Origin of the sequence: Nocardia nova NBRC 15556, from assembly GCF_001613005.1 — a bacterium.
Taxonomy (GTDB): Bacteria; Actinomycetota; Actinomycetes; order Mycobacteriales; family Mycobacteriaceae; genus Nocardia; species Nocardia nova.
Genome location: NZ_BDBN01000002.1, coordinates 115,343 through 172,060, shown reverse-complemented (window position 1 = coordinate 172,060; position 56,718 = coordinate 115,343). Strand labels below are relative to the sequence as shown.

The 56,718-nt window shown below is 67.2% G+C and carries 56 protein-coding genes and 2 pseudogenes (2 of these 58 only partly in view); 36 read left to right on the top strand and 22 right to left on the bottom strand.

The window, feature by feature from the left end; all coding sequences use genetic code 11:
* On the top strand, positions 1-151 hold the final stretch of the coding sequence (locus tag NN2_RS01880) for an acyl-CoA thioesterase (protein ID WP_063009720.1). It extends 671 nt beyond the left edge of the window; 151 of the gene's 822 nt are visible here — the last part of the coding sequence; its start codon lies beyond the left edge, outside the window; the stop codon is at positions 149-151.
* Positions 152-227: 76 nt separating this feature from the next.
* Here NN2_RS01880 and NN2_RS01875 read toward each other — a convergent pair.
* Positions 228-1,136, bottom strand: a pseudogene (locus NN2_RS01875) (enoyl-CoA hydratase); the annotation flags it as partial.
* Positions 1,137-1,273: 137 nt separating this feature from the next.
* Between NN2_RS01875 and NN2_RS01870 the strand changes: the two are divergent.
* Positions 1,274-1,930 (top strand): cysteine hydrolase family protein, encoded by a 657-nt coding sequence (locus NN2_RS01870; RefSeq protein WP_082856636.1) that lies wholly within the window; start codon positions 1,274-1,276, stop codon positions 1,928-1,930.
* A gap of 11 nt (positions 1,931-1,941) precedes the next feature.
* Here the strand turns inward: NN2_RS01870 and NN2_RS01865 are convergent, their stop codons facing one another.
* A complete protein-coding gene (locus tag NN2_RS01865) occupies positions 1,942-2,574 on the bottom strand; it encodes a TetR/AcrR family transcriptional regulator (protein WP_063009716.1) in 633 nt (210 codons plus the stop codon).
* A 266-nt stretch (positions 2,575-2,840) separates the two neighbouring features.
* Between NN2_RS01865 and NN2_RS01860 the strand changes: the two genes are divergently transcribed.
* On the top strand, positions 2,841-3,605 hold the full coding sequence (locus NN2_RS01860; protein ID WP_063009714.1) for a FadR/GntR family transcriptional regulator: 765 nt from the start codon (positions 2,841-2,843) through the stop codon (positions 3,603-3,605).
* Between the two features lie 70 nt (positions 3,606-3,675).
* On the opposite strand, the gene NN2_RS01855 is transcribed toward NN2_RS01860, so the two are convergent.
* Positions 3,676-4,836, bottom strand: coding sequence for a thiolase C-terminal domain-containing protein (locus NN2_RS01855; RefSeq protein ID WP_063009712.1), 1,161 nt, complete (start codon positions 4,834-4,836; stop codon positions 3,676-3,678).
* Positions 4,833-6,026 carry an OB-fold domain-containing protein gene (locus tag NN2_RS01850; protein WP_063009710.1) on the bottom strand — a complete coding sequence of 398 codons (1,194 nt, stop codon included), beginning with the start codon at positions 6,024-6,026 and terminating at the stop codon, positions 4,833-4,835. Before NN2_RS01850 ends, NN2_RS01855 begins: the two co-directional genes overlap by 4 nt.
* 661 nt (positions 6,027-6,687) lie before the next feature.
* Between NN2_RS01850 and NN2_RS01845 the strand changes: the two genes are divergently transcribed.
* From NN2_RS01845 to NN2_RS01810, 8 genes are all read left to right on the top strand, one after another.
* The gene (locus tag NN2_RS01845) at positions 6,688-7,164 is read left to right on the top strand and encodes a Zn-ribbon domain-containing OB-fold protein (protein WP_369689947.1); all 477 of its coding nucleotides are present in this window, start codon (positions 6,688-6,690) and stop codon (positions 7,162-7,164) included.
* Positions 7,157-8,350 carry a thiolase family protein gene (locus NN2_RS01840; RefSeq protein WP_063009707.1) on the top strand — a complete coding sequence of 398 codons (1,194 nt, stop codon included), beginning with the start codon at positions 7,157-7,159 and terminating at the stop codon, positions 8,348-8,350. Before NN2_RS01845 ends, NN2_RS01840 begins: the two co-directional genes overlap by 8 nt.
* 16 nt (positions 8,351-8,366) lie before the next feature.
* Positions 8,367-9,848 carry an aldehyde dehydrogenase family protein gene (locus NN2_RS01835; protein WP_063009705.1) on the top strand — a complete coding sequence of 494 codons (1,482 nt, stop codon included), beginning with the start codon at positions 8,367-8,369 and terminating at the stop codon, positions 9,846-9,848.
* A 49-nt stretch (positions 9,849-9,897) separates the two neighbouring features.
* Complete coding sequence (locus NN2_RS01830) at positions 9,898-11,109, top strand: CaiB/BaiF CoA transferase family protein (protein WP_063009703.1); 1,212 nt, start codon at positions 9,898-9,900, stop codon at positions 11,107-11,109.
* A 55-nt stretch (positions 11,110-11,164) separates the two neighbouring features.
* Complete coding sequence (locus NN2_RS01825) at positions 11,165-12,004, top strand: mycofactocin-coupled SDR family oxidoreductase (RefSeq protein WP_063009903.1); 840 nt, start codon at positions 11,165-11,167, stop codon at positions 12,002-12,004.
* A 64-nt stretch (positions 12,005-12,068) separates the two neighbouring features.
* Positions 12,069-12,932, top strand: coding sequence for a 3-carboxyethylcatechol 2,3-dioxygenase (locus tag NN2_RS01820; protein WP_174554940.1), 864 nt, complete (start codon positions 12,069-12,071; stop codon positions 12,930-12,932).
* 30 nt (positions 12,933-12,962) lie between these two features.
* Complete coding sequence (locus NN2_RS01815) at positions 12,963-13,550, top strand: nuclear transport factor 2 family protein (RefSeq protein WP_063009701.1); 588 nt, start codon at positions 12,963-12,965, stop codon at positions 13,548-13,550.
* Between the two features lie 96 nt (positions 13,551-13,646).
* Entirely contained in the window at positions 13,647-14,150 is a 504-nt protein-coding gene (locus NN2_RS01810) for a nuclear transport factor 2 family protein (RefSeq protein ID WP_063009699.1), read from the top strand.
* 99 nt (positions 14,151-14,249) lie between these two features.
* On the opposite strand, the gene NN2_RS01805 is transcribed toward NN2_RS01810, so the two are convergent.
* Genes NN2_RS01805 through NN2_RS01790 form a run of 4 tightly spaced genes read right to left on the bottom strand, consistent with a single transcriptional unit; the run spans position 14,250 to position 18,029 of the window.
* Entirely contained in the window at positions 14,250-15,104 is an 855-nt protein-coding gene (locus NN2_RS01805; RefSeq protein WP_104365522.1) for a crotonase/enoyl-CoA hydratase family protein, read from the bottom strand.
* A complete protein-coding gene (locus tag NN2_RS01800; RefSeq protein ID WP_281207541.1) occupies positions 15,101-16,198 on the bottom strand; it encodes a CaiB/BaiF CoA transferase family protein in 1,098 nt (365 codons plus the stop codon). Before NN2_RS01800 ends, NN2_RS01805 begins: the two co-directional genes overlap by 4 nt.
* Positions 16,191-16,496: a hypothetical protein gene (locus NN2_RS01795; RefSeq protein WP_063009697.1), complete on the bottom strand. Its 306-nt coding sequence runs from the start codon at positions 16,494-16,496 to the stop codon at positions 16,191-16,193. Before NN2_RS01795 ends, NN2_RS01800 begins: the two co-directional genes overlap by 8 nt.
* Positions 16,497-16,520: 24 nt before the next feature.
* On the bottom strand, positions 16,521-18,029 hold the full coding sequence (locus NN2_RS01790; RefSeq protein WP_063009695.1) for a class I adenylate-forming enzyme family protein: 1,509 nt from the start codon (positions 18,027-18,029) through the stop codon (positions 16,521-16,523).
* Between the two features lie 340 nt (positions 18,030-18,369).
* On the opposite strand from NN2_RS01790, the gene NN2_RS01785 reads away from it, so the two are divergent.
* The gene (locus NN2_RS01785; RefSeq protein WP_063009895.1) at positions 18,370-19,554 is read left to right on the top strand and encodes a CaiB/BaiF CoA transferase family protein; all 1,185 of its coding nucleotides are present in this window, start codon (positions 18,370-18,372) and stop codon (positions 19,552-19,554) included.
* A gap of 19 nt (positions 19,555-19,573) precedes the next feature.
* On the opposite strand, the gene NN2_RS01780 is transcribed toward NN2_RS01785, so the two are convergent.
* The 4 genes from NN2_RS01780 to NN2_RS01765 are packed head-to-tail and all read right to left on the bottom strand — an operon-like array spanning position 19,574 to position 22,929.
* A complete protein-coding gene (locus NN2_RS01780) occupies positions 19,574-20,908 on the bottom strand; it encodes a TetR/AcrR family transcriptional regulator (RefSeq protein WP_063009693.1) in 1,335 nt (444 codons plus the stop codon).
* A 34-nt stretch (positions 20,909-20,942) separates the two neighbouring features.
* A complete protein-coding gene (locus NN2_RS01775; RefSeq protein WP_063009691.1) occupies positions 20,943-21,389 on the bottom strand; it encodes a MaoC/PaaZ C-terminal domain-containing protein in 447 nt (148 codons plus the stop codon).
* Positions 21,386-21,832, bottom strand: a complete 447-nt coding sequence (locus tag NN2_RS01770; protein ID WP_063009689.1) for an FAS1-like dehydratase domain-containing protein — start codon at positions 21,830-21,832, stop codon at positions 21,386-21,388. Before NN2_RS01770 ends, NN2_RS01775 begins: the two co-directional genes overlap by 4 nt.
* Positions 21,829-22,929, bottom strand: coding sequence for a phosphotransferase family protein (locus tag NN2_RS01765; RefSeq protein ID WP_063009687.1), 1,101 nt, complete (start codon positions 22,927-22,929; stop codon positions 21,829-21,831). The genes NN2_RS01770 and NN2_RS01765 overlap by 4 nt, the downstream gene beginning before the upstream one ends.
* Before the next feature lie 84 nt (positions 22,930-23,013).
* On the opposite strand from NN2_RS01765, the gene NN2_RS01760 reads away from it, so the two are divergent.
* From NN2_RS01760 to NN2_RS01750, 3 genes are all read left to right on the top strand, one after another.
* Positions 23,014-24,060 carry a TIGR03857 family LLM class F420-dependent oxidoreductase gene (locus tag NN2_RS01760; protein ID WP_063009893.1) on the top strand — a complete coding sequence of 349 codons (1,047 nt, stop codon included), beginning with the start codon at positions 23,014-23,016 and terminating at the stop codon, positions 24,058-24,060.
* Between the two features lie 102 nt (positions 24,061-24,162).
* Complete coding sequence (locus NN2_RS01755; protein WP_063009685.1) at positions 24,163-25,599, top strand: aldehyde dehydrogenase; 1,437 nt, start codon at positions 24,163-24,165, stop codon at positions 25,597-25,599.
* A gap of 53 nt (positions 25,600-25,652) precedes the next feature.
* Positions 25,653-26,789 carry an NDMA-dependent alcohol dehydrogenase gene (locus NN2_RS01750; RefSeq protein ID WP_063009891.1) on the top strand — a complete coding sequence of 379 codons (1,137 nt, stop codon included), beginning with the start codon at positions 25,653-25,655 and terminating at the stop codon, positions 26,787-26,789.
* Positions 26,790-26,829: 40 nt separating this feature from the next.
* On the opposite strand, the gene NN2_RS01745 is transcribed toward NN2_RS01750, so the two are convergent.
* Complete coding sequence (locus tag NN2_RS01745; RefSeq protein ID WP_063009683.1) at positions 26,830-27,735, bottom strand: IS5 family transposase; 906 nt, start codon at positions 27,733-27,735, stop codon at positions 26,830-26,832.
* Positions 27,736-27,942: 207 nt separating this feature from the next.
* A complete protein-coding gene (locus NN2_RS01740; protein WP_063009681.1) occupies positions 27,943-28,734 on the bottom strand; it encodes an SDR family NAD(P)-dependent oxidoreductase in 792 nt (263 codons plus the stop codon).
* Between the two features lie 249 nt (positions 28,735-28,983).
* On the opposite strand from NN2_RS01740, the gene NN2_RS01735 reads away from it, so the two are divergent.
* The 6 genes from NN2_RS01735 (at position 28,984) to NN2_RS01710 (ending at position 34,247) form a co-directional block, all read left to right on the top strand.
* A complete protein-coding gene (locus tag NN2_RS01735; protein WP_245658503.1) occupies positions 28,984-30,198 on the top strand; it encodes an amidohydrolase family protein in 1,215 nt (404 codons plus the stop codon).
* A gap of 13 nt (positions 30,199-30,211) precedes the next feature.
* Positions 30,212-30,436: a hypothetical protein gene (locus NN2_RS01730; RefSeq protein WP_063009677.1), complete on the top strand. Its 225-nt coding sequence runs from the start codon at positions 30,212-30,214 to the stop codon at positions 30,434-30,436.
* A gap of 350 nt (positions 30,437-30,786) precedes the next feature.
* On the top strand, positions 30,787-32,040 hold the full coding sequence (locus tag NN2_RS01725) for a cytochrome P450 (protein WP_063009889.1): 1,254 nt from the start codon (positions 30,787-30,789) through the stop codon (positions 32,038-32,040).
* Positions 32,037-32,834 (top strand): enoyl-CoA hydratase/isomerase family protein, encoded by a 798-nt coding sequence (locus NN2_RS01720; protein WP_063009675.1) that lies wholly within the window; start codon positions 32,037-32,039, stop codon positions 32,832-32,834. Before NN2_RS01725 ends, NN2_RS01720 begins: the two co-directional genes overlap by 4 nt.
* 39 nt (positions 32,835-32,873) lie before the next feature.
* A complete protein-coding gene (locus tag NN2_RS01715; protein WP_063009673.1) occupies positions 32,874-33,287 on the top strand; it encodes a Zn-ribbon domain-containing OB-fold protein in 414 nt (137 codons plus the stop codon).
* Positions 33,288-33,323: 36 nt separating this feature from the next.
* The gene (locus NN2_RS01710) at positions 33,324-34,247 is read left to right on the top strand and encodes an SDR family NAD(P)-dependent oxidoreductase (protein ID WP_063009671.1); all 924 of its coding nucleotides are present in this window, start codon (positions 33,324-33,326) and stop codon (positions 34,245-34,247) included.
* A gap of 88 nt (positions 34,248-34,335) precedes the next feature.
* Here the strand turns inward: NN2_RS01710 and NN2_RS01705 are convergent, their stop codons facing one another.
* Genes NN2_RS01705 through NN2_RS01670 form a run of 8 tightly spaced genes read right to left on the bottom strand, consistent with a single transcriptional unit; the run spans position 34,336 to position 42,016 of the window.
* Positions 34,336-34,542, bottom strand: coding sequence for a ferredoxin (locus NN2_RS01705; RefSeq protein WP_063009669.1), 207 nt, complete (start codon positions 34,540-34,542; stop codon positions 34,336-34,338).
* The gene (locus NN2_RS01700) at positions 34,539-36,083 is read right to left on the bottom strand and encodes a class I adenylate-forming enzyme family protein (RefSeq protein ID WP_245658499.1); all 1,545 of its coding nucleotides are present in this window, start codon (positions 36,081-36,083) and stop codon (positions 34,539-34,541) included. The genes NN2_RS01705 and NN2_RS01700 overlap by 4 nt, the downstream gene beginning before the upstream one ends.
* A complete protein-coding gene (locus NN2_RS01695) occupies positions 36,080-37,231 on the bottom strand; it encodes an acetyl-CoA acetyltransferase (RefSeq protein WP_063009667.1) in 1,152 nt (383 codons plus the stop codon). Before NN2_RS01695 ends, NN2_RS01700 begins: the two co-directional genes overlap by 4 nt.
* Positions 37,228-38,271, bottom strand: coding sequence for an acyl-CoA dehydrogenase family protein (locus NN2_RS01690; RefSeq protein WP_063009665.1), 1,044 nt, complete (start codon positions 38,269-38,271; stop codon positions 37,228-37,230). The genes NN2_RS01695 and NN2_RS01690 overlap by 4 nt, the downstream gene beginning before the upstream one ends.
* Positions 38,272-38,288: 17 nt before the next feature.
* Positions 38,289-39,461: an acyl-CoA dehydrogenase family protein gene (locus tag NN2_RS01685; protein WP_063009663.1), complete on the bottom strand. Its 1,173-nt coding sequence runs from the start codon at positions 39,459-39,461 to the stop codon at positions 38,289-38,291.
* A gap of 55 nt (positions 39,462-39,516) precedes the next feature.
* A complete protein-coding gene (locus NN2_RS01680) occupies positions 39,517-40,305 on the bottom strand; it encodes an aldolase/citrate lyase family protein (RefSeq protein WP_104365641.1) in 789 nt (262 codons plus the stop codon).
* A complete protein-coding gene (gene hpaH / locus NN2_RS01675; RefSeq protein WP_063009659.1) occupies positions 40,305-41,120 on the bottom strand; it encodes a 2-oxo-hept-4-ene-1,7-dioate hydratase in 816 nt (271 codons plus the stop codon). Before hpaH ends, NN2_RS01680 begins: the two co-directional genes overlap by 1 nt.
* A gap of 8 nt (positions 41,121-41,128) precedes the next feature.
* On the bottom strand, positions 41,129-42,016 hold the full coding sequence (locus NN2_RS01670; protein WP_063009657.1) for an alpha/beta fold hydrolase: 888 nt from the start codon (positions 42,014-42,016) through the stop codon (positions 41,129-41,131).
* 243 nt (positions 42,017-42,259) lie between these two features.
* On the opposite strand from NN2_RS01670, the gene NN2_RS01665 reads away from it, so the two are divergent.
* The 15 genes and pseudogenes from NN2_RS01665 to NN2_RS01600 form a co-directional block, all read left to right on the top strand.
* Positions 42,260-42,535: a hypothetical protein gene (locus NN2_RS01665; RefSeq protein WP_063009655.1), complete on the top strand. Its 276-nt coding sequence runs from the start codon at positions 42,260-42,262 to the stop codon at positions 42,533-42,535.
* Positions 42,536-42,567: 32 nt separating this feature from the next.
* Complete coding sequence (locus NN2_RS01660; protein ID WP_063009885.1) at positions 42,568-43,689, top strand: thiolase family protein; 1,122 nt, start codon at positions 42,568-42,570, stop codon at positions 43,687-43,689.
* Positions 43,686-44,168, top strand: a complete 483-nt coding sequence (locus tag NN2_RS01655) for a Zn-ribbon domain-containing OB-fold protein (RefSeq protein ID WP_063009654.1) — start codon at positions 43,686-43,688, stop codon at positions 44,166-44,168. The genes NN2_RS01660 and NN2_RS01655 overlap by 4 nt, the downstream gene beginning before the upstream one ends.
* Positions 44,165-45,454, top strand: coding sequence for an aromatic ring-hydroxylating oxygenase subunit alpha (locus NN2_RS01650; protein ID WP_082856635.1), 1,290 nt, complete (start codon positions 44,165-44,167; stop codon positions 45,452-45,454). Before NN2_RS01655 ends, NN2_RS01650 begins: the two co-directional genes overlap by 4 nt.
* Positions 45,455-45,457: 3 nt before the next feature.
* Positions 45,458-45,976 (top strand): aromatic-ring-hydroxylating dioxygenase subunit beta, encoded by a 519-nt coding sequence (locus tag NN2_RS01645; RefSeq protein ID WP_063009652.1) that lies wholly within the window; start codon positions 45,458-45,460, stop codon positions 45,974-45,976.
* 45 nt (positions 45,977-46,021) lie between these two features.
* Positions 46,022-47,569, top strand: coding sequence for a class I adenylate-forming enzyme family protein (locus NN2_RS01640; protein WP_063009650.1), 1,548 nt, complete (start codon positions 46,022-46,024; stop codon positions 47,567-47,569).
* Positions 47,570-47,572: 3 nt separating this feature from the next.
* Positions 47,573-49,021, top strand: a pseudogene (locus NN2_RS38345) (class I adenylate-forming enzyme family protein); the annotation flags it as partial.
* A 99-nt stretch (positions 49,022-49,120) separates the two neighbouring features.
* Positions 49,121-49,969 (top strand): enoyl-CoA hydratase/isomerase family protein, encoded by an 849-nt coding sequence (locus NN2_RS38340; protein ID WP_372453251.1) that lies wholly within the window; start codon positions 49,121-49,123, stop codon positions 49,967-49,969.
* 22 nt (positions 49,970-49,991) lie between these two features.
* Positions 49,992-51,482: an aldehyde dehydrogenase gene (locus NN2_RS01630; protein WP_063009645.1), complete on the top strand. Its 1,491-nt coding sequence runs from the start codon at positions 49,992-49,994 to the stop codon at positions 51,480-51,482.
* Positions 51,483-51,519: 37 nt separating this feature from the next.
* A complete protein-coding gene (locus NN2_RS01625; RefSeq protein WP_063009643.1) occupies positions 51,520-52,722 on the top strand; it encodes a thiolase family protein in 1,203 nt (400 codons plus the stop codon).
* Between the two features lie 120 nt (positions 52,723-52,842).
* A complete protein-coding gene (locus NN2_RS01620; RefSeq protein ID WP_245658497.1) occupies positions 52,843-53,760 on the top strand; it encodes an alpha/beta fold hydrolase in 918 nt (305 codons plus the stop codon).
* On the top strand, positions 53,757-54,341 hold the full coding sequence (locus tag NN2_RS01615; RefSeq protein WP_063009641.1) for a flavin reductase family protein: 585 nt from the start codon (positions 53,757-53,759) through the stop codon (positions 54,339-54,341). The genes NN2_RS01620 and NN2_RS01615 overlap by 4 nt, the downstream gene beginning before the upstream one ends.
* 7 nt (positions 54,342-54,348) lie before the next feature.
* Positions 54,349-55,539: an acyl-CoA dehydrogenase family protein gene (locus tag NN2_RS01610; protein WP_063009639.1), complete on the top strand. Its 1,191-nt coding sequence runs from the start codon at positions 54,349-54,351 to the stop codon at positions 55,537-55,539.
* Positions 55,540-55,549: 10 nt separating this feature from the next.
* Positions 55,550-56,473, top strand: coding sequence for an LLM class F420-dependent oxidoreductase (locus tag NN2_RS01605; RefSeq protein WP_174554938.1), 924 nt, complete (start codon positions 55,550-55,552; stop codon positions 56,471-56,473).
* A 9-nt stretch (positions 56,474-56,482) separates the two neighbouring features.
* On the top strand, positions 56,483-56,718 hold the 5' portion of the coding sequence (locus NN2_RS01600; RefSeq protein WP_063009637.1) for a PaaI family thioesterase. Its footprint extends 352 nt past the window's final position; 236 of the gene's 588 nt are visible here — the first part of the coding sequence; the start codon lies at positions 56,483-56,485; the stop codon falls past the right edge of the window.

Sequence of the window (56,718 nt, the reverse complement as noted above, 5' to 3'; positions counted from 1 at the left end):
GCTGGTGGACCTGCTCCCGCGGACGGTGGCCGGAGGGCGGGGGCTCTACACCGGAACGGTTCGCCGGGCCGACGGCGCCACGGTGGCCACCCTGGCTCAGGAGTCGCTGTTCCGGGAGCCGCCGCCCGGCAGTCCCCTGCCGAAGATCTGAATCGGCGCTGCGGCTGTGAAACCTGATGCGCCGCCGGAATATCCGGCGGCGCTCGGTCTACACGGGGCGGCGGTCGTCACGGTGTGTTCTTGTCCGCGGGCCGCAGCGCGGGTGCCGCCCGCCAGTCCTCCAGTCCGTAGTCGACCGTGCCGACGTAGGTTTCGCCGCGCGCGATCTCACTCCAATGGGCGTGGTTGAGCTGATGGATCGTGAAGCAGGCGTCCAGCGCGGTGCTGAAGCCCTGGGCGTCCTGTGCCTGGTTGACCGAATCCTTGATCAGCAGCGCGGCCATCGACGGGACCTTGCCGATGCGGGCCGCGAATTCGACCGTTCGCTCCGATACGCTTTCGGCGGGGAAGATCTTGCTCACCATGCCGAGCGCATACGCCTGTTCGGCGTCGATCGAATCGCCGGTCAGCAGTAGCTCTTTGGCTTTGCGTGGGCCGAACTCCCACGGGTGGGCGAAATATTCGACGCCGCACATGCCGAGCCGGGTGCCGACCACATCGGCGAAGACAGTGCCCTCGGCGGCCACGATGAGATCGCAGCACCACGCCAGCATGAGTCCGGCCGAAAGGACTTTGCCGTGCACCTGGGCGATGGTGATCTTGCGCAGCTGTCGCCAGCGCTTGGTGTTTCGAAATAGTAATGCCACTCTTGACGCAGCCGCGATTCGGCGCCGTCGAGAGTGCCTCCGTTGCATTGGAAACTCGGATGCTGGTCGGGTCCGGGCTCGCGTTCGGCGACGCTCTCGGCGGTGCCCAGATCGTGTCCGGCCGAGAATGCGGGACCGTCGCCGCACAGAACCACCACGCGGACTGTGTCGTCGGCTTCGGCGCGTTCGAAGGCCTCGCCCAATTCCACCAGCATCCCACGGTTCTGGGCGTTGCGCGCCTGCGGCCGGTTCAGGGTGATGCGTGCGATGCGGCCCTGTTCGAGAGTTTCGTAGCGGATGTAGCGGTAACTCATGCGGACGCCTTTCCCGGCAGCTGCCGACGGCGAGCTCCGGACTTTAATTGACGATAGTGACAAACTGGCCCGTTCCGGACGGGTATGGGCGGGATCCTACGAAAATCTCCTGTTGCTATACAAACAAGAACCCACTTTCGATAGGGTTTGACGATGACGTCAAGTAAGAGTAGCGGAAGTGGATCCGGCGCCCGCGCCACCCGGGCGGGGGCCGATCCCACCGGAGTCGCCGTCGTATGCGTCGAATGTCAGAACGGCGTGATCGGGCCCGAATCGGTTCTTCCTGCGCTGGCCGCCGATGTACGGGCCGTCGTGTCGAGTATCGCGCGGCTGCTGGCCGGCGCCCGGACCGCCGGTATCCCGGTGGTGCACGCGACGTTCGAAGGATTCCTCGGTGCCGGTGCGCCCGGGCAGGCGCCGTTGTGGCGTGCACTGGACCGGGCCGCCGGGTGGGGGCCGGGGGACCCGTCCACCCAAGTCGTCGCGGAGCTGTTGGATCCGGCCGACTTCGTGCTCGGCCGGCATCAGGGTCTCTCGCCCACACACGGTACGGAACTTCTTCCGGTGCTGCGCAGCATGGGAATTCACACTGTTGTGCTGGCGGGGGTCTCGCTGAATGTGGCCCTGCCGTTGACCGCGGCCGATGCGAGCGAGGAGGGATTCCGGGTGGTGGTCGCGCGCGACGCGGCGATGGGCACCCCGGCCGAGTACGCCGAGCAGGTGCTGCGCAATACGATGGCTATGCTGGCCGAAATCGTCACTGTCGACGACCTGACCACCGCCTGGGCCGCGTCGGCTCCGCGCGCGTAACCGGACCGGGCTCAGGCGGTCAGGATCGCCATCAGGAAATCGCTTGCGGTGCGGACGATGTCGTCGGGATCCACCGGCAGCTGTTGCTGGGTGTGGCTCAGATACCAGGATCGGTCCAGCATGGCCTGGACGCACAGTCCCAGCGCCTCCGGTGCGGCGGCCGGGTGGCGCTGGCGGTTGCGCAGATTCATCCCGAGCAGCCACACCACTCGCATCTGCATCCGGGTGCTGGCCATCTTGACATCTTCGTCGGAAGGGCCCGGTTGGGCCGACAGGATGAAGGCCCCGTGCTTGTCCATGAAGGCGAAATAGCCGCGCACCCAGGTCTCGACGTCCTCGCGAGTGCACGGCTGGGCAATGGCGTCCCAGCGTGCGACCACGTCGAGCAACTCGTGATAGGTCTCCTCGCCCAGGGTGTTGAAGATTTCGCGCTTATCGCGGAAGTAGGTGTAGAAACCGGCCCGCGAGATCCCGCAAGCATCGGTGATGTTGTTGATCCGGGTGCCCGAATAGCCGCGTTCCAGGAACAGCTGTTTGGACGCCTCCAGGATGGCGTTGCGCGTGCGCGCCGCGCGGGCGCCCAGCCGGGGGTCGTCGGTCCGGCTGTTGTCGTCGTCGAGTGCGGGCGCCGATGAATCGTTCATGATGGGGCCAGTCTAGGAGATTCCGGTGCGGGATCCGGCGCTGCGCGTCCGGGGCGGGCGGGAATGCGGACAGTTTCGTCAACTGCGGCGTCCGGGCGCTCCCGTCAGCGGCTCGGCCGGGCGAGGGGGATCTGCGCCGGTGCCGAGGTGCGTTAGCACCCGCCGATCGGTGGTTCGACCCCTGGGCCGAATGACGGTCGGTTGGCACCGGATACAGGTGGATAGGTGATAATAGTGGTATCAGCTGACCCATACCGGAGGAATTCATGTCTGCGATGCCACTGTCGACGTCGGTCGTCCGCGTGCCGAAGGCCGGTGAGATGGTGGCCGCCCAATTGCGCCGTCAGATCGTCACCGGTGAACTGCGCGAGGGCGACGCGCTGCCATCGGAGACCGACCTCATGGAGCGATTCGGCGTGTCGCGTCCCACCCTGCGCGAGGCATTCCGAATCCTGGAGTCCGAACAGGTGATTCAGGTGCGGCGCGGTGCGCGCGGTGGCGGCCGGGTGATGATGCCCGACGTATCCGCGGCCGCTCGCTACGCCGGCACCCTGTTGCAGTACCGCAAGGCCACCCTCGCCGACGTGCACGAGGCCCGGGCCAATCTCGAGGTGGCAGCGGTGGCCGCATTGGCGCGCAAGCGAACCGCGGCCGACCTGCGAGCCCTCGACGACATGCTTGCCAAAGGCGAAGCGCTGCTGAGTGACCCGCCGGCCTTCGGTAAGGGATACGACCTGGAATTCCACCGCACACTGATGCAGCTGGCAGGCAATCAGACGATGATCGTGCTGCTCGACATCGTCTCGACGATCATCGAAAGCCACGTCGAGAACTTCCTGCGTGAGCACCGCGGTGACACCGGCGCCGAAGCCAAGGCCGCGGCAGCGCACCGGGCACACGTCAAACTCGTGCAGTTGATCCGGGACAAGGACGCCGTCAAGGCCGAAACCTTCTGGCGTAAACATCTGGCCCAGGTCAAGAACTTCATGATCGAGGACCCGGAGGAGTCGGTCCTCGACGTGCTGCCTTAGGCCGCCGCCCGGCCGCGCGCCCGGTGGGGGACGCGGCCGGGGCGGGCAGCGCGATCCGGTCCCGCTCGGGTCAGGCCCGATCTCGTCCGAGGACGGTGACCGCGGAGACCGCGGTGGGGCCGCCGATATTGTGCGCCAAGCCGATCCGCGCGCCGTCGACCTGGTTGGCGGCGCTACCGCGCAGCTGTTCGAAGATTTCGAAGCATTGCGCCACGCCCGTGGCCCCCGGCGGGTGCCCCTTGGCCTTCAGTCCGCCGCTGGGATTGACCGGCAGTGATCCGCCGATCATCGTCGCGCCGGCCTCCATGAGTTTGTATGCCCCGAACCGGTCGGCGAATCCCAGGTCCTCGTAGCTGATCAGTTCCACACCGGTGAAGCAGTCGTGCACCTCGGCCACATCGATGTCGCCGGGCGTCAGGCCCGCCATGGCGTAGGCGGCCTTCGCCGCTCGCACGGTGGCGGGGAAGGTGGTCATATCGGCTTTGTGCTGATGCATCACCCGATCGACGCCCAGGCTCACGCCCCGGATCCACACCGGTCGATCGGTATAGCGGTCCACCACGTCCTCGGCGGCCAGCACCAGCGCCGCGGCGCCATCACTCTGCGGTGTGCAGTCGTAGAGGCCGAACGGCTCCACCACCATAGGCGCGTTGAGTACCTGCTCGATGGTGATCTCCTGCCGCAGTTGGGCTTTCGGGTTCGGCATCGCGTGGCGGTGATTCTTCACCGCCACCATCGCCATATGTTCGCGGGTGGCCGGGGATTCGTGCAGATAGCGGCTCACGTGCAGCGCGAAATTCGCCGGGGCGATCAGTCCGAGCGGATAGTCCCACGCCATATCGCGGGTCATCCCGGCCCATTCCCAGAAGGTGTCCTTGCTCGCGGACTCCCGGACCTTGTCGGCGCCCATCACCAGGGCGGTGTCGAAGGCGCCCGACGCGATCCCGAACAGCGCGTTGCGCACCGCGTCATTGCCTGTGGCGCAGGCGTTTTCGACTCGAGTTATCGGGATGTCGAGCAGGCCGCAGCTGTCGGCCAGGATCCCGGACGGGAAGCCGTCGGTGGTGGACAGCTCGCCGAACCAGGCCGCCTGGATCTCAGCGGGAGCGATGCCCTTGTCCACGTTCGCGATACACTCCGCGAAGGCGATCGGCAGCAGATCTTTGATGCCCAGCCCGAAATGTTCGCCGAACGGTGTCATTCCCGCCCCGACGATCGCGACCCTTCTCATGCGATCTCCTTCTGTGTGTGTTGCGCGGTGTCGGGGATGAAGGCGTACCCGTAGTCGGGAACGCCCGAACGCACCGCGACCCGGCGCAGGACCATGCGGCCACGGTCACCGATGCCGACCGAACCGGATGCGGCGGCAGTGGTTTTCGCCAGAGCGCGCACCGCGACTCCGTCCAGTTCGACGATGACCAGTGAATACGGGCTGGGCAGGCCGGGGACGGGCACGTGCACCGTGACTTGCGTGTAGACGGTTCCGGTGCGCGGCAACTCCACCAGCTCGGCCGGCTCGACGAGGCGGCCCTCGGTGTCGATCGACAGCCGCGGCGGGAAATCCAGCGCGCCGGTGGCGGGGTTGCGCGAGGCCTGCCAGCGCAGCTTGGCATCGAAGGCGCGCTCGTAGGCGGCCAGCGAGATGGGGATGTCGAGGCCCGGCGCCCGGACGACGCGCGGAACCGGGCGCGCCCGGAGTTCATTGCGCACCACCGATGCGGTACCGCCATCCACACCGAGACCGCTCACCGTCGCCTGTTCGACACCGAGAAGTACACCCGCGGTGCCGGTTTCGGCCATCCGAGCCAGGGCGAACACGGCCGCGGACGCGCCTGTCGTCGGCAGTTGCGGCGCAGTGGCACTCGACAGCGCGGTGGCCGTCTTGTGATCCACTCCAGCAACCGCGCTCACCTCACCTGGCCAGGCGGTCCGCACCGATCGCAGGATTCCGCGTTCGCGCAGCAGGCGCGGATCCCCGTAGTCACGGGTCGCGCCCGCGGCGTCACGGGTCCGGACCGGAAGGCTGCGGGCCAGCCGGGCCACCGGACGGACGGTGAGACCGGTCTCGCCGATGACCGCCGCGGCGGCGCCGGCCGGTTCCAGATCGACGGCAATGACCAGGGTGCGCGGGCGCGCGGTGGCGATCGCGTCCAGCGCCGCGGGGGCGCCGCCGATGCGCTCGGTGACCTCGATGTCGGGATCGAGTCCGAGTCCTGCCAGCAAGACTGCTCCGCTACCGCCCTCCAAGAGCGGAAAGTCCCTGGTGACCAGGGTGACCCGGGCGATCTGTCCGCCGCCTCGCCGGGCGGCGGACCCGGCTTCGACCGCCATCGTGACCGCATCCTCGTCGTCCCCGGCGGTGCGCCGCTGCGCAGTTCCCCATGGCGGCAGGTAAGTGCCTAGTGAACTGATCCAACTCATTGCCACAACCCCTGTTCGGTCGTCGGCGCTAGGGCGCTCGAAGTAGCATATTTAACTAACTATTTATACTACATTGGGGTGCGGCGGGTCGATGTGGATCGGCGCGGATGCCGAGCAGCGCGGCCATGAACCGAGGACGCGCCGCCCTACGGACACCGCCGCGCGAGGGCGGCTTCTCTGTCGGCTCGCGCCGGCCGGCGCCGCCGAGATCGAGAACGCTACCGGCCACAGCGCGATCCCTCGCGGCGTACGCGGGGGTTGGTGGGGCGAGCTGGACGGTCCGGTCGAGGTGGTGCACGTCACTCAGGGGCTTATACAGCTAAATAATTATGGTGTTATTGCGATTATCTCTATTTGGATCCGACGCCGAGCGCTGTACTCCTATCATGTCGCCAAGGCTGCACCGTCGACACGTGCCGTGGGTTGTTCCGGTGCGTCTGCTCGTGCAGGCCCCGCCGGGCCGACCGGCCTGTCTTTTGGCCGGCGGATTAGTGACGCAGTGTCAGACTACCTCTATGGCGCCGAAACGCATCGCACTTTACCGGCGCAAAGTGCCCGCATAACATTGACGCTACTGTCAGATTGGTTCTACAGTGAAGAGGATCAAGTGGTTGTGGCCGATCGTGACGACGTGCCGCATGGACACGGGATGTGACTGGATTTGTTGGAACAGACCGAGGGTGTGTCGCACGGTGGTGCGGTCGCGGTCGAATACGTGCGGCCGGAGGTGCGGCTGCTGCCGGCGCCGACGGCGGTATCGGAACCATTCTGGACCGGCGGCCGCGACGGGAGGTTGCTGATCTACCGGTGTCGCAGTTGCCAGCGGTGGTTTCATCCCGGATCGGCGGCGTGTTTCCGCTGCCGGAGCACCGATGTGGCCCCCGAACCGGTTTCCGGCCGCGGCCGGGTGGCCGCGTTCACCGTCAATCGCCAGCCTTGGATTCCGGGATTTCCGCCGCCCTATGTCGTGGCGATGATCGAACTGGCCGAAGAGCCCGATGTCCGAGTGGTGAGCAATGTGGTCGGGGTGGTGCCGGAGACGGTGTCGGTCGGCCTCGAGGTCGAGGTGTTCTTCGAGCAGTGGGACGACGTCTGGCTTCCGCTGTTCCGTCCCGCGGCAGGAGTGAGCGATGAGTGAGCCGAGCGGTCTGTTCGGACGCAAGGCCGTAGTGACCGGCGCCGGCAAGTCTCAGGTCGGGCGGCGTCTTGGCCGCAGCGGTCTGGAATTGACCGTCGAGGCCGCCCTGCGGGCCATCGCCGATGCGGGCCTCGAGCCCGACGATATCGACGGGGTGGCCAGCTATCCCGGTCCGGGCGTACCCGATCCCGGTTTCTCCGGGGCCACTGTGCACGAGTTGCGCAACGCACTCGGACTGCGCAGCCGGTGGTTCACCAGCAGTATGGAGACCGCGGGGCAGATCGGCCCGGCGATCGATGCCTGTATGGCGGTAGCCACCGGGCTGGCCGACCACGTGCTGGTGTATCGATCGGTATGGGAGTCGACCGCGCAGACCGCCGGGCGCGCATCGGTACTGTTCGGGAGCGGCCGGCTGCCCGATCACCTGGAATATTTCGGCCCCTTCGGCGCGGTGTCGGCGGCGAACTGGCTGGCTATGGCCGCCCAGCGCTATATGCACGACTTCGGTCTCACCCGCGAACAGCTCGGCGCCATCGCGGTGAACGCCCGGACCAACGCCGGACTCAATCCCGACGCCGTCTATCGCACCCCCATGTCGCTCGAGGACTACCTCGAGGCGCGGATGATCTCCGATCCGTTCTGCCTCTACGACTGCGATGTGCCCTGCGACGGGGCCAGCGCGGTGATCATCTCCCGGCGCGAGGCCGCCGCCGGTCTGCCGAAGCCGCCGCTGACAGTCGAATCCGTCGGCACCGGCATGTTCGAACGCGCGACCTGGGACCAGCGCGCCGACATCACGACGATGGCGGCGCACGATGCCGCGACGACGCTGTGGGAGCGCACGACCCTGCGCCCGGCCGATGTCGATATGGCCCAGCTCTACGACGGCTTCAGCTTCCTGACGGTGCAGTGGCTCGAGGCGCTGGGATTCTGCGAGCGCGGCCGCGTCGGTGAATTCGTCGAGGGCGGGCATCGCATCGCTCTCGACGGGGAGCTGCCGCTCAACACCAGTGGCGGCCAGCTGTCCGGTGGCCGCCTGCACGGCATGGGATTCCTGCACGAAGCCTGCGTCCAGCTGTGGGGTGAGGGTGGCGATCGGCAGGCGCCCAAGACTCCGGAGCTCGTGGCGGTGGCGGTCGGCGGCGGCCCTGTCGCCGGGGCCATGCTGCTCAGCAGGCGTGATTGAGAGGTCCTCGGAGATCATGACAGCCCCCACGACATCACACATCACCCGCGGAGAAGCGCGGATGCTGATCGCCGGCGTCCTGACCGATGCCGCCTCGGGCGCGCGCTATGACAACATCGATCCGGCGACCGAGCAGGTCATCGGCAATACCGCCGACGCCGGCGCGGCGGATGTCGATCGTGCGATCGCTGCGGCGCGGACGGCATTCGACGACGGTGTCTGGGCCACCGATCGCGAATTCCGCAAACACTGCCTGCGTCAGCTGCACGAGGCTCTGCAGGACGAGAAGGAAGCCTTCCGTACCGAGCTCGTCGCCGAAGCCGGATCGCCGGTGTCGATCACCTATATGGCCCAGCTCGATTGGCCGCTGGCCGACGCGATCGCCTATCCAGCTGAACTCATCGATGATTTCGAGTGGGAGCGAACGCTTCCCGACACCGAGCTGTTCGGCGCGGTCAGTCATCGTCGCGTGGTGCAGGAGCCGATCGGCGTCGTCGCGGCCATCGTGCCGTGGAACTTTCCGATCGAAGTGGCGCTCAACAAGATCGGACCGGCCCTGGCCACCGGCAATACCGTCGTTCTCAAGCCTGCCCCGGACACCCCGTGGGGCGCGGCCCGCATCGGCCGGCTCGTCGCGGAGCGGACCGACATCCCGGCGGGTGTGTTCAACGTGGTGACGACCTCCGACAACGGAGTCGCCGAGCAGCTACTGGTGGATCCGCGCGTGGATATGGTGTCGTTCACCGGCTCGACCGGCGTGGGCAAACGCATCGTCGAGTTGTCGGCGGCGACGTTGAAACGGACCTTCCTCGAGCTCGGCGGCAAGAACGCGATGGTGGTACTCGACGACGCGGATTTCGGTGCCGTCATTCCGCAGTCGATGATCGCCTGCATGCACGCCGGTCAGGGATGTGCGCTACCGTCCCGGTTGCTGGTGCCGCGCAGCCGCTACGCCGAAGCGGTCGAGATCGCGACCGCGACATTCGGTGGTATCGCGTACGGCGATCCCACCGATCCGGCCAATTTCTCCGGCCCGCTGGTCAACGCGCGCCAGCGCGACCGTGTGCTCGACTACATCCGCAAGGGCGAGTCGGAAGGCGCCAGGATCACCGTCGGGGGCGGTCGCCCCGAGCATCTTTCGCAGGGCTACTACGTGCAGCCCACGGTGTTCGCCGACGTCGACAACACGATGACCATCGCGCGGGAGGAAATCTTCGGCCCGGTCCTCTCGGTGATCCCGTTCGAGGACGACCGCGATGCGATCCGCATCGCCAACGACAGCCCGTATGGGCTGTCCGGCTCGGTGTGGGGTGGCGACCCCGAACGTGCCGACGCGATCGCTCGTGGCATCCGCACCGGCACGCTGATGGTCAACGGCGGAATGTTCTACGGCGCTGATTCACCGTACGGCGGCTACAAGCAGAGCGGTCTGGGCCGCCAGAACGGTCGCGAAGGTTTCGAACAGTACCTCCAGACAAAGGTTGTCGGATTCCGCTGATCCCTCGCGGGGTTGTTCCGGAACGAGCAGGAAGAAAGGACTCCGATCAATGGAGCCGATTCTCGAAGGTGTGAAAGTCGTCGAACTCGCGGCGTGGACATTTGTGCCGTCCGCGGGCGCCGTGCTGGCCGACTGGGGCGCCGACGTCATCAAGATCGAACACCCGGAGACCGGGGACCCGCAGCGCGGACTGGTCAATTCCGGGGTGGTGGCCGGGGCGACCGGGGTCAACCATTTCATCGAGCAGCCCAACCGGGGGAAGCGCAGCGTCGGACTCGACGTCGCCAACCCGCAAGGACTGGAAATCCTGTACAAACTCGTCGAACAGGCCGATGTCTTCGCGACGAATCTGTTGCCCGGGTCTCAGCAGCGCCTCGGCGTCGACCTCGACGCGATCCGGGCGCGCAATCCGAAGATCATCTACGCGCGCGGGCACGGTTACGGGCCGAAGGGACCGCAGGCCGATCGCGGCGGATTCGACCTCGCGGCCTACTGGGCGCGCGGTGGCATCGGTGACGCGCTGGCCGCGGGTGACGGCAGCTATCCGCCGATCCAGCGGCCGGCCTTCGGCGATGTCTTCGGAGGTTTCGCCATCGCGGGCGGTGTCGCGGCCGCCCTGTACCGGCGCGAGCGCACCGGGCAGGCCTCGGTTGTGGACGTATCACTACTGGGAACCGCACTGTGGCAGCTGGGTCCGGATGTGGTGGGGTCCAAGGTGATCGGCTCGAACATCCCGAAATACGACCTCGATGAAATGCCGAACCCGGTGACCAGTATCTATCGCACCCAGGACAATCGGTTCCTGGCACTGGTGCTGCTGCAGTCGGACCGATTCTGGCCCGATCTGTGTGCGCGCATCGGCCGGTCCGATCTCGTCTCCGACGACCGATTCGCCGACGCTCGCGTTCGTTTCGCCAACCGCCGCGAATGCACCGCAGAACTGCGCCGGACCTTCGAAGCTCAGCCGCTCGAGTATTGGCGCAAGCAGTTGGAGGATTTCGACGGGGTGTGGGATGCCTTCGAATCCGCCCTCGAACTGCACGATGATCCGCAGGTGACGGCCAACGGCTATCTGCCGAAGGTGACCGACGCCAACGGAAACACCTTCGCGCTGGCGGCCAATCCCGTCCAGTTCGACGAGACACCCGCGGCATTGCGCCCGGCGCCCGGCCACGGGGAGCACACCGACGACGTGCTGCAGGAACTGGGGCTGGACTGGGACCGCATCATCGCCCTGAAGGAGTCCGGGGCCGTCATCTGATCTGGCCGCCTTCAGGCGCCGAATCACTACCGCGACAAGAGAAATGGGCAAGGCAGTGGGCAAGCTGGAAGACAGGGTCGTCTTCGTCACCGGAGCCGCGCGCGGTCAGGGCCGGTCGCATGCGATTCGGTGCGCGGAGGAGGGCGCCGACATCGTCGGCATCGATATCTGCGCCGACATCGACCTCGTACCATACAAACTCGGCACCTCCGAAGACCTCGACGAGACCGTGCGACTGGTCGAGCAGACGGGGCGGTCCATGCTCGCCCGCAAGGCCGACATCCGCGATCTCACGTCGTTGCAGTCCGCATTCGACGCAGGCGTCGAACGGTTCGGTCATATCGACACCGTCTTGGCCAATGCCGGTGTGCTGCTGAGCAATACCGGCGAGAGAGATGCCGCCGAGGTGTTTCGCGCCGGTATCGATCTGCTGCTGATCGGGCCCTGGAATACGGTTCGTGTCGCCTTGCCCCATCTGATCGAGCGGGGCGAGCAGGGGCACCGGGACGGCAATATCGTGGTGACGAGTTCGATGGCGGCCATGTTGGGACTCGGCAACGGAACGGGCGGTGACGACGCCTACGGTATGGCGAAACTCGCGCTGACCGGAATGGTGCGCCAGTATGCGAATTACCTTGCCCAGTACCACATTCGGGTGAACGGTGTCGCGCCGACCAATTGCGCGACACCGATGGTGACGCAGAACCCGGAACTGTTCAACGTGCTCGGCGCCTATCCGAACCTGGCCAATGCCATGCAGACCCTGTTACCGGACCTGCCGATGATCGAGCCGCGCGATGTCAGTGAGGCCATTGTTTTTCTCATCACGGAGTCGGGGCGCTCGTTCACCGGAAGCACCCTCAACGTCGATGCGGGAATGGCGACTCGACGCTAGAACCACGCCGCACGTGGGCGGTCACCGCCGTACGCACGTGCGACGAACAGAGTAAGGAGTGCATATGTCGGGGCCGGATCGGCTGATCGTCTGCGCGAGCCACAGTCCGGGAATGATGCGCGATGTGGAACATGTCTACGGCAAAGAGTTCCGGGATGGTCTGGCGCGGGTACGCGCCCTTGTCGAGGAATTCGCACCGGATGTGGTGGTGCTCTTCGGCGGTGACCATCGTCGCGCCTTCCGCAAGGTGGTGCCGTCGTTCGCGGTCGCGCTCAGTGCCTCGATCATGGCCGAGGCGGGTCAGCCCGCAGGAGCATTGCGGGTGCCGCCCGAGCCGGCGCGGGGGCTCGCGGACCATCTGCTCGACGCCGGATTCGATATCACGGTATGCCGCGATATCGAATTGGATCACGCGTTCGCACAGCCGCTGCGCGATCTCACCGAGGGCCTGGCCGCCTATCCGGTGATTCCGGTGCCGATCAACTGCGCCACGGCACCGCTGCCGACGCCGAGGCGCGTACTCGAATTCGGCGCCGCCGTCGGGAATTTCCTCGACGGTCTCGACGAGCGGGTGCTGGTGATCGGCACCGGCGGGCTCTCGCACTCCCCGCCGAGCCTGGAGGTCGATACCCACGATATGAGCGATGAGGAACGGGCGCGCATCATCGCCGCGGGCTACGCCGCCGCCGAGAAGAAGATCCGGCCCGAGTGGGACCGCGCCTTCCTCGACGCGCTGACCACCTGGGACGCCACCCGGCTGGCCGAGCTCGCCGCTGTCGCCACCGAACAGGCCGGCGTCGGGGCCAATGAGGTCCGGACCTGGATGGCCGCGGGCGCGGCCGGTGCCGGGAAGCCGTTCGAATGCGTCTGCTACGAACCGGTGGAGAAATGGATCACCGGGATGGGGCTCGCTATCTCGCGCGGATGAATGGCATCCGCTGGAACAAGGAGGGTCACGATGGCTGAATTCGACCGGAGCGAGGTCGAGGCCGCATTCCGCAACTATGTGATGACCGGATTGGTCTACGAGGACTGGCAGGCGTGGGCGAATCTGTTCACCGACGACGCCGTCTACACCGATCACTACTACGGCCGGTTCACCGGCCCCGGTGAAATCGTGCGGTTCCTGGAGGGGACGATGGGCGCCGCCCCGCAGGTGTACAGCCCGCTGAAGTGGTATCTGATCGACGGCGGCCGGGTGGTGTACGAGATCGCCAATCGCGCCGACAATCCGGAACCGGGTGCGGCGCCGATCGACTTCCCGTCGCTGCAGATCATCGAATACGCCGGCGGCGGCCGGTGGCGTTCGGAGGAAGATATCTGGGCTACTGGCGAGATGGCCGATTTCTCCGCGCGATATCAGCGCGCACTCGACGCGTATCCGCAAACCCCGCAGCAGCGTTTGAGCCGCCGCGACTGGGGACCATGGGTGTCGTGGGCGCGTCCCGAACCCGGTCACGTCGCCGAACCGTCGTGGGTGACCCGCGAGGGTTTCGTTCCCTTCTCCGGTATCGCCGATATCGATTTCGGCGTGCGGAGCCATTGAATTGCAGCGCCATCTGGATGGCGGCCGCGTCGGACCGCAGTGCCGGCGAATTGGGGCCGTCGAGATGTGGCCGAGACCTGGTGGAGGAATTGACCGATGACACAACTGGGCAGTGAGATCGACACCGCTTTCCGGCATTTCTACTCGACCGGCCCGATACACGGGGATTGGGCGAGCTGGGCCGACTCGTTCACCGCGGATGCGAAATACCACGATCCGCACCGGGGCGCCGCCGTGGGCCCCGAGGCGATCCGGGAATTGGTCGAGTCGAGTCTGGCCGGCTCGATTCCGGTCTATTCACCGCTGGTCTGGTACGCCGCCGACGGGGACCGCGTCGCCTTCCGCAGCGTGCATCGCGCGGACCGCCCCGATGGGGGCAGTATCGCCGCGGAATTCACCTCGACGACGATCCTCACCTACGCCGGGGACGGCCACTGGTCGGGCATGGACTGCTGGTGGCTGCTGCCGGAGCGAAAGAAGTTCGTCCGCGAATACCTGCGGGCCCGTGAGGAGCCCGGGCCGGTGCGGGAACCGGCCGCACCGCGCGATTGGGGCCCGTGGGTCGACTGGGCCCGGCCCGTCCCCGCCACCCGTCGCTGAGATTTCGCGGCAGACGGAAAACGCTGGGTGCCTGGACGAAATGTCCGGGCACCCAGCGTTTTTCGTGTCGTCGAGGTCTGGGGCGACAGTCAGCGGGGGTCAGCGTCCCTTCCACACCGGCTTGCGCTTCTCGGCGAAGGCACGCGGGCCCTCCTGCGCGTCCTCGGAGTAGGCGACTGCGGTCAACTCCGCAGTGGTGGCGGCCCAGCCGCGATCCTCGCCGGGGCGCTCGCCGGCGCTGCTCTGCCCGAGGGCGATGCGCTTGGTGGCCTGAACCGCCAGCGGTGCGTTGTCCGCGATCCGGTGGGCCAGATCCAGCGCCTGCTCGAGCACCTGCCCCGCAGGGACCACGCGGTTGACCAGATGCAGTTCCAGGGCCCGCTCGGCACTGATCGCATCGCCGGTGAGCAGCAGCTCCAACGCCACTACCTGCGGCAGCCGGGTGGGTAGCCGGAACGCGCCACCGGCACCGGCGATCAGCCCGCGGGTCACCTCGGGCAGGCCGAAGCTCGCGGTGTCGGCGGCGATCGCCAGATCGCTGGCGAGCACCAATTCGGTCCCGCCACCGAGGGCGGGACCGTTGACCGCGGCGATGGTCGGCTTGCTGATCGGATGCGAGACGTAACCGGCCAGTCCCCAGTGCTCGCGCCCCTCCGGAATCACCGCCTCCCCGCGCGAGATGGCCTTCAGATCGGCGCCGGCGCAGAACGCCTTGTCGCCGGCGCCGGTGAGCACGACCGCGCGGATCTCCGGATCGCGGTCGGCCGCTTCCAGCGCGTCGCCGATCCGGACGCACATCTCGGCGTTGAGGGCATTGCGGGCCTGCGGGCGATTGAGCGTGATGAGCAGGACATGGCCGTGGCGTTCGACGAGAACGGTCGGCGCCGCGACCTCGGTCTGGCTATTGGTCACCTGGGTCCCTATCTTTTCCGGTCCGCCGTGCGGCGGATTCATTTCCATACTGATGCGATGTCCACCGGCCACCGCGGCGGTGGTGCGGGGACGGCCGGGGGAGTGCGGGAGAACACCGGCGCGGGTGCCGGTTGCACCGCGCCGTCGATGTCGACGAATACGCCGCGGGCGCGCATATGCTCGTCGTCCTGGGCTTCGGTCATCGTCAGCACGGGTGTCACACACGCGTCGGTGCCGTCGAACATGTTCGCCCAATCGTCGCGGGAGCGGGTCGCGAACTTCTCGGCGAAGACCTTGCGCATCTTCACCCAGCCTTCCGGATCTCGTTGCGGGCCCAGGGTTTCCGGCTCCAGATCGAGGATTCGCAGCAGTTCGGCATAGAACTTCGGCTCCAGCGCCGCCACCGCGACATAGCGTCCGTCGCTGCATTCGTAGGTGTCGTAGAACGGCGCGGAACCGTCGAAGATATTGGTGCCGCGCTCATCGGACCAGCGTCCGGAGGCGCGCATCGACCACAGCAGATGACCCAGCGCCGGGGCCCCGTTGACCATCGCGGCGTCGACGACCTGGCCCCGGCCGGAACGCTGCCGCTCGACCAGTGCCGCCAGCACGCCGACGACCAGCGACATCGAGCCGCCACCGAAATCGCCGAACAGGTTCAGCGGCGGAACCGGCCGCTGATCCGCACGACCCACGGCGTGCAGTAGTCCGGTGATCGAGATGTAGTTGAGATCATGGCCGGCCTGCTGGGCGCGTGGACCGGTTTGTCCCCAGCCGGTGACGCGGCCGTAGATCAACCGCGGGTTGCGCTCGAGCGCAACCGGCGGCCCGATGCCGAGGCGCTCGGTGACCCCGGGCCGGAAACCCTCGAGCAGCACGTCGGCTCGTTCGATGAGGGACAGGATCTGCTCACGGTCGGCCGGGTGCTTGAGGTCGGCTTCGACCAGGGTGCGCCCGCGCTGCTGAGCGGGCCGGTGGCCGGTCGCGCCGGGAAATCGGCGGTCGATCAGCACCACGTCGGCACCCAGATCGGCCAGTGTCATCGCGGCGTGCGGTGCGGGACCGATGGCGGCGAGCTCGACCACTCGCACACCGGCCAAGGGGCCCGCACCGCCTGCCTGTACCAGGTCAGTCACTGGCGGGCAGGGGTTTCGCGGTCTTGACCGACAGCGCGGTGTCGCCCAGGGACAGCGAGCCCTCGCCCGGCTTGGTCACCAGCACCTCGATGGTGCCCTCGGCATCCACGTAGCGCTTGCCGATGAGGGTGCCGCCGGAGAACTCCGCGGCCGGGCTCGCCCCCGATTCCCGAGGCCGGTCCAGATCGACCATCGGCGCCCCGCCGCAACGCAATTCCGCGGCGTTGTCACCGGCGCGCACCACGATCACCTCCGTGTTGCAGACCTGACTCCGTAACCGGGTTCCGGGCTTTACCATTGCTACTCCTTTCCGGGGTGCGGATCAGCGGACCGAATCGGCGGCCGCGTCCGCGAGATAATCGGCGGCGATGTCCTTGCGCAGGATCTTTCCGGTCGGGGTGGCCGGCAGCTCGCTGCGGAAGACGAGGTGGTCGGGCGTGCGTGAAGAACGCAGCCGCGAGCGCACGAATTCGAACAGCTGCTCGGGGTCGGGCAGCTCATCGCCTTCGGGGACCACGGCGGCGAGAATCGCCTGGCCCCAGTGCTCATCGGGAATTCCGACCACCGCGACCGAGCGCACGGCCGGGTGGTCGATGAGGACGTCCTCGATTTCGGCCGGGGCGATGTTCTCGCCGCCGCGAATGATCGTGTCGTCGTTGCGGCCGACGATGTACAAGAAGCCTTCGCCGTCCTGATAGGCCAGGTCGCGGGTGGGGAACCAGCCTTCCGCGTCGAGCACCGAGCCCGAGCCCATGTACTCGCCCGAGACCTGTGGCCCGCGAACCCAGAGTTCACCCTGTTCGCCGGGAGCCACCGGACTGCCGTCGGCGTCGCGAATGAGAATCTCGATATCGGGCACCGGACGCCCGATCGAGCCGAGCCGGGCGCGCACGGCGGGATCGTCGCTGTCCATCGCGGCCCGGTGGTCTTCGGGGCCCAGCAGTGCGATGGTCGAGCTGGTTTCGGTGAGACCGTAGGCGTTGACGAATCCGGTACCGGGGAATGCTCGTAGCGCCGCCTCCAGCGTGGGGCGCGGCATGCGCGCGCCGCCGTAGGACAGCGATCGCAGCGCCGGGGCGTCGGCGACCGCCCCGTCCACCGCGGACACGATCCGGTCGAGCATGGTGGGCACCACCATGGCCGAGGTGACGGCCTCCTCGCGGACCAGGCGCAACCACTCCCGCGCGTCGAAATCGGGTAGGTACACGATGCGGCGGCCCGCGTAGAAGTTCGTCAGGATCGTTCCGATCCCCGCGATGTGGTACGGCGGCACACTCACCAACGTGGCGTCCGCCGGATCCGCCGAACCGAATTCGACGGTGCCCATGACGTAGCTGAGCAGATTGCTGTGACGCAGCAGGACCGCCTTGGGCTCCGAGGTGGTTCCGCTGGTGAACAGGATGACCGCCGGACTCTCGGGATCGACGTCGGCGATCGGCAGCGCACCGGTCGCCGCGCGCGCGAAGAATGCGTCCGTGGTCTCGACGGTGGCACCGGCGTGGGCGACCGACTCGGCGTAGCGCGGAGCGGCGACGACGAGTGCGTTGCCGACCCGCTCGATGAGCCGGACCAGCCGGCCGGCCTCGAGCCGGTAGTTCACCGGGACGAACGGGATTCCGGCGTGGGCGGCGCCCCACAGCAGTGCGGGCAGTTCGACACCCGAGCCGCCCAGATAGACGATGTGCTCGGCGCCGGATCGGCGCAATGCGGAGCCGACGCCCTGGACCAGATCGCTGAATTGCTGGTAGGTCAGCGACCGGTCACCCGCGGTGAGGGCGACGCGGTCCGGATTGGCGGCAACCGCCATGTCGAGGAGGAGGGAGATCGTCATCGTGTGTTCCGATCGGCATAGTTCGGTGCGGCCTCTTCCGCGCGGGCCGACCGGGCGAGCCGGTGCCGGGACCGGCGCGTTCCGGCACGACCAGATGATGTGTTAGGGGGTCTGTGTCACACCACAGTAAGCGATGATCTGACAGCTTGTCTATATTGGTCGACTACTGCTGCTCTCAGTCGAAATCCCCTGATACTGCGCACAGTAGGCTGTCGTCCGGTCATTCTTGCCAGCCCTATAAAACATCTATAGTGTCGATCTGACAATGTATGTCATTTCGAGTGCCATCGCGGAGGCTTCGGCCACCAAGCGCTCGCACCGTATGAGCAGGGAGAATTCGATGGGCGAATTGCCGCTGGAAGGCGTGGTCGTCGTCAGCCTGGAACAAGCGGTCGCGGCCCCGTACGCCACGCGGCAGCTGGCCGACCTCGGGGCCAGGGTGATCAAGATCGAACGACCGGGTGCAGGGGATTTCGCCAGGGGATACGACACCACGGTGCTCGGCCAGTCCAGCTACTTCGCCTGGCTCAACCGGTCCAAGGAATCGTTGACGCTCGATCTGAAATCCGAGAACGGCCGGGAGGTGCTGCACCGGTTGCTCGCTGGTGCCGACGTCTTCGTGCAGAATCTCGGGCCGGGTGCGGTGGCCCGGATGGGCCTGGGCGTGGATCGGCTGGCGCAGCGGTATCCCACTGTCATTCCGTGCGGAATCTCCGGATATGGCGGTGACGGACCCTGGCAGTCGCGCAAGGCCTACGACCTGCTGGTCCAGGCGGAGGCGGGCCTGCTGTCGGTGACCGGTTCGGACGCCGACATCGCGAAGGCCGGTATCTCGGTGGCGGATATCGCCGCCGGAAGTTTCGCGTTCTCCGGCATCCTGACCGCCCTGTACACCCGGGCCACGACCGGACGGGTGCGGGCGGTGTCGGTATCGCTGTTCGAAGCATTGGTCGAATGGATGGGCTCGCCGCTCTACTACGCCCGCTACGGTGGCACGGCCCCGGTGCGGACCGGGGCCCGGCACGCGACCATCGCGCCCTACGGCCCGTTCACCGCCGGTGACGGCGGGACGGTCCTGCTGGCGGTGCAGAACGATCGGGAATGGCAGCGACTGTGCGCCGAGGTGCTCGAGCGGCCGGAGCTGATCACCGATCCGCGATTCGCGACAAATCCCGGCCGGGTGGCCCATCGCGACGAACTCGAGTCGATCATCGCCGCCGTGACGAACAGCCTCACCACCCAGGCGCTGATAGCGCGCCTGGAATCGGCGGCCATCGCGACCGCCCGGATCAACGATATGACTCAGGTATGGGAGCATCCGGTTCTGGCCGCGCGCGATCGCTGGCGCCAGGTGGATACTCCCGGCGGTGATATCCGAGCGCTGCTGCCGCCCGCGGCGCTCGACGGCGTGGAACCCCGGATGGATCCCGTCCCGGCCGTCGGCGCCCATACCGAGGCGGTCCTGCGCGAACTGGGTTTCTCCGCGGCCGAGATTCAGCGGTTCCGCTCCGCCGGCACCATTTGAGCGCCGGGCTGCGTCGAGGTCAGTTTCGGGCGCGCGAGAAGAATCCGCGCTCTATCACCGCGGACATCAGATCCACGATCTGCTCGGGGTCGAGAGGAGTCTCGATCTCTTGTGACGCGCGGGCCAGCCGCTCCATGATGGCGCGGAAGATCAGCACCGAGGCGATGGGATCGAACGGAATGTCGGGCCGATCGACGGTGCTGAGAAAATCCAGGATCGCGGAATCGGTCATAGCTTCGCCATAGGCGGCCAGATCGGCGACCAGCGACCGTTCGGTCCCGCGTTCGGTCCAGACATCGATGACCCCGCCGAACTCCGCCTCGAACTCCACGAATCTCGACAGCCAGCCGCGGAACGCGGCAGGGTCGGCAGCGGGCGGGCGCAGATGACGCAGTTCGTCGCCCAGGGTGATCGCCGTGGCACCCGCCTCGGCGCTGACCGTGAGCAACAGGTCCTGCTTTTCGTTGAAGTATTTGTAGAAAGTGCCGCGGGCGTAGCCGGCCGCGGCGACGATATCGTCTACATTGGCGCGGTGGTACCCACGAGCTGCGAACTGCGCCGCACCCGCGGCTACGAGCCGCTCGACGGTACGCCGGGCGCGCGTGCTGAGATCACGCGTGCGTTCCTCGATCGTTATTCCCCGCGCCGACGGTATCGGCGGGATAGTGATGACCTGCGCCGAGTCGACGCGCAGCGGCAAGGTATCGAAGACGTTCGCGGGTGTATCCGGGAAGAACACCAGCTGCAGGAAGACCGACAGGGCATCGACCACCGATTCGATGCTGCGGCCGTGGGCGCGGTCGGTGTGCAGGTAGAGATTCACCCGGTGTACGACCGCCATCATCGCCATCGCGGCGAATTCCGGGTCGAGCCCGTCGAGTTCCGCGTCGGCCAAGCGATTCGCCAGCTGATGCTGGTATTTGCCGACGAAACGGTCGATCTCCGGCTGCACCACGCTTTCGGTGGCGGCCACATTGGCCCACTGCACGAACATCGTCGAATAGCGTTCGAAGACCCAGCTCCACTCGCCGAGCCACCAGTTCAGATTGTCGAAACCCGTGGGGGTGGGCCCGAGCGGGCCGATGCGGCGGGTCACACGCAACAGTGCGCTGCCACACTCGTCCATCAGCTCCAGGAAGATCTCGTCCTTGCCCGGGAAATACTGGTACAGAGTGGCTCGCGAGACCCCGGCCGCCTTGGCGATCGCATCCACGGAGGTGTTGAAAAAGCCGAGTTCACCGAACAGCACAAGCGAGACGTCGACGATCTTTCGCCGCGTGGTGGTACCCCGGGTGCCGATCTCGGGGCTCGACGGGCCGTAGCTCGCCCGGCGAAGGATTCGGTTCTCTGACATCAACGGCTACTTTAGTCGATCTCGCGCGTGCGCTTCATGTGCTGGCCACCACTGTGTCGTGGCCGTGGTCGAGCAGGAACTCCGCGGTTCCGGTGAGGGCGGTGCCGCCCGTCTGACGTTGACATGCAAGTTCGACGGTTACTCTGCGGCCGCCGTCGACCGGCTCGATCGCGGTCACCGTGCCGGTGCAGGTGAGGACGTCGCCGGGCCAGACCTGCTCGCGGAAGCGCACGCCGAATCGCCGCAGGTTGTGCGCACCCAGCCAATCGGTGGCGAACGTCGCCAGCAGCGCCGCCTGATGCATGCCCTGGGAGAAGACCGAGGGGTAGCCGGCCGCGATCGCCATGGTGTCGTCGTAGTGCATGGGATTCAGGTCGCCGGAGGCACCGGAATAGCGTACGAACATCTGCCGGGTCAGCGGGCCGAATGTGCGCGGTGGGGCCGTGGTGCCGATCTCGAATGCGGCGGCCGGGGTGGTCATGCGGATTTCTCCTTCTTCTCCCTGGGTGCGGTTTCGATGAATGTGGCGCGTGCCTCGGCCACCAATTCCCCGTCGCCGTTGCGGAATTCGGTGGCCACCACGGCGAATCGCATGACGCCGCCGCGTTTTCCCGGTTTCTCGAATCGATCGACCACCTTTTCGCGCGCGGTCAGGTGATCTCCGGCCCGTGGCAGCGGCCCGTGGAAGATGTACTCCTGCTCTCCGTGCAGCAGGCGGGTGCGGTCGAATCCGACGTCGACGCGCGCGCCGGGGGGCGCCCACTGACCGGCGGTGATCAGGAAGGTGGGGGGGACGATCGCGTCCGGGCCCGCGTAGGCGGAGTTCTCCGATTGCATCGCGCGAGCGAATTCGCGGATCTTTCCGCGCTCCACGATCACTTCCCACGGCGCGCCTATGGTGCCGACCGGGGCAGGTTCGTTCATCGGGTGATACTCCTTCGTTCGATGCGTTCGCCGAGGTAACGCCGCACCAGATCGAGCGCGGCGGCGGGATAGGAACGGGCGATCTTCGGGTCGAGACCGTCTCGGACCAGCAGGGCCGAGAGCCGGTTGGTGATCAGCGTCAGCACGACGGCGGCCAGCAGCGTGTAGTAGCCCATATCGCCGGTTAGGCGGCCACCGAGTTGTTCGTAGCGGAGCACGATATCCGGATCGTCGGGCACGCCTTCGGGGCGTCGCAGGCCGATACTTTCGCACAGAAACCGCTCGAACATCAGCCACCAGCCCAGATCGATATCGGGCGGTCCGGTGGTGGCGCCCTCCCAGTCGAACAGGGCGGCGACCGACAGATCCGCCGCGAAGGCCATATTCCCCACCCGAGCATCACCCCAGACGATGCCCTCGGCGTCGGTGTCGGGAACGTTGGTGGTCAACTCGGCGACCGCCGCGGCCAGCATCTCGGGGTCGACCACCAGCTCGTCGCGGGCGCTGAGGTACCAGCGGTGCACCTGATCGACGTAGCGAGCCAGGGCAGTGCCGGGCCCGGGTGTGGCCAGCGTGTCGATCGTGGCACGGTCGGTAATTCCGTGGAGTGCGACCAGAGCGCGTAACCCGTTGTCGTACAGCTGTTTTCGTTTGTCCGGGGTGAGGTCGGCGGTCCATCCCGCCTTGTGCCAGCTCGGCACGTCCGACGGGACGCGCCCGTCGACGCGGTCCATGACGTAGAAAGGTGTGCCGAGTACGCGGGGATCGGGCTCCTGGGCGGCGACGACAGGCATCGGCGCATACCGGGTCAGCGCACGCATCACCTCGGCCTGCCGGATGGCATCGGGGGCCATGAACAGCTGATGATCGGGTGCCTGCATGCGCAGTACCAGCGCACGGCGTACGCGCCGGCCGCCCGCTTCGGTCCATGCGGCGGTGAAGAAGACGGTCTTGCCGGAGTATCCGGCGCCCGGGGCGGAGAACTCCGACAGTTCCAAGCCGGTGTGACCCGGCGGTGCCAGACGGGTACGCGCCCACGCCGTCAACGCGCCGCGGGACCGGTCGTCGAGGTGTCCTCGCTCGGCGGTGTAACTCACTGGAACTCGCTCTCTGTCGCACGGCCCGGCCGCCGACTTCGACCGCGTCGGCCCAAAACTGACCATTACTGTCAGAATATGGGTATGAGTGAACAAAAATCCAGTGCTGCCGAGCGGGCAGGCAGGCTTGGCGCCTATGTCGTTCCCGGCCGCGTCACCGATCCCCGGCCCGCGCTGACCCAGGCGGCCGAGGCCGAACGCCTCGGGCTGGGCACGGTCTGGCTCAGCGAACGCTGGGGCGCCAAGGACTTCGGGGTGCTGTTCGGTGCGATCAGCCAGGTCACCAGCGATATCGACATCGCCGCCGGCGTGACGCATCTGAATTCGCGGCATCCGGCGTTGCTGGCGTCGATGGCGATGACCGCGCAGGCGCTGTCGAACGGTCGCCTGGTGCTGGGTGTCGGGCGCTCGGTGGCCGCGATGTGGCAGTCGGTGGGACTGCCGGTGCCGACCAATCGCTCACTCACCGACTCCGCCGACATCTTCCGGCGGTTGTGTCGCGGCGAAAAGGTCCGCTACCAGGGGCCCGCCGGCAATTTCCCGGCGCTGCGCCTGACCGATGTGCCCGACCAGCCGGTGCCCCCGCTGTTGCTCGCCGCCATCGGTCCGCGCGGGCTCGAGCTGGCCGGCCGCCATTTCGACGGAGTCATCCTGCATCCGTTCCTGACCCCCGAGGCGGTGGCGCGGTCCGCGCAACTGGTGCGCGCCGCCGCGGCGGCCGCGGGCCGCCCGGCCGATGCCGTGCGAATCTGCGCCACCGTCGTCACCGCCTCGGGACTGGCCCCGGCCGAGGAAGCTGCCATAGTCGCCGGCCGGGCGGTGAGCTACTACCAGATTCCGGGATTCGGTGAGCAGCTCGCTCAGGTCAATGCTTGGGACCCGGACCAGCTCGCGGTGCTGCGCGCACATCCGCAATTGGCCGGCATACGCGGGTCCGCCGACTCGGTCCGGACCGCCGCGCAGCTGGCGGAGGCCGCCGCGGCGCTGCCGTCCCGCTGGCTGAACGAGGCATCGGCGGTCGGCACCGCGGCGCAGTGTCACGCCGTGTTCGACCGCTACCTCGACGCGGGCGCCGACGAACTGATCCTGCACGGCAGTACACCGGATCGTCTGGCATCGGTCGTCGGCTGAACCGGCCCTTGCGGATAAAGTGACATTACTGCCAGAATTCAGTCATCGCGGCCGGATGGATCCCGGCCGGCTCTGGCGCAGTATCGGATGGAAGAGGTAGCAGTGCGCGACTTTGCAGGGTGTTATATCGCCGGGCAGTGGCGGGCCTCCGACGGGCCGCGGATCGAGGTGCTCTCGCCCGCGTCCGGTGCACTGCTGGGCACCGTGACCGAGGCGACCGGCGCCGATGTCGGGGCGGCGGTTGCCGCAGCCCGCGCCGCGCTCGATGAGCCGGAGTGGGCGGCCGGCACCCCTGCCGACCGGGCCGAATTGCTGCGCGGCCTGGCCGCCGCACTGAAACGGCGTTCGGGCGAATTCGCCGACCTGCTCTGCGCCGAGGTCGGGTCGCCGCGCAGCTTCTCCTCGTTCGGCCAGGTCGGATTCGCCGTCGGGGTGTATCGCTCCCACGCCCGGATGGTGGCGGATTTCGGCTTCGAAGAGATCCGTCCCGCCGGAGCTGGGGGCGAGGTTCTCGTACGCCGCGTGCCCGTGGGCGTCACCGCGGCGATCGTGCCGTGGAACGTCCCCTTGTTCATCGCCGCGATGAAACTGGCGCCGGCGCTCGCGGCCGGATGCACCGTGGTGCTCAAGCCGGCCCCCGACGCACCGCTGGGTGTGTCGCTGTTCAGTGAGGTCGTCGAGGAGGCGGGGATACCGCCGGGCGTGATCAATATCGTGTCCGGCGGCGTGGCGACCGGTGAGGCGCTGGTGGCGCATCCGGGCGTGGACAAGGTGAGTTTCACCGGCTCCACCGCCGCGGGAAAGCGGATCGGCGCGGTCTGCGCCGCCGCGGTGCGGCGCTGCGCACTCGAGCTCGGCGGCAAATCACCGGCCATAGTGCTGGACGACGCCGTATTCGACGCCGAGACGATCGGCAGTCTCGTCACCGGCGTGATGGGCAACAACGGCCAGGTGTGCATGGCTCAGACCCGGATCCTGGTCCCAGCCACGCGCTACGCGGAGTTCGTCGACATCTTCGGTAAGGCCGTGGCTGCGCTGCGGGTCGGTGATCCGGCCGATCTCTCGACCGATGTCGGCCCGCTGATCAACCGCGCCGCGCTGGAACGGGTCGAATCGATGGTGTCCGCCGCGGTCGGCCAGGGCGCGCGAGTAGTCACCGGCGGCGCGCGCCCCGACGGATTCGACACCGGCTGGTACTACCAGCCGACCGTGCTGGCGGATGTGGACAACGACATGGCCATCGCCCGTGACGAGATCTTCGGACCCGTGGCGGTGGTCATTCCGTACGCCGACGACAGCGACGCCGTGCGCATCGCCAACGATTCCGACTACGGCCTCGCCGCCGCGGTGTGGTCCGGCGATCGATCGCGCGCGGCCGGGGTCGCGGCCCGGCTGCGAGTCGGATCGGTCTCGGTGAACTCCGCGGCGCCGCTCGATTTCGGCAGCCCGTTCGGCGGTTTCAAGCAATCGGGAATCGGCCGCGAGGGCGGTCCGGAAGGGATCGCTGGGTTCTTGGAAACCCAGTCGATCATTCGCTGATCAAAAATGTTGTCGCCGTTGTCGTTTCGGTCACGGCGGAAGAAGGGAACATGATGGAGACCACTGCCGCCGTGCTCTGGGAGCGCAACACGCCCTGGTCGGTCGAGACGATCGAACTCGATCCGCCGAAGGCCGAGGAGGTGCTGGTCGAGTTGCACGCCTCGGGAATGTGCCACTCCGACGAGCACATCGTCACCGGCGACATGCCGTTTCACCTGCCGTGTATCGGTGGCCACGAGGGCGCGGGCGTGGTGAAGCAGGTCGGTTCGAGTGTGTCCTGGCTGCGAGAGGGTGACCATGTGGTCTTCGGATTCATCCCCTCGTGCGGGCGGTGCCCGTCCTGCGCGACCGGCCATCAGAGCCTGTGCGATCTGGGCGCGAAGATCTACAGCGGTCGCCAGATCTTCGACGACACCGCGCGCCACCATGCCCGCGGCCGGGATCTCGCGCTGGCATGCGGGGTCGGCTCGTTCGCGCATCACACCGTCGTGCACGAGGCCAGCTGCATCAAGATCGAGCCGCATCATCCGCTGGACCGGGCCTGCCTGTTGGGCTGCGGTTTCGTCACCGGGTGGGGATCGGCGGTCTATGCCGCCGATATCCGGCCCGGCCACAATGTGGTGGTCGCCGGTGTCGGCGGCATCGGCGCCGCGGCGGTGCAGGGTGCGCGACTGTCAGGGGCGCGCACCATTGTCGCCATCGATCCGTCGGAATACAAGCGCGAGGCGGCACTGCGGATGGGCGCCACTCATGTGGCGGCGTCCTGGGAGGAGGCGCCCGAGGTTGTGCGGGAAGCGACCTGGCACCGCGGCGCCGACCGGTTCATCTGCACGATGGGGGTGGGTGAGGGTCGCCTGATCGCGCAGGCGCTGGCGATGGTCGCCAAGCGCGGCGAATTGATCGTGACCAATATTCATCCCATGGCCGAGAACGAGGTTTCGGTCAACATGATGGATCTGACGCTGACCGAGAAGCGAATCATCGGCAGTCTCTACGGTTCGGCCAATCCGCGCGCGGACATCCCGAAGATCCTCGAACTCTGGAGCAACGGCCAGGTCGACCTGGACGCCGTGGTGAGCCGCGCCTATCCGCTGGAGAAGATCAACGACGGTTACGAGGACATGCGCGCAGGCCGCAACCTGCGCGGCGTACTGCGCTATCCGGCCGCCGACGCCGTGGCGCCGGGCTAGGTTCTGTCTCGAAGTGGTGGGGTGGGTTGGTGGCCCGTCCTCATGAGTGTCTGAGCCATTGGTTGATGACGGCGATGTGGATGGTGGCCTGGTAGCGGACGGCGAGCTTGTCGTACCGGGTCGCGACTGCCCGATGTTGTTTGAGCTGGTTGATGCCCCGCTCGACCGCGTTGCGGTCGCGGTAGAGCACCGGGTCGAACGCTGGTGGCCGTCCACCGGCACGGCCTTTGCGCCGTCGGTGCGCGGCCTGGTCGGCTGGGACGGGGATGGTCGCTGCAATTCCGTGACGGCGCAACCACTCCCGGTTGCCGCGACCGGAATACGCTTTGTCGGCCAGCACCCGTTGCGGGCGGATCCGGGCTCGCCCGCGGCCGAGTTTCGGTACCTCGATGCCATCGAGGACCGCGGTGAATTGCGGACTGTCACCGGCTTGCCCTGCGGTGACCAGTACCGACAGCACCCGGCAGTTCTTGTCGCACGCCAGATGCAGCTTGCTGGTCCACCCGCCACGCGAACGCCCCAACCCATGATCGGCTGGCTCAGATCGGCCCGGCTCTGCCGGCGGTTCGGCCTGCTCGGCGCTGTTGCGACGGGCACCGGCAGCATGGGGATGAGCCCGGGTAACCGTGGAATCCACGCTGATCTGCCAGTCGATCATCCCGGCCGCGTCGGCCAGGACCTGCAACGAGGTAACGATCGTCGCCCACGCCCCGGCCCGCTGCCAGCGGCGGAACAACCCATAGACCGCTTGCCAGGACCCGTATTCTGCTGGCACATCCCGCCACGGCGACCCGACCCGCGTCCGCCACCGTATTCCGTCGATGAGCTGCCGTTTCGTCCACTTCGACGGTCGGCCCGCCTTCTTACCGCAGGGCAGCAGCGGCTCCAACCTCACCCACTGGGCATCGGTCAGGTCCGCTCGCCCCGCCACCGCTACGCTGGTCACGAGGTCTCCGGTTTGGTCTCCGGTTTTGCTTGGTCGCTAAACCGATCTACCGGAGGCCTCACCTATATGCCAACGGGGGCAACCTCTTTCACTGCCCCTGCCGATGGGGGCACCGCGCGGTGATACCACCCACCCCACCACTTCGAGACAGAACCTAGGCGACGCGGTGGGGGAGCGCTCGCACGCGTCCCCCACCGTTCGCCCCGGTCAGAAGTTCGTGCCGCCGTCGATGTTGATCAGCGCGCCGGTGAGGAATCCGGCCCGCGGCGAGAGCAGGAAGGCGATGAGCTCGCCCACCTCGTGCGGCCGGCCCGGCCGGCCCAGTGCTGCGGTGAAACCCCACTCCTCGACCATGACGCGTTCGAGTGCCTCCTCGCGGGGGTAGCCGCGCTCTGCGGCGAGGTAGTCGCGTATTGCGCTCAGCGCGTCGGTTTCGACCGCACCCGGGCATATGCAGTTCGCCCGAATACCCTGTTTCCCATACTCTTTCGCGATCCCCTTGGTGAATACCGCTACGGCGCTCTTGAGTCCGGCGAAAGGCAGGCGCGCGATCTCGGGTGACCTGATCGAATAGGCGGCCGTGGTGACGATGGTGCCCTTGGTCGCGATCAGATGCGGCAGTGCCGCCTCGATCGTGCGAGTGGTGCCCAGTACGACATCACGGAAGGCCGCGGTCCATTGCTCGTCGGTTGCCGAGATCGGATCGTGGCCGGTGGTGCCGGTGGTGATCGCGACACCGTCGAGCCGGCCCAGAAATTCCACCGCGTGTTCGACCGCTTGCGCGGCCTGGCCCGGCTGCGCGGCGTCGAACGGCAGACTGGTCACCCCGGCGGCCCCGGCCTCGGCCAGTTCGGCGGCCGCTTTCCCGCCGCGTTCGCGATCGCGCCCGACGATCGCGATCCTCGCGCCGTCCTCGGCGAGTGATCGCGCGGCGGCCAGCCCGATGCCCGCCGTTCCCCCGAGCACCAGATAGCCCTTGTCGCGCACTGACAGATCCATGTGTCAATGTCCTTCCCGAAATGTCGCGGATAGTGACGATGATGTCAGAATAGTCATTCCGATGTCCTGTTAGTGGCCGATGTGTCATGGCGGGAAGCCTGAAGTATGCGGCTGAACGCCGTAATCGAACTGGAAGTTGACTGCTGTGACTGCAGTCACTAGATTACACAGTGTCAGATAGCGGACACGAACGGTGGCCTGCATATGCGGTCCAGGTCGGTCAGCCAGTTATTTTTCCGAGGAGGCGTTGTGCCGCTTCAAGATTCCATGCAGATGATTTCCGTCGATGACCATCTGATCGAGCCGCCATCGGTGTGGGTCGATCGGTTGCCGAAGAAGTTCGTCGAGGATGGTCCCCGAATCGTCGAGATGGATATGTCGCAGAACACCGGCGACGAGGAACTGTCCAAGGTGCTGCTCGATGCGGCGCGGGGCGGAGGGCGGGGGGCCGAGCGGCTCGCCGAGGTCTGGGTCTACGAGGGTCGGGTGTATCCGAACATCGGCCTGAACGCCGTGGCGGGGAAGAAGCCGCAGGAATATGGCATGGACCCCACCCGCTACTCCGATATGCTGCCCGGCTGCTACGACCCGGTGGCCCGAATCGCCGATATGGACGTCGACGGCGTCCAGGCGGCGCTGTGCTTCCCGTCGTTCCCTCGCTTCTCCGGCACCGTGTTCCTCGAGGGCAAGGACAAGGAACTGGCGCTGTTGTCGGTGCGAGCGTGGAACGACTTCCATCTCGACGAGTGGGCGGCGGCCGCACCGGATCGATTCATTCCGCTGATCATCCTGCCGCTGTGGGATCCGGCCGCCGCGGCCGCCGAGATCTACCGCTGCGCCGCCAAGGGCGCAAAGGCCATAACCTTCCCGGAATGCACTGTCCCGCTGGGGCTTCCGTCGTTCTACACCGACCACTGGGATCCGGTCTTCGCCGCCGCGCAGGAGACCGGCCTTCCGCTGTGCATGCACTTCGGCTCGTCGGGCCGCCCGCCGATCACCTCCCCGGAGGCCCCGATGGCGGTGATGATCTCGCTGTTCGGCACCAACTCGATGTATGCGACCGCGGATCTGCTGTTCTCCCCGGTGTTCTACAAGTTCCCCAACCTGAAGGTCGCCCTCTCCGAAGGTGGCGTCGGCTGGGTGCCGTATCTGCTCGAGCGCATCGACCAGGTCTGGGAGAAGCATCGCTGGTACCAGAACGTGAACAAGGAGGTGCGCCCCTCGGATCTGTTCCGCGAGCACATCTGGGGCTGCTTCATCGACGACAGCGAGGGCATCGTGCGCCGCGAGGCGATCGGCGTGGACAACATCCTGTGGGAGTGCGACTACCCGCACTCGGATTCGAACTGGCCGAACAGCCGCGAGTTCACCGGCAAGCTGCTGCAGAACGTTCCCGACGACGAGGCGCACAAGATCGTCGAGTTGAACGCCCGCAAACTGTTCAACTTCCCCCGCGCCAACTGAAGGGCGAAACATCGTGGCCGAGAAGGACATTGATGCCGCCGATTGGGTCGAGCAGGACTTGCTCACCAAGCAGGAGGCGGGCGAACGCCTGGCCGAGGAGATCGTCCGGGTGCGGGCACGTCTGGGCGAACTCCGGGCCGGAGCCGGGGATGCCGCGGCGATGACGATGGTCGCCCGGCGGCTGGCGGCGATGGAGGCGATCCGGGATTCGCTCCAGACCGCATCAAGTGGGCATTGAAGCTGAATTATTCAGCTATACAATCGACTGTGTGACGGATCGCGGCGGTTCTCGGCGCATGTATGGACCCCTGGAGGAGACGGGGGCTGTGGCCCGTCGGTGGCCCGCCGCGATCTGGTCGAGACTGCTCGGGCGGCCCTCGCTCTCTTCCCGAAGAAGACCCACTTAGTGACACTGATGTCCAGCTAATGGCATGCTCGCATGCCATTAGCTCGCAGAATGTCCAGGTAAACGCGGTTGCAAAATAGTGACACTAGTGCCAGAATCGGATGGCAATGGGGATTTCGGCCGCGTACCGGTACCGTCCGGGGGCCGCCGAAGATGTGACGACGACGAGCGAGGAACAGCCGATGATCGGAGCCGATGAGGCCGCGGACGTGCTGATCGATTTCGACTGGTGGCAACAGACCGGCCAGGCCGAACGAGACGCCCGGTTCGACGCGCTGCGCAGGGAGAATCCGCGGGCGTTCGTCCCGCTCGGCGGCGAGCCGGCCCGGAGTAAGGGTTTCTGGGCGTTGACCCGCCATGCCGACATACTCGAGGTGAGCCGCCGTCCCGAGGATTTCGCCTCGGGGGAGGGCACCCAGATTTTCGACCAGCCGCGCGCGTTGCGTGACTATCGCGGGTCGATCATCGATATGGACAATCCCGAACATTCCCGGGTCCGCAAGATCGTATCCCGCGGGTTCACCAACAAGAGCCTGGAATCGATTCGCGGGCTGGTCGAATCGACCACTCACGAAATCCTCGACGCGATGCCGGTCACGGGCGAATGCGATTTCGTCGACAATTTCGCGGCGCTGCTCCCGCTGCGGATCATCAGCACCATGCTCGGCATTCCGCAGGAGCACGAGGCCGATATCCTCGCGGCGACGAACACGATTCTGGGCGCCTCGGACGCGGAATACATCCCCGACCAGTCCGGCGCGGGTATCGCGGGTGCGGTCACCAAGGCCAGCGAACGGCTCATCGGGCTGCTGCAGAATCTGTCCGAGGAGCGGATAGCCGATCCGCGCGACGACGTCATCAGTATGCTGGTCGCCGCGAAGGAGGGCGACAACCTGACTCCACAGGAGATGGCGAAGTTCTTCATCCTGCTGGTCGGCGCCGGTAATGAGACCACGCGCAACGCTCTGACGCACGGGGTGTACGCCCTGAGTCGCCACCCGGATCAGCGCGATGCCTGGCTCGCCGACTACCGTGCATCGGCGCCCACCGCGATCGAGGAAATCCTGCGCTGGGCGAGTCCGGTGATCCACATGCGCCGCACGGTGACCCATGACGGCGTCAAACTCGGTGATCAGGTGTTCTCTCGAGGCGAGAAGGTTGTGCTCTGGTACACCTCGGCCAATCGCGATGAGGCCGTTTTCGAGGATCCCTACGTTTTCGATATCTCTCGCAATCCGAACCCGCACTTGGCATTCGGTGCGCCGGGGCCGCACTTCTGCCTGGGCGCGCATCTTGCGCGGCTCGAGCTGAATATCGCGTTCGAGGCACTGTATTCGCGTTTTCCCGACCTCGAGGCCGTCGGCGAGCCGACACTGCTGCGGTCGAATTTCGTGAACGGCATCAAACATCTGACTGTGAGGTACACGCACCGATGACCGATGCCCTCCTGCAGAAGATCGACGGCGGGATTCTCACGATCACGCTCAATCGGCCCGAGGCGGCCAATGCCATCCGGCCCGACGATCGCGACGCCTTGATCGAACTGTTCGCCGCGGCGGACGCCGACCCCGACATCCGGGTGGTCGTCCTGCGGGCTAACGGCAAACATTTCTGCTCCGGCGCGGACGTGGTGAAGTTGGCGGACGGTCACGTGAAGAACGTCAAACGGGTCACCGATCCGATGCGGCGCATCATGACCGGTGCGCAGCGCCTGATCGCCGCGGTATTGGATTGCGGAAAGCCGGTGGTCAGCGTGGTGCACGGCGCCGCCGCCGGCATCGGCGCCCACCTGGCCTACGCCTCGGACCTGGTGATCGCGACCGAGGCGGCCTACTTCAGCGAGTCGTTCGTCAAACGCGGGCTCGTGGTCGACGGCGGCGGTGCCTATCTGTTACCTCGGCTGATCGGCATGCAGCGCGCGAAGGAATTGGTGTTCTTCGGTGACAAGCTCCGGGCCTCGGAAGCCCTCGGTCTCGGTGTGGTGAACCGGGTTGTGGCCGAGGAGGATCTGGAATTGGTACTCACCGAACTGACCGGCCGGCTCGCGACCGCCCCGACCAGCTCGATCGCATTGACGAAACGATTGTTCAACGGCTCTCTCGACGGTGATCGTGCGGCCGCATTTCTCGCCGAGGCGATGGCGCAGGAGATCCAGTCGTATTCGGCCGATGCCAAAGAGGGCGTGCGCTCGTTCGTCGAACGCAGGCCCGCCGAATATCGCGGTTGGTGATATGCGCCGAACATCCGTGCAGTCAGATCAGGAGGATCGATAGTGGCCGGCCGTGCCGATATTCCCGTCGTCGAAGGAAACAGCGCGCAGTATTGGGATGGCGCGCGCGACCGGAAACTGCTGATCGCGAAATGCCAGGACTGTGGACGCGTCCATCATTACCCGCGGGTGTCCTGTCCGTTCTGCTGGAGCGAATCGGTCACCGCGGTCGAAGCCAAGGGCACCGGGTCGGTCTATTCGTTCTCCACGGTGTACGTCAACGACCTCGAGCCGTTCGCGGCGCGGTTGCCGTATATCGCCGCCCTCGTCGAGTTGGACGAGGGTCCGCGGGTGGTGACCAATATCGAGGGGATCGCGCCCGCCGATGTGCGTATCGGCATGCCGGTGCGGGCCGTATTCCGCGAAATCGTCGACCCGGCCTACGCGGTCGTGTTCACGCCGATCGAGGCATGACGACCATTATCGAACAATGAGGAGAGGATCGCCCAGATGAGCGGATTGCTCGACGGAAAGGTCGCGTTGGTGACCGGAGCCGGACACGGCATTGGGCGCGGGCACGCCCTGGAATTGGCCAAACACGGCGCCACGGTGATTATCAACGATCTGGGAACGTCGGTTTCCGGTGAGGGAACAGGCAAGGTGGCCGACGAGGTCGTACGCCTGATCGAGGACCGGGGTGGCAAGGCGATCTCCGATTTCAGCGATGTCGGCGATGAAGAACAGATCGATCTGCTCGTCGAGCGCGCGTATTCCCAGCTCGGCCGGCTCGATATCGTGGTCAACAATGCCGGTATCGTTCGCGACCGCGCGATCTGGAATATGAGTGCCGACGACTTCGACTCGGTGATGCGAGTTCATGTGCGCGGCACCTGGCTCACCAGCCGGGCAGCGGCGCGCAAGTGGCGGGAGGAATCGAAGTCGACCGGCGCGAAGGTGTACGGCCGCATCATCAATACGACCTCGGGCGCGGGGTTGCACGGACACTTCGGCCAGACCAACTACAGTGCCGCCAAGGCGGCCATCGTGGGCCTCACCCAGACGCTGAGTCTCGAGCTCGCCTCGATCGGCGCCACGGTCAACGCGATCAGCCCCGGCGGCCGCACTCGCATGTCGGCGACGATGTCCGGGGCCGCGGCGCCGATCGAGCCGGGGGAACTCGGCGAGGACGAATTCGATCCCAAGGACCCGTCGCTGGGCTCGCCGGTGGTCGCGTGGCTGGCGAGTCCCGAGGCCGCCCACGTCAGCGGGCAGGTCGTGCGGGCGCTGGGTGACACCATCCAGCTGATGCGCGGCTGGACCTCGGCGGCGTCGGTGTCCAGTGGCGGAAAGCGCTGGGACACAAATAAACTCGGCGTCGTCCTGGGGACCGACATCTTCGGCACCCGGGCTCCCGGCCTGCGCCTGGGCGGCTAGCGGAAATACGCCGATAACGACCGAAGGCCGGGACGCGGCTGGTGTAGACACCAGCTACCGCGTCCCGGCCTTCGGCCGTTGTGGCGGATCAGTCCTCGCGCCACCGGATGGCGCTCATCGGGCAGGCCGTGCGCCCGGAGTCGGCTTCGTCGACGAGTTCGGGCGCGACCTCGAAGTCGGCACGCAGGGCGAAGCCGTCGTCGTCGAGTTCGTAGAGCCGCGGCGCGACGGCGGCGCACTGACCGTGTCCTTCGCACTGGTCGAGAGCAATGTGAATGCGCTGGTGGATGCTCATGGTGCCTTCCTTCTCGGCGGGGGCGGATTGTCGGCGGCCAGCTGCCGCAGGCGATGGCGGTCGAGTTTGGACATCGCGGTGCGCGGCAGGTCGCCGACCACGATCAGATGGTCGGGCGCCTTGTAGTCGGCCAGCCTGGCCTTGGCCCAATCCCGAAGTTCGGCAAGGGAAATCGGTGCGTCCGGATCCTCCGGGACGATGAATGCCACCCCGATCTCGCCGATCACCTCGGCCGCGAGGCCCACCACGGCCGCGGCGCGGACGCGGGGATGTTCGGCCAGGACCTGTTCGACCTCGACCGGGTGAACGTTGAACCCACCGCGGATGTACATATCCCCGGATCGACCGGCCAGGACCAGATTCCCGACGGCGTCGAAGCGTCCCAGATCGCCGCTGATCAGGTAGCCCTGCTCGTCGAACGCGGCCGCGGTGAGTTCGGGGTCGTTCCAGTACCCGCGCATCGAACAACCACTCTTGATGCGTACCCGGCCGATCTGTCCGGCCGGTAGCGCCGCTCCGCCGGCATCGGTGATCGCGACCTCGACGCCGGTCTGCGGCCGCCCGACGGTGCGGTACAACACTTCTGGAGGGTCACCGGGCTCGGTCCCGCAGATCGTCGGCGATTCGGTCATCGCATACCGTACTACCAGCGGCGCTCCGATGCGTTCAGTCGTCTGCCGGACCAGCGCCGGTGAAGCCGGTGCGGTCGCGACCACACCGATGCGCAGGTGCGGCAGTGACTGTGGCGTGAGCGCGGGCAGTTCCAGCAATTTCGCCCACTGTGTCGGCACCGCGCCCGCGACGGTGATCCGTTCCGTGCGAAGGACGTCGAACATCGCCGCGGCCGACCAGGGCACCGGCGCGATCACCAGGGTGATGCCCCAGACCAGTTGGTCCCACAGTTTGGACATATATCCGACGTGCGCGAAGGGCGTGGAGGTCAGGCGCCGGTCATAGGGTGCGCTCATCGCGCCGGCCGCCTGTGCCGAGGCGGCCAGATTGTTCGCGTCGAACCAGGCACCTTTCGGCAATCCTGTTGTGCCACTGCTGAAGACGATCGACACCGGGGCATCGCGGCCGATCGTCCGCGATGGTGTGGCGGCGTGCCGCAGCAGTTCGCGGGTCAGCTCCGAGGCGGCGAGTTCGGGGATGTCGCGACCCGTCGCGGGCATGGTGGCGGCGCGTACGACCAGGACCGGATCCGCCTGCCGCAGTGCGGCATCGATCTCACGAGGCCCCAGGCGCGGATTCAATCCGGTGGTGACGGCGCCGAGCATCGCCGTGGCGGCGTAGCACACCGCGTAGTCGATCCCGGAGGGCAGCATCAGCGCGACCACATCGCCGCGCCCGACGCCGTGTGAGGACAGCTGGCGGGCCACGGCGCGGGCGCGCGCGACCCAGTCCGCGAAGCTGATGCGGGTGCCGTCGGCCTCGACGTAGGCGTCGCGGAATCCGTGCACGAGCGCCGCCGCCTCCAGCAATTCGACGGTATCGGCGAAGTCGCCGGCGTCCAGCGGCGCGAGGATCTCGGCGGCGGTCACGGTTTGTTCGCCCCCAGCAACACCGTCCCGCTGGAACAGAACCAGCCACCGGTGCCGCTCACGCAGGCGATCTCGGCGCCGGGTACCTGGCGGGGCCCGGCCGCACCGCGCAGCTGGCGGGTCGCCTCGACCAGCAGGAACAGCCCGCGTTGGCCCGGATGACACGCGGACAGGCCGCCGCCGTCGGTGTTGGTGGGCAGGGCGCCGCCCAGGCGCAGCGCGCCGCTCTCGGCGAAAGCGCCGCCCTCGCCCTTACCGCAGAATCCGAGATCTTCGAGGGTGAGCAGCAGCATGTAGGTGAACGCGTCGTACAGCTCGGCGACGTCGACATCGGCCGGTGTCAGGCCCGCGCGCCGGAACGCGAGCGGACCGGTGACCGCGGCCGGGCCGATGGTCATATCCTCCCACTGGCTGGTCAGCATGTGAGAGGTCGCCTCGGCCGAGCCGAGTACCCAGACCGGATCCGATTTCAGGTCCGGTACGCGGTCCTCGGCGACCAGGATGGCGGCCGCGCCGCCGTCGGAGCGGATGCAGCAGTGCAGTTTGGTGAACGGATCCGCGATCATCGGCCCGGACAGCACGTCCTCGACGGAGATCGGGTCGCGGTAGTACGCCTCCGGATTGTCGGCGGCGTTGAATCGCGCCGACACCGCCACCTCGGCGAGCTGCTCGATGGTGGTGCCGTACTGGAACATGTGCCGCCGCGCCGCCATGGCATATTTGGACACCAGCGTGTGCCCGTAGGGTGCGTCCCATTGCAGCGGTCCCCGCGCGCCCCAGTTGATATTGGCGGTGCGCAACCCCTTTCGCAGATCCGCACGGGCGGTGGAACCATAGGTCAGCAGCACCACGTCGGCGTGACCGGCGGCGATGGCGTCGGCCGCATGCGAGACCATCACCTCCCAGGAGGCGCCGCCGACCGAGGTCGAATCGATCCAGCGCGGCCGCAAGCCGAGATATTCGCCCACGTCGGTGGGCGGCAGCATTCCCTGGCCGGTGGAGCCGAGGCCGTCGATGTCCTGCGGTGTCAGTCCGGTTTCGGCGAGTGCGCGCGCGCTGGCTTGAGCCATCAGTTCGTAGGCGTTCTTGTCCTCCACCCGGCCTACATCCGACAGGGCGACACCGGCGATGGCGACCTTGCGGTTCATGCGGCGACACCGTCCTGGGCGAGGTCCTGGGCGAGCAGTTCCGCCAGTACCTCCGACGGTTCGGCGAACAGGTGCCGGTAGACGTGCGCGCGTTCGAGGTACAGGTGCGCGTTGTGCTCGTAGGTGTAACCCATGCCGCCGTGGACGTGAATTCCATTGGCGCCGTTGTCGATTGCCGCGTTCGCGGCGACCGTGCGGGCCGCCAGCGCCTGCGTCGGGGCATCGTGCCGGTGCGAGGCCAGGCACACCGCCGCGAAACAGACCTGGGTGAAGGCGGCCTCGGTGCGCACGGCCATATCGGAGCACATGTGCTTGATCGCCTGGTTGACGCCGATCGGCCGGCCGAACTGAATCCGGGTCTTGGCATGTTCGGTGGCCAGCGCCGCCGCGCCGTCGGCCAGGCCCGCGAGGAAGGCCGACGACAGCACCACCGCGCGCAGCCAGGTCGAATCGGCCCGTTCGGGCAGCCAGTGTGTCACCTCACCCGCGGTGACGGTGGCGGTGGCGAGCCGGGTCCCGGGGTCGACGCAGTCCAGGACGGTCGTCTCGCCGAACTGCTCGGCCGCGACCAGCGCCGACCCGTGCCGGGTGACCAGCAGCAGATGGCTGCACCCTGCGGTATCGATGAGGTCGAAGGTGCCCTTGAATCCGCCCGACGTGACCGATCCGTCGCCCCGCAACTGGGCCGTGCCCACCCGAGCCTGCCCGCTCGCGATGCGCCGGCACAGCTGTTCGTCGCCGGAGAACGCGGCGATCCGGGCGCCGAGAGTGGAGGCCAGGAACGGGCCGGTGGCCAGGTGCCGGCCCAGCTCGACGAACAGCAGTGCCTCATCGTCGAAGGACTGGCCCGCCCCACCGTATTCCTCGGCCAGGCCCAGGCTCAGGAATCCGAGTTCGGCCCCTTCGGTCCATACCGAGGTATCGACCGCGGAGTCGGCGTCCGCGCGGCGGCGAATTTCCTCGATGGGCATCCGTGTCTGCAGGAAATCCGTTGCGGCAGCGACGAGTTCGAGTTGCTCGGCTGCTGGTAGAAGGTTCATGACTGGCTGCTTTCTGGTTACCGCGGCAGGCCGAGCACGCGCTCGCCGATGATGTTGCGCTGAATTTCGGAGGTGCCGCCGCCGATGGCCTGGGAGAACGAGTAGAAGTAGTTGCCGACCCAGCCGTGGCGGTCCCAGCGCGAGGTGCGCCGCAGCGCGTCCGGGCCGACGATGTCCATGGCCAGCGCGCCGACCTGTTTGGCGAGGTCGCCGTAGAAGAGTTTGAGCATCGATCCCTTCGGTCCGGGCGTCTCGGTCTGCATGGCCCGGCAGATGCCGGCATAGGTCATGGCCCGCAGCGAGGTGACCGAGGCGCGGGCGGTGGCGAGGCGGCGGGCGATCTCGTCGTCGAGGATCGCCGGCCGCTTACCGTCGGGCCCGACGTGATCGCGCGCGAATTCGATCAGATCCTCGACGACCTTGGCCAGGCGCACCTGATTGGCGGTGAAAGCGGTGCCGCGCTCGAACGACAGCGTCGACATGGCCACGCTCCAGCCGTCCCCGACCTCACCGACCACATTCGAGACCGGGATGCGCACATTGTCGTAGAACACCTCGCAGAAGTCGGCGCCGCCCTCGATCGTCTCGATGGCGCGGATCTCGATGCCCGGACTGTGCATATCGCAGATCAGCCACGTGATGCCCTGGTGTTTGGATCCCGAGGCATCGGTGCGTACGAGCAGTTCCTGATAGTCGGCGCAGGCGGCGAAGCTGGTCCAGATCTTCTGGCCGTTGACCACGAACTCATCGCCGTCGAGTACCGCCCTGGTACGCAACGCCGCCAGGTCCGAACCCGCGTCGGGCTCGGAGAATCCCTGGCACCACACGACCTCGCCGCGCAGAATCTTGGGCAGATGGAACTGCTTGTGTTCCTGGGCGGCGCGGGTGATCAGGGTGGGACCCGCGTGGCTGAGGCCGACGAAGTTGGCGTCGATGCCGGGCAGTCCCGCCGCGGCGTACTCCTCGTACCAGATGAGCTGTTGCAGCAGCGTCAGGCCGCCGCCACCGTATTCGCGGGGCCAGGCGATTCCGGCCCAGCCGCCGTCCCACTGGGTGCGCTGCCAGGCCAGATCGAATTCCCGGATGCCCGCGTGATCGCGGGGCCGCGGCTCGGTGGGCTTGTGCTCGCGCAGCCACGTGCGGACCTCCTCACGGAACTCCAGTTGTTCCTTCGTGAAGTCCAAATCCATCGGTAGCCCTTTCCTCGTTGCCGGTCCGGCACGTCCAGGATAAGTGACATGACTGTCAGATGTTGTGCGGGGTCGGAAATTGGATGTCGTTCCGGTAGGCCTGCGCCAAGGCCTCGGCACCACGTGCGAGCAGTGTCACGTCGGCGCCGACGAGAACGAACGACGCGCCGGCGGCGATGTATCGCCGGGCGGTGGCTGGATCGAACGCGTTCACGCCGGCGGCCACGCCCGCACCGTGAAGGGTCCGCAAAGCCTCCTCGATTACCTCAACGACCGGCGGCGCCTGTGGTTTGCCCAGATAGCCCAGCGAGGCCGCGAGATCGGCCGGGCCGATGAAGACCGCATCGACGCCCTCGACCCCGGCAATCTTGTCCAGTTCGGCCAGACCCGCCGCGGACTCGATCTGAACGGTGACCGAAATCGAGCTGTCCGCAGTGGTCAGATAGTCAGAAATGCGATTCCAACGGGAGGCGCGGGCGAAAGCGCTGCCGACCCCGCGAATACCGGCGGGCGGGTAGCGGGTCGCCGCGACCACCGCCTGCGCGGCCGCGGCCGACTCGATCATAGGCACCACCAGATCGGTGACCCCGAGATCGAGCAGCTGCTTGATCAACACCGGATCGGCCGACGGCGGGCGGACCAGCACCTCGACCGGATAGCCCGAGACCGCTTGCAGCTGGCTCAATGTGGAGCGCAGATCGTTGGGCGCGTGCTCCTGGTCGATGAGCAGCCAGTCCAGTCCGGCCCCGGCGCAGATCTCGGCCGAATACGGGCTGGCGCCCACCACCCACATGCCGATCTGGGTCCGTCCTGTGGTCAGGGCCTGCCGCCAGCGATTGCGAATCATGGTGCGGGCCTTTCGAATGCGCACGACACCGTGCCGAGCGGGCCGAAATCGGCGACGAAACTGTCACCGGGTTCGGCGAAGACCGGCGTGGTGAAGGAACCGGACAGGATCACCTCGCCCGCGTGCAACACCTCCCCGAAGGGTGCGAGCCGGTTCGCCAGCCACGCGACACCGTTGCCCGGATGATTGAGCACTGCCGCCGCCACACCGGACTCCTCGATGGTTCCATTGCGCAGCAGCAGCGCCGCGATCCAGCGCAGGTCGGTATCCAGCGGGCGGATCACCCGTCCGCCCAGGACGAGCCCCGCGTCGGCGGCATTGTCGGCGATGGTGTCGACGATGGTGCGGGTTCGCCCGGTATCGGGATCGCTCATCTGCACCCGGGCATCGAGGATTTCCAGTGCGGGAGTGACGAATTCGGTGGCCCGCAGCACGTCGAACAGCGTGACGCCGGGGCCGGCGAGCTGCTCGCCGAGCACGAACGCCAATTCGACCTCGATACGAGGACGGATGAACCGGCCCGCCGGCACCACCGCACCGTCATCGAAGAACATGTCGTCGAACAGCACGCCGTAATCGGGTTCGGAGATCGACACCGCGCGCTGCATCACCTTGGAGGTCAGCCCGATCTTGCGTCCCCGGACGCCGCGCCCCGCGGCCGTCTCCAGGTCGATGAGGGCGCGCTGCACCGCATAGGCGTCCTCGATCGTCATATCGGGATGGACGAGCGAGGGCTGGCGAATCGGCACCCTGGTGCGCGCGGCCTCATGCAGCTGCCGGGCGAGATCGGCGACGGAATCAGGTTCGAGCATCCTGTTCGTCACTTCCCGAGAAATTCCAGTGCCGCCCGGTTGAAGGTCTCCGGATCCTCGAAGTGTGGCCAGTGCCGCACATCGGGCATCTCGAAGATCTGCGAGTCGGGGATCAGCTCGGCGATCCTGCGGGCGGTGTCCTGATAGACCCCGTGATCGCGGCCGGAGGCGACGATCATCGCCGGCGCCGCGATCGCGGCCCACTGCTGCGGTGTGATCAGATTGCGGTCGCGCGCGGCGGGGTCCTGCAGGATCAGCAGCCGATCGATCGTCTCCCGGGTGTCGGTGCGCTGGTAGATGGCGCGGCGCAAGGCGATCAGATCGGGAATTCGATTGTGGTCCTCGGCAATCAGATGTTCGAAGACCTTGTGGATCGACTCCCAGCTCGGATCCTCGACCGCCTTGGTCCGCTCGGCGCGGATACGGGCCATATTGGATTCGGAGGCTTCGAAACCGGCCGGTGACATCAGGATCAATTTGCCGACCCGCCCGGGATGGGCGACGGCGGTCGCGGAGGCGACCCAGGCCCCCAGCGACATCCCGATCAGATGTGCGCTGTCCATGCCGAAGTGGTCCATGACGCTCACGATCTGGCGCACGTAGACCGCGATTTCGTAGTCGTAGTCGGGCTTGTCGGAGAAGCCGTTGCCGACCATGTCGATCGCCACGCAGTGGTACTGCGAGCTCAGTGCGGCCAGATTCGGCGCGAAGGTCTCCCAGTGCCCGCCGGTGCCGTGCAGCAGGATCGCGTGCGGTTTGTCGGGGGAGCCGGCCTCGGCTGTCCGGGTGCGCACCCCGCCGATGTCGAGGAATGCCTGGCGGAAGTCGAGTTCGCGCAGGTAGCCCCAGATGCTGCGGTAGTCCTGCGTGCTGGAAATGGTCGGTGTCTGCGTCATGCGAGCCCTCCGTCGGTGCTGCGGTAAGCGCCTAATCTGTCCATAGTGTTCATCTTCTTATCGTCCTACGTCAATGCCTCTGAGCTGCGCGCATCTGGAAGGTTGCGATATCGGCAGGCGATCTGGCGTCTCTTGTTTCTGACAGTCGTATACGCTAATACTTGAAGTGGCCGCCGGGCGAATGGGCGGCGGAGACCGGCGCCGTCCGGTACCGGACCAGCAACGATCGGGTTATCGAGGAACATGTCTGCAGCAGAGGAAGGCCGCACCATCCGGCGGCGGGAGTTGGCGGTACTGGCCAACGAGTTCGCTGCCGCCCGGATCTCCCTGGATAGCAGCGGCAACGGACCGCGCCTGCTCGTGGAGGATCTGGACAGCGGGGCGCGGATCTTCCTGTCGCCGTTGGAACTGGCCTGCTTCTGCCTGGCCACCAGCGAAGACCGTGACAACTGGCTGCGGGTGGGCACCTATCGCGACGAGCGCTCGCCGCACCGCGCGCCGGTGGGGGATTCGCGGTGAGCGCGCCGAGCGTCGCCATCTCCGGTCTGGGCATGACCGAGATGTCGGTGCGGCCCGGCGGGACCCCGCTGCAGCTGGCCGTCGAGGCCACCGGCGCGGCGATCGCCGATGCCGGCATCGAACACCGCGATGTCGACGGCGTCCTGGTCGGTTCCTCGCAGGGTGTGCGCCCAGACCGCTTGGGCGTGGGCTTCGCCGCCCAAGCCGGATTCGGCGATCTGCGCCTGCTCGAGCACGTCGAGATCAAGGGTGCCACGACCATCGCCATGGTGCAGCGCGCGCAACTGGCGATCGAGACGGGTGCGGCCACCACCGTGCTCTGCGTCTTCGCCGACGCACCGCTGGTCGCGGGCAAGGGCGCCGGATCGGCCTATGCGCACAGCGGTGGGAATGCCGGGCCCCGCGGTCTGGAACGCGCCTCCGGTGTCCTGGGATCGGTGCCGACCTACGCCCTGCTGGCCCGGCGCTGGCTGCACACCACCCACTCCTCGGAGGCCGATCTGTGCCGGGTGGTGACGACCGCGCGCGGCTGGGCGCTCGGCAATCCGGCCGCGGTCGTGCGAACCCCTCTCGACGAGCAGGGCTACTACGACAGTCCGATGGTGTCGGACCCGCTGCGGCGGCTGGACTGTGCCCGGCCGGTGAACGGCGCGGTCGCGGTGATCGTCAGCGCGGATCCGGCGGTCGGCGCGGACGGGCGGCTCATCGTGCGCGGCATCGGACGCCACCATCCGATCCGTCGCCGCCGCGCGGGACGTGAGTCCTGGTTCGGCGGCGGTCGGCGCGCCGTCGACGACGCGCTCGAGCAATCGGGGATGTCGCGCGGCGACCTCGATATCGCCGAGCTCTACGACCCGTTCTCCGTTGTCACCCTGATCCTGCTCGACGAATATCGGCTCACCGGCGCACAGCCCGTGTCCGAGTTCGTCCGAGCCGGAGGTATCGGTCCCGGCGGAGCGCTGCCGACCAATACCGGCGGCGGCCAGTTGTCCGGTTTCTATCTGCAGGGGATGACCCCGCTGGCCGAGGCGATCGTGCAGTTGCGCGGCGCGGGCGGCGATCGGCAGGTGCCCGATGCCGTGACTGCCCTCGTGGGCGGAATCGGCGGCCGGGTCGACCATCACGCGGCATTGATCTTGGAGCGTGCGGCATGACCACGGCACTCGGACTCGACTGGCTGCTCGATCCCAGCCTGGCGCCGGACGCGGGGGACGCCCTGCTCGAGCCGTTCTACACCGCGGCCTCCTACGATCAGCTCGCATTGCCCTTCTGTGCCGACTGCGGCATCCCGAAAGACCTCGATCAGCACATCTGCGATGACTGCGGATCGGCCCGAACATCGTGGCGCACAGTCGAATCGAGCGGAACCGTGCACTCGGTCACGGTGATGCACCGGCTGGAGCCGGGACTGGTCCGCACCGACGCGCCCTACCCCATCCTCGACGTCGAACTGGCCAGCGGGCACCGGTTGATCATGACCACCCGCGACCACACCGACGTCGCCTTCGGCATCGGCGACCCGGTCGCCATCGGATTCCGCCGGCTCGGCGGCGTCGCCATTCCGGCCGCCGTCCCACTGCCGGCGCCGGCCCACGAATCCACCGCTCACCCCATTTCGGAGGAACCCTCATGACCACACTCGAACCGGCCGCGGTGACGGCGGACTTCGACGTCTCGACGGTCGTACGACACGATCGAGTGCACGGGTCGGTGTACACCTCACCCGAGATATTCCAGCGGGAGCTGGACACGATCTTCCGCCGCGGCTGGGTGTACGTGGCGCACGAGAGCGAGGTCAGCGAGCCGGGCGACTATCTGACTCGCCGGATCGGCACCGATCCGGTGGTCGTGGTGCACGGCCGCGACGGCGAGATCCGGGTGCTGCTGAATCGGTGCACGCATCGGGCCAACAAACTGTGCAATGCCGAAAAGGGCAGTGCCTCCTCGTTCCGTTGCCCCTATCACGGCTGGACCTTCAGCAACACCGGGGCGCTGAGTGCGGTTCCGATGCGGGAGGGCTACGGTGAGACCTTCCGGCAGGTCCGTTCCGAACTGGGGCTCGCGGCGGTGCCGCGGGTCGAAAGCTACCGCGGATTCATCTTCGCTTCCCTTGCCGCCGAGGGTATTTCGCTGACCGAACATCTCGGCCGGGCGACCACCGCGATCGACCGCCTGCTGGCGTTGTCGCCGACCGGCACGATCGACCTGCGTGCCAACTGGATGAAGCACCATCACCGGGCCAACTGGAAGATGGTGGTGGAGAACAACGTCGACGGCTATCACGCCCTGTTCACCCACGCCTCGGTCTACGACGCGATCCGCCCGGCCAAGGTGTCCCACATTCCCACCAAGGTCGACGTCGTGGTCCGCGATATGGGCAACGGCCATTCCGAGATCGACTATTCGGCCGAATACCGCAAGCTCGACGAGGAATTCGTCTGGTACGGCCGGATTCCGCGCGCCAAGCTGCCGAAATACATCGCCGACCTGGAATCGGCCTACGGCGCCGAGAAGACCCACGACTCGCTGGTGGTCGGGCCGCCGCACACGCTGATCTGGCCGAATCTGTTCCTCGCCGAGATGAACATCATGTACGTCGAGCCGATCGCGCCCGACGAGACGGTCGCCTACACGACCGCCGCGCTGTTCCCGGGCCAGCAGGAGATGAATCAGCGCATGCTCCGGCGCGCGGAGGGCGCGATGGGGCCGTCCGGATTCCTGATCGCCGACGACGGCGAAATCGGCATGCGCAACCAGGCCGGGCTCGCCGCCCGCAAGCCGGACTGGCTGGTGCTGGCCCGCGGCATCGAAACCGATACCGAGGACGAAACCGGAATCGTCAACAGCGACAAGAGCGCCGAGACCCCGCAGCGCGGTTTCTACCGGCAGTGGGCGGCCGTCGTCGGACAGGAGATCTAGGACATGACCACCGCGCAGGCTTCCGCCGACACCTCGATCGCGGCCCCGCAACCGTTGCGCGTGCCCGATCCGGACATCGAGGCGTTCCTCTATCTGGAGGCGCGCCTGGCTGATGAGGCCCGTTATTCCGAGTGGGAAGCGCTGTGGGCCGACGACGCGCTCTACTGGGTCCCGATGCGTCCGGAGGACGATCCGGCGGTCAATCTGGCCTATATCCACGACAACCGTCGCCGCATCAAAAGTCGTGTGGCGCAGTTGAACACCGGCCATCGGCATTCGCAGACACCGCCCTCGGTGATGCGCCGCATGCTCGCCAATATGGAGGTCACCGACGAATCGGATGGCGTGGTGACGGTCGCGTCGAATTTCGCGCTGTTCGAATACCGCTACACCCAGCGAATCTGGGCCGGTCGCGTCGTGCATCGCATCCGACGGACCGAGGAGGGCCTGCGACTGGTCGCCAAGACGGTCCACCTGGTCAACGCCGCGGGCCCGGTCGAAACCTTGGCCTTTCTTATCTAGTGCTCCGACGTAACCGGCTGAGCCACAACACATTTGCGAGGAAAAGTGCTCGTAGGCGATATCCCTACCAACAACGCCCGCCGGTATCCGGACAAGGCCGCGGTCATCGAATCCGATTGCATGCGTACGTGGTCGCAGGTCGACGACCGCGCGCGGCGACTGGCGAACCATCTGCGCGCGCAGGGACTGGTCACCGGTGACCGAGTCCTGGTCATTGCCCGCAACTGCGCCGAATGGCCGGAGATCGTCTTCGCGATCGCCAAGGCCGGACTCGTCGTGGTTCCGGTCAATGTCCGGCTAGCGCCCGACGAACTCGCCTACTTGCGCGACGACTGCTCGGCGCGGGCGGCGGTGATCCACACCGACCAGGTGGAGCGCTTCGGCGCCGAACTCGACGATCTCGATACCGTGCTCGAGATCGGGTCGGCGGGTGCGAGCGGGCACCCGGACTACGAGACCACGCTGGCGCAGGCCGCGCCCACCGATCCCGCGCCCGCGGACCTGCACCCCGACGCCATCGTCAACATCCTTTACACCAGCGGTACGACGGGGCGCGCCAAGGGCGTGGTGAACACTCACCGCAACCTGCTGGCCCAGGCGATCGACACCACGCTGGTCACCGAGAGCAACCGGTCGGACGTCTTTCTGGCGACCACGCCGTTCTTCACCGCCGGGGGCAGTGTGCGCACCCTGTCGTGGACCTATCTGGGCCAGACGATGGTGATCCACCGCAAGTTCGACCCGCAGGCCGTCATCGACGAAATCGAACGCAGCCGGGTCACGTTCACGACCTTCATCCCGACCATGCTGCAGCGCACCCTGCGCATCCTCGAGGAAGGCCCGGCCCGTGACATGTCGAGCCTGCGGCGGATCAGCTACGGATCGGCACCGGTGCCGCCCGGGCTGGCGCGCAAGGCCATGGATCTGCTCGGCTGCGATCTGCAGCAGCGCTACGGCCTCACCGAATGTGGCGGGCAGGCAACGATTTTCACTCCGCAGGACCACCGCGACATGGTGGCGGGCAAGACCTCGATCCTGACCTCCTGCGGTCAGGAGACGCCGATGTGCTCGATCCGCATCGTCGATGCCGACGGCAACGAGCTGCCCGCCGGGGAGATCGGTGAGATCGTGATCCGCAGCGACGCCAACGCCATCGGGTATTGGAACCGGCCGGAGCAGACCGCCGAGACTTTCCGGCCCACCGGTCTGTGGTCGGGCGATCTCGGATATCTGGATTCCGAACGCTACCTGCACATCACGGGACGCAAGACCGATATGATCATCTCCGGCGGCTTCAACGTCTACCCCGCTGAGATCGAGCGGGTGATCGGCGAACATCCCGGTGTCGAACTGGTCGCCGTGGTGGGTGTACCCGATCCGGAATGGGGGGAGACACCGGTCGCGGCGGTCATCGCCCGCGACGGATTCGATCCGGACGGACTGACCGCCGAACTGAAGGCGTTGTGCCGGTCCGAATTGGCCGGATACAAACAGCCCCGCCGCTTCGTCTACCGGTCGGAATTCCCCCTCGGCCCGGCGGGCAAGATTCTCAAACGCCGGATCGCCGAAGATCTTCGAGTCGTGGCGGAGTAGGTCATGGAAACAACAGCATCCCCGCCACTCGCGGCCGAGGCGATCGGCGAGCTCGTGCGCCGGCGCGCCGCCGCCACACCCCAGGCGCCCCTGCTCGTCGACGAGGACCGGCGCCGCTTCACCGCGGGGCAGTTCGGCGACCTCGTCTCCTCCTATGCCGAGACTCTGCGCCGGGCCGGTGTTCGGGCCGGCGACGTGGTGTCCTGGCAGCTGCCGAATACGGTGGAGGCGATGGCGCTGTCGATGGCGCTCGCCCAGCTCGCGGCGGTGCAGAATCCGCTGATCATGATGTTGCGGGCCGAGGAGGTCGCGCATATCACCGGCCGCCTGCACAGCCGATTGCTCATCGTCACAGAGGTTTTCGCGGCCGAGGCGTTCGCCGCCGCGCTCGGGTCCGAGGAGCAGGCGCCGGCGATCCACGTATTGTCCGCCGATCCCGCCGGCGGTGCGCTGCCGGCGCTGCCGCCGCGGCCACCGGCCGATTTCGGCGCCGAGGTGCGGTGGATCTTCTACACCTCGGGTACCACGGGAGTTCCCAAGGGCGTCAAGCATACCGACCGCACGCTGCTGGCCGCGGCCGATACGTTCATCGCCAATGTCGGCCCGCGACCGGAGGACCGGTGTGCGGCGCTGGCACCGTTCGCCCATATCGGCGGCGTGGCCCATTTGCTGCACGCGCTGATCATCGGGCATGTGCTGGTGGTCGGGGCGCGGAAATTCGTTCCCGAACGGCTGGCGGATCTGCTCATCGACGAGAAGGTCACGCTCGTCGGATCCGGCCTGCCGTTCACCAACGAATATCTGCGGATCGCACGCGAACGCGGTGTGGCCCCGCTGTTCCCGAAGTCGCGCGCGACGCTCGCCGGTGGGTCGCCCCGCCCGCGCGATCAGCACGAACAGGCCCGCGAACTGCTCGGCGGTGTCGGCGTCATCTCCGGGTACGGAATGACCGAATGTCCCTACATCACGTGGGGCTCGCCGTCGGATACCGATGAACAGCACGCCGTCGCCGAGGGCCGGCCGGGCCCCGGCGGGTCGGTGCGGATCGTGCGCGCCGACGAGACCGCCGCCGCGGTCGGTGAGATCGGCGAGATCAGGGTGCGCGGGCCCCAATTGTTCTGCGGCTACGTCGATTCCACCCGCGACGCGGAGGCGCTCGACGCCGACGGCTACTTCCGCACCGGCGATCTGGGATATCTGGACTCCGACGGCTGCCTGGCCGTGACCGGCCGGCTCAAGGACATCATCGTCCGCAAGATGGAGAACATCCCCGCCCGAGAGGTCGAGGAGGCGCTGATCGCGGATCCCGCGATCGCCGACGTGTGCGTCATCGGCTTGCCCGACACCGGGTCCGGGGAACGGGTGTGCGCGGTCGTGGTGCCCCGCGATGCGAGCGCGCCGCCGACTCTGGAGTCGGTGCGCGTCTTTCTCAGCGGCACGTCGCTGAACAAGCGCAAATACCCCGAACAGGTCGAGATCGTGACCGAGCTGCCGCGCAATTCCCTCGGCAAGATCGCCAAACCCGCACTGCGCGAAAGGTTTTCCGACACGATGCCGGCGAGCGACACGAGACCCGCGACGGCTGCGACGCCGGGAAACCGGCAGACCCCCCAGGGTGCGGTCGCCGAATCGTTCACCACGATCGAGTTCGAGGTCAGCGGCCATGTCGCGACCGTCACGCTGAACCGCCCACACCGCCTCAACAGCTTCGACCAGGTGATGGCCGAGGAGATGGCGCGGGTGTGGCAGCGGGTGCGCGACGACGACGGTATTCGCGTGGCGATCCTGCAGGCCAACGGTGAGCGCGCCTTCTGCACCGGTATCGATCTCGAGGGCGGCGCGTGGTGGAAGCACAAAAGCCGGTGGAATCAGGAGGATCCCGGGGTGTCGCTGGGACCGCGCCAGCATCGGGTGTGGAAGCCGGTGATCTGCGCGGTGCACGGTATGGCCGCCGGTGGCGCGATGTACTTCATCAACGAATGCGACATCGTGATCTGCTCCTCGGAGGCCACCTTCTTCGATCCGCACGCCAACGGCGGCATGGTCTCGGCCCTCGAGCCGATCGGCATGCTGGCGCGCGGGATTCCGCTCGGCGAGGTGCTGCGCTGGGCGCTGCTGGGTAGCGACGAACGGATGACGGCCGAGACGGCGTTGCGGTCCGGCATCGTCACGGAGATCGTCGAAACAGGGCACTTGCGTTCGCGCGCAAGGCAACTCGCGGAGGAGATCGCCGCGCGGCGGCCGGAGGCGATCCAGGGGACGGTGCGCGCCATCTGGGAAGCGCTGGAGATGAACCCGTCGATCGCGCTGCGAAACGGCCTGTCCTACACCCAGATCGGAAATCCGGGCGACGGGCGCACCGACTCGCGCGTCAACAAGCGCACCCCGCGTCTGCGCTGAACCGAGGAATCAGGAGACCGTCGTGACCAGCACCGGAACAGACAAGATCAGCAGTTTGCCGCTCGTGATCGGAGGCGTCGAAGGCGGCGCCGAATCCGGGCGCAGCTATGAATCCCTCGACCCCTACACCGGCTCGCCGTGGATTCGGGTCCCCGACTGCGGGCCCGAAGATGTGGACCGTGCGGTGCGTGCCGCGCGGGCCGCATTGGAGGGGCCGTGGGGGGCGTTGTCCGGCGCCGCGCGCGGGAAACTGCTGTGGCGCTTGGCCGATCTCATCGAGCGCGAGGCCGACCGGCTGGCCGAACTCGAGGTGCGCGACGGCGGAAAACTGTTGCGCGAGATGTCCGGGCAGATGCGGTCGCTGCCCGACTACTACCGCTTCTACGCCGGCCTGGCCGACAAGGTGCAGGGCGAGGTCATCCCGACCGACAAGCCGGACTACTTCGTCTACACCCGGCACGAACCGGTCGGCGTGGTCGGCGCGATCACCCCGTGGAATTCGCCGCTGCTGCTGCTGACCTGGAAGCTGGCGGCCGGGCTCGCGGCGGGCTGCACCTTCGTGATCAAGCCGAGCGACTACACCCCGGCCTCTACTCTGGCCTTCGCGCGGCTGTTCGACGAGGCCGGATTCCCGCCGGGAGTCGTAAATGTGGTGACCGGGTGGGGGCCCGAAACCGGTGCGGCACTGGCCGCTCACCCCGGAGTGGACAAGATCGCCTTCACCGGCTCGACCGCCACCGGGGTCAAGGTCGGGCAGGCCGCGATCGCGAACATGACCCGGGTCAGCCTCGAATTGGGCGGCAAATCCGCACAACTGGTATTCCCGGACGCCGACCTGGACGCGGCCGCCAACGGCATCGTCGCGGGGATCTTCGCCGCCACCGGGCAGACGTGCCTGGCCGGCTCCCGGCTGCTGGTGCACGAGAGCGTGGCCGCCGAGCTGGTCGGCAAACTCGTCGCCCGCGCCGAGCGGATCGTGCTGGGCGATCCGCGCGACCCCGCCACCGAGATGGGGCCGGTGTCCAATGAGCCGCAGTACCGGAAGGTGTTGTCCTACTTCGACAGTGCGCGCGCCGAGGGGGCCACGGTCGCCAGCGGCGGTACGCCGGTCCCCGAACTCGGCGGCTACTTCGTGCGGCCGACCATCCTGACCGATGTCACGCCGCGGATGAGTGTGGTCGCCGAGGAGATCTTCGGTCCGGTCCTCGCGGTGGCCACCTTCGCCGACGAGGCCGAGGCCGTCGCGGCGGCCAACGGCACCCGATTCGGTCTGGCGGGATCGGTCTGGACCAAGGATGTGCATCGTGCGCACCGCGTCGCGGCGGCCCTGCGAGCCGGCACGGTCTGGGTCAACGCCTATCGCGCGGTCGCCCCGAGCGTGCCCTTCGGTGGTATCGGCGAGAGCGGCATCGGCCGCGAGAACGGGATCGACGCCGTCAAGGACTTCACCGAGACGAAGGCCGTCTGGGTGGAACTCAGCGGCCGGACCCGTGATCCGTTCACCCTCGGCTGAGCACAAGCAACTTCTCCAACTAGAAGGACGATCAACAGTGACAGATTCGAACAAGATCGAGGCCGTCATCGTCGCCGGTGTGCGCACCCCGATCGGGACCTCGTTCAAGGGCACGCTGCGTGACACCACCGCGATGGAACTGGCCGAGACCGTCGTCAAGGAGGCGCTGCGGCGCTCCACCCTGGCTCCGGAGCAGGTCGACGACATCATCCTGGCGGAGTCCAACTACGGCGGCGGCGATATCGCTCGCCATGCGGCGGTGACCGCGGGTTTGCCGCAGGTGCCCGGACAGGCGGTGAACCGTCACTGCGCGGGCAGCCTCACCGCCATCGGCAACGCCGCCGCGCAGATCGTCGCGGGCGCCGAGCGGGTGATCATCGCCGGTGGCACGAATTCGCAGTCCACGGCGCCGCTGCAGCAATTCCGCACTCCCGGGACCACCGACGAGTTCACCGGCCAGTGGATGCCGCCCTCGCACCCGGACACCGCTGAGGCGCCGAATCAGGACATGTCCATTACGGTCGGCTGGAACACCGCCAAAGCCGTGGGCATCACCCGCGAGGAAATGGACGCCTGGGCGCTGCGTTCACATCAGCGTGCGGTCAAGGCCATCGATTCCGGGGTCTTCGATGACGAGATCGTGCCGGTGCAGGCATTGCAGGCCGACGGCTCGCGCATCGAATTCGCCGTCGACGAGCATCCACGCCGCGACACCAGTCTGGAGAAACTGTCGAGCCTGAAGGTGCTGCACCCGGAGATCGAGGGTTTCTCGGTTACCGCGGGCACTGCCAGCGGGATCAACGACGCCGCCGCCGCGGTGGTTGTCACCAGCGCCGAGGTGGCGAAGGCACAGGGCGTCGAGGTGCTGGCGACGGTGCGGGCGTGGGCGTCCACCGCGATCGACCCGGCCGATACCGGACTGGCTGTGCTGGATGTGATCCCGAAGGTGCTCGAGCGGGGCCGGATCGCCGCATCCGATGTGGCGCTGTGGGAGATCAACGAGGCATTCGCCTCCGTGCCGGTGGCCGCCTGCAAGAAACTCGGCATAGATGACGAACTCGTCAACACTGCGGGCAGTGGGTGCAGCCTCGGCCATCCGGTCGCCGCGAGCGGTGCCCGCATGGTCGTCACCCTGATGTACGAGCTGCGGCGTCGCGGTGGCGGATACGGCGTGGCGGCAATGTGTGCGGGCGGTGGTCAGGCCGGGGCGGTACTGATCGAGGTGCCGAAGGTGTCGTGATTGTCCCGCTGATTGACATTTTTGTCAGATATGGTGGGTGAACCCGTCGCCGGGTGCGTGCGCCCGAACGGGGCGGTCGGCTCGCGGCGGTCGTCGGTGGTACGGAAAGGAGCAGTCTCGGTGCGTCACCTCGAGCACAGTCTGCCGGGCGCGGGAGTGCGCCTGGCCGCCGATCGCTGGACCGGCGATCACGCCGGCGGGCGCGGCGTGGTGGTGCTGCTGCACGGCGGTGGCCAGACACGGCACTCCTGGCGGCGCACCGGAATCCGGTTGGCCGAGGCCGGTTGGGTCTCGTATGCGATCGATCTGCGCGGGCACGGCGACAGCGACTGGCATCCCGGCGGTGACTACAGTGTGGCCGCCCTGGTCGACGATCTGCGCGAGCTGCTCGCCCCTATCCGGCGGGCGAATCCCGGACTGCCCGTCGCCCTTGTCGGGGCTTCGATGGGCGGGAAGATCTCCCTGATCGCGGTCGGCGAGGACGCATCGCTCGCGCAGGCACTCGTTCTGGTCGACATCGCGGTCCGCGTCGAGGTCAGCGGCGGTCGCCGGGTTCGCGAGTTCATGCAGAGCGCGCCGGATGGCTTCGCGTCGCTCGAGGAGGCCTCCGCACGAATCGCGGCCTACAACCCCCATCGGCCGCGGCCGTCGACTGTCGACGGGCTGCGCAAGAATCTGCGGCTGCGCGAGGGCCGCTGGTACTGGCACTGGGACCCGGCGATGATGCGATCGGCCGACGGTGACGACGACCGGCCGGTGAGCCCGCAGGTCTACGAGCGGGCCAAGGCGGCCGCCCAACGCATCACCTGCCCGGTGCTGCTGGTGCGGGGCCAACTGTCCGACGTCGTATCGGACGAGGGGGTCGCCGAATTACGGGAACTGATCCCGCATTCGGAGGTGATCGACGTCCGCGAGGTCGGCCACATGGTGGCAGGCGACGACAACGATGTGTTCACCGCGAACCTCCTCGGCTATCTGGATTCATCACTGCCCGCGCGCGTAGCCCGCCGGACATCCCGAAAGGAAACAACGACATGACTATCGACGTCGATGCGGCCAACAAGGTCCTCGGTGGCCTGCGTCCGTTCCCGGTCGCGGTCACGACGATCGACGGCGGATTCGCCAACGGCCTGATGAGCCTGTCCGCGGGCTCGATGAGCATCGTGCCGGAACTGCCACGGGCCACGGTCAGCCTCACCAAGTACAACAAGACCCACGACATGGTGCTCAGCTCCGGCATCTTCGTGATGCATCTGCTGAGCGCGGTGCCGGAGCAACTCGACGCGTCGCTCGACATTCTGATGACGCTGGGCGGCAGCTCGGGCCGCGACGGCGACAAGATCTCGAAATTGCGCACCAAGACCGGGGTCACCGGTGCGCCGATCCTGCTCGACGCGCACAGCTACGTCGAGACTCGGGTGATGGCCACCCTGGATGTCGAGGAGAGCACCATCTTCGTCGGCGACGTGGTCGCAGCGGAAATCCTCAACCCCGGCGAGCGGCTGCGCATCGGCGAGGCGTGGGGCAAGCTGCCGGCCGAGTGGATCGAGCGGTACGAGACCAACCACGTGCCGCAGCTCGAGAGCGCGCGGGCCTATCGCGCCGCCGCGCGGGGCTGAGTATCCGATGTCCGCATTGATCTCCGACCGGATCGACGATCCCCAGGTGACCGGCGCCTGGGAGCTGCCCGAGGAGTTCCGGCTGTTGCGCGAGACCGTGCGCCGCTTCATGGATTCCGAGGTGCGCCCCCTCGAGCAACAGCTTCCACACGATGCCGCCGGGCTGCCGCGCGAGCAGTTGATCGCATTGCAGGACAAGGCCCGCCGACTGGGGTTGTGGGCTTTGCAGACGCCGGAGCAATTCGGCGGCGCCGGACTGAGCGTCCTCGGACAGGTCGTGGTGGCCGAGGAAGCCGCCAAATGCCGTATGGGCGCGTTCTTTCCGGCGCTGGGCGCCTTCGGCGGCAACCCGCCGAACGTGATGTTCAAGGCGACTCCGGAACAGTTCGCGAAATATGCCCAGCCCATCATCGATGGCACCGCCACCAAGGCATATACGGCGATCAGCGAGGCTTCCGGCGGTTCGGACCCGGCGCGCGCGATCACCCTCAAGGCCGTGCGCGAGGGCGACCACTATGTGCTCAATGGCACGAAGATGTGGACCAGCCACGCCGAGAACGCCGACTGGGGCGTGGTCTACGCCCGCACCGGCGCAGGGCGGCACGGCATTTCGTGCTTCATCGTCGAGAAGGACACGCCGGGACTGTCGTTCCGCCGCATCGGTGTCATGGCCTCCTTCGCGCCCTACGAACTGCATTTCGACGATGCGGTGATCCCGGCCGAGAATCTGATCGGGGCCGAAGGCAAGGGCTTCGCGCTGGCCAGTGACTTCCTGATCCATGGCCGCATCCTCTATCCTGCCGGGCCGATCGGCATCGCCCAGAGCGCACTGGAGATGGCCTGCAGCTGGGCCAAGGACCGAGATGTGTTCGGCGGCAAGCTCGCCGACAAGCAGGGCATCCAATGGATGCTGGTCGACAGCGAAGTCGAGCTGCGCGCGGCACGGCTGCTGATGTATCAGGCCGCCTGGAACGCCGATCTCGGCAAGGACGTCAAGGTGGACGCATCGATCGCGAAACTGTACGGCACCGAGGCCGCGTTCCGCGTGGTCGACCGGTGTATCCAGATTCACGGTGCGCTCGGCCTGGCCGACGAACTGCCGCTCGAGCGGTGGTTCCGGGATCTACGCGTCAAACGTCTGGGGGAGGGGGCGACCGAGGTGCAGCGGGTCGTCGTCGCCCGGAAACTGCTCGACTGAAAGCGATACCGTGAGCCTGAAATTCAATCTGATGTTCCCGATGCGGGCGGTCAAGCACTACCCGCGCTGGATCGGCGAATCCGACTTCGGCGCCGTGGCGAAGTTCGTGGAGGATGCCGGATTCGACGGTCTGTCGGTCAGCGAGCACCCGTATCCGGACAAGAAATGGCTGGCCAACGGCGGCCATCACGCCTTCGACCCGTTCGTGGCGCTCAGCATCGCCGCCCAGGCCACGACCCGGCTGCGCCTGATCACCTATGTGATGGTCGCGGGATATCGCAGTCCGTATCTGGGCGCGAAATCGGCGGCGTCACTGGATCTGCTGTCGGGCGGGCGGCTGACACTCGGCCTGGCCGCCGGCTATCTGAAGTCCGAATTCGAGGCGCTCGGAGCCGATTTCGCGCATCGCGGCGCACTGCTCGACGAGGCCATCGCGGCGATGCGGGCAACGTGGTCGGGAGTCGACCACGAGGGCCCGCAATTCGGTGCGGCAGGCCATATTTCGCTGCCGCCCCCACAGCAGCAGGGCGGTCCGCCGATCTGGATCGGCGGTAACAGCGCCGCGGCCCGACGCCGCGCGGTCGAACTCGGCGACGGCTGGTTGCCGATGGGGCAGTCCGCGGAGATGGCCGCGATCACCCGGACGCCGCCGTTGGAGGATATCGGCACGCTACGCACGATGATCGGCGAGCAGAACGCCCGGCGCGCGGAACTGGGGAAGTCCGTGCTCGATGTCTCCTTCGTGCCGTTCGAGGCCAACCTTTTGCACAGCGGGGACAGCACCGCATTCTGCGACGCGGTGCAGCCGCTGCTGCCCGAGTACGCCGATGCCGGGGTCACCTGGATCACCATCGAGCCGGCCAGCCGCGGTATCGACGACTTCCGGGCCGACATCTCGATGATCGCCGACCGGCTGATCAAGCCGAATCGGTAAGCGCCGCAGATGGTTTCGCAACTTCCTGAAACCCACGAGCGCACGACGTCGGACTACGCCGAACTGGCCGAGACCGTCCGCAGGTTGCAGGCCGCTGTCTGTGCGGCGGACCCGCCCCCGGACGTGATACGTCGTGTGGTTCGCGAATTGGCACGCACGTCAGCGGAATTGGAAGGCCACCGGGTGCCGGAGCAGCAGCGTCCGGCACATCGGCGTCCGACCCCGGCGGTGACGCATCCGTCGCT

Excerpts from the sequence above, each read along its gene's own strand:
- NN2_RS01870 (WP_082856636.1), top strand. The coding sequence starts at position 1,274 with ATGACGTCAAGTAAGAGTAGCGGAAGTGGATCCGGCGCCCGCGCCACC.
- NN2_RS01865 (WP_063009716.1), bottom strand. The coding sequence starts at position 2,574 with ATGAACGATTCATCGGCGCCCGCACTCGACGACGACAACAGCCGGACC.
- NN2_RS01860 (WP_063009714.1), top strand. The coding sequence starts at position 2,841 with ATGTCTGCGATGCCACTGTCGACGTCGGTCGTCCGCGTGCCGAAGGCC.
- NN2_RS01855 (WP_063009712.1), bottom strand. The coding sequence starts at position 4,836 with ATGAGAAGGGTCGCGATCGTCGGGGCGGGAATGACACCGTTCGGCGAA.
- NN2_RS01850 (WP_063009710.1), bottom strand. The coding sequence starts at position 6,026 with ATGAGTTGGATCAGTTCACTAGGCACTTACCTGCCGCCATGGGGAACT.
- NN2_RS01840 (WP_063009707.1), top strand. The coding sequence starts at position 7,157 with ATGAGTGAGCCGAGCGGTCTGTTCGGACGCAAGGCCGTAGTGACCGGC.
- NN2_RS01835 (WP_063009705.1), top strand. The coding sequence starts at position 8,367 with ATGACAGCCCCCACGACATCACACATCACCCGCGGAGAAGCGCGGATG.
- NN2_RS01830 (WP_063009703.1), top strand. The coding sequence starts at position 9,898 with ATGGAGCCGATTCTCGAAGGTGTGAAAGTCGTCGAACTCGCGGCGTGG.
- NN2_RS01820 (WP_174554940.1), top strand. The coding sequence starts at position 12,069 with ATGTCGGGGCCGGATCGGCTGATCGTCTGCGCGAGCCACAGTCCGGGA.
- NN2_RS01815 (WP_063009701.1), top strand. The coding sequence starts at position 12,963 with ATGGCTGAATTCGACCGGAGCGAGGTCGAGGCCGCATTCCGCAACTAT.
- NN2_RS01810 (WP_063009699.1), top strand. The coding sequence starts at position 13,647 with ATGACACAACTGGGCAGTGAGATCGACACCGCTTTCCGGCATTTCTAC.
- NN2_RS01805 (WP_104365522.1), bottom strand. The coding sequence starts at position 15,104 with ATGAATCCGCCGCACGGCGGACCGGAAAAGATAGGGACCCAGGTGACC.
- NN2_RS01795 (WP_063009697.1), bottom strand. The coding sequence starts at position 16,496 with ATGGTAAAGCCCGGAACCCGGTTACGGAGTCAGGTCTGCAACACGGAG.
- NN2_RS01790 (WP_063009695.1), bottom strand. The coding sequence starts at position 18,029 with ATGACGATCTCCCTCCTCCTCGACATGGCGGTTGCCGCCAATCCGGAC.
- NN2_RS01785 (WP_063009895.1), top strand. The coding sequence starts at position 18,370 with ATGGGCGAATTGCCGCTGGAAGGCGTGGTCGTCGTCAGCCTGGAACAA.
- NN2_RS01780 (WP_063009693.1), bottom strand. The coding sequence starts at position 20,908 with ATGTCAGAGAACCGAATCCTTCGCCGGGCGAGCTACGGCCCGTCGAGC.
- NN2_RS01775 (WP_063009691.1), bottom strand. The coding sequence starts at position 21,389 with ATGACCACCCCGGCCGCCGCATTCGAGATCGGCACCACGGCCCCACCG.
- NN2_RS01770 (WP_063009689.1), bottom strand. The coding sequence starts at position 21,832 with ATGAACGAACCTGCCCCGGTCGGCACCATAGGCGCGCCGTGGGAAGTG.
- NN2_RS01760 (WP_063009893.1), top strand. The coding sequence starts at position 23,014 with ATGAGTGAACAAAAATCCAGTGCTGCCGAGCGGGCAGGCAGGCTTGGC.
- NN2_RS01750 (WP_063009891.1), top strand. The coding sequence starts at position 25,653 with ATGGAGACCACTGCCGCCGTGCTCTGGGAGCGCAACACGCCCTGGTCG.
- NN2_RS01740 (WP_063009681.1), bottom strand. The coding sequence starts at position 28,734 with ATGGATCTGTCAGTGCGCGACAAGGGCTATCTGGTGCTCGGGGGAACG.
- NN2_RS01725 (WP_063009889.1), top strand. The coding sequence starts at position 30,787 with ATGATCGGAGCCGATGAGGCCGCGGACGTGCTGATCGATTTCGACTGG.
- NN2_RS01720 (WP_063009675.1), top strand. The coding sequence starts at position 32,037 with ATGACCGATGCCCTCCTGCAGAAGATCGACGGCGGGATTCTCACGATC.
- NN2_RS01710 (WP_063009671.1), top strand. The coding sequence starts at position 33,324 with ATGAGCGGATTGCTCGACGGAAAGGTCGCGTTGGTGACCGGAGCCGGA.
- NN2_RS01705 (WP_063009669.1), bottom strand. The coding sequence starts at position 34,542 with ATGAGCATCCACCAGCGCATTCACATTGCTCTCGACCAGTGCGAAGGA.
- NN2_RS01695 (WP_063009667.1), bottom strand. The coding sequence starts at position 37,231 with ATGAACCGCAAGGTCGCCATCGCCGGTGTCGCCCTGTCGGATGTAGGC.
- NN2_RS01690 (WP_063009665.1), bottom strand. The coding sequence starts at position 38,271 with ATGAACCTTCTACCAGCAGCCGAGCAACTCGAACTCGTCGCTGCCGCA.
- NN2_RS01685 (WP_063009663.1), bottom strand. The coding sequence starts at position 39,461 with ATGGATTTGGACTTCACGAAGGAACAACTGGAGTTCCGTGAGGAGGTC.
- hpaH (WP_063009659.1), bottom strand. The coding sequence starts at position 41,120 with ATGCTCGAACCTGATTCCGTCGCCGATCTCGCCCGGCAGCTGCATGAG.
- NN2_RS01670 (WP_063009657.1), bottom strand. The coding sequence starts at position 42,016 with ATGACGCAGACACCGACCATTTCCAGCACGCAGGACTACCGCAGCATC.
- NN2_RS01665 (WP_063009655.1), top strand. The coding sequence starts at position 42,260 with ATGTCTGCAGCAGAGGAAGGCCGCACCATCCGGCGGCGGGAGTTGGCG.
- NN2_RS01660 (WP_063009885.1), top strand. The coding sequence starts at position 42,568 with ATGACCGAGATGTCGGTGCGGCCCGGCGGGACCCCGCTGCAGCTGGCC.
- NN2_RS01655 (WP_063009654.1), top strand. The coding sequence starts at position 43,686 with ATGACCACGGCACTCGGACTCGACTGGCTGCTCGATCCCAGCCTGGCG.
- NN2_RS01650 (WP_082856635.1), top strand. The coding sequence starts at position 44,165 with ATGACCACACTCGAACCGGCCGCGGTGACGGCGGACTTCGACGTCTCG.
- NN2_RS01645 (WP_063009652.1), top strand. The coding sequence starts at position 45,458 with ATGACCACCGCGCAGGCTTCCGCCGACACCTCGATCGCGGCCCCGCAA.
- NN2_RS38340 (WP_372453251.1), top strand. The coding sequence starts at position 49,121 with ATGCCGGCGAGCGACACGAGACCCGCGACGGCTGCGACGCCGGGAAAC.
- NN2_RS01615 (WP_063009641.1), top strand. The coding sequence starts at position 53,757 with ATGACTATCGACGTCGATGCGGCCAACAAGGTCCTCGGTGGCCTGCGT.
- NN2_RS01610 (WP_063009639.1), top strand. The coding sequence starts at position 54,349 with ATGTCCGCATTGATCTCCGACCGGATCGACGATCCCCAGGTGACCGGC.